General features: G+C 38.9%; 48 protein-coding genes and 1 tRNA gene. 32 read left to right on the forward strand and 17 right to left on the reverse strand.

The window, feature by feature from the left end:
- From ACESSZ_RS09970 to ACESSZ_RS10075, 22 genes are all read left to right on the forward strand, one after another.
- Nucleotides 1-496, forward strand: a 496-nt coding sequence (locus tag ACESSZ_RS09970; RefSeq protein ID WP_499842772.1) for a metal-dependent transcriptional regulator, incomplete at its 5' end; no start/stop codon positions are given.
- Nucleotides 497-509: 13 nt separating this feature from the next.
- The gene (locus ACESSZ_RS09975; protein WP_412272786.1) at nucleotides 510-1,211 is read left to right on the forward strand and encodes an ABC transporter ATP-binding protein; all 702 of its coding nucleotides are present in this window, start codon (nucleotides 510-512) and stop codon (nucleotides 1,209-1,211) included.
- 1 nt (nucleotide 1,212) lies between these two features.
- Nucleotides 1,213-3,492: an ABC transporter permease gene (locus tag ACESSZ_RS09980; protein ID WP_499842773.1), complete on the forward strand. Its 2,280-nt coding sequence runs from the start codon at nucleotides 1,213-1,215 to the stop codon at nucleotides 3,490-3,492.
- 8 nt (nucleotides 3,493-3,500) lie between these two features.
- Nucleotides 3,501-4,430, forward strand: coding sequence for a helix-turn-helix domain-containing protein (locus ACESSZ_RS09985; RefSeq protein WP_499842774.1), 930 nt, complete (start codon nucleotides 3,501-3,503; stop codon nucleotides 4,428-4,430).
- Nucleotides 4,431-4,580: 150 nt separating this feature from the next.
- A complete protein-coding gene (locus tag ACESSZ_RS09990; RefSeq protein WP_499842775.1) occupies nucleotides 4,581-4,865 on the forward strand; it encodes a DUF2325 domain-containing protein in 285 nt (94 codons plus the stop codon).
- A 16-nt stretch (nucleotides 4,866-4,881) separates the two neighbouring features.
- The gene (locus ACESSZ_RS09995; RefSeq protein ID WP_499842776.1) at nucleotides 4,882-5,433 is read left to right on the forward strand and encodes a DUF3793 family protein; all 552 of its coding nucleotides are present in this window, start codon (nucleotides 4,882-4,884) and stop codon (nucleotides 5,431-5,433) included.
- A 31-nt stretch (nucleotides 5,434-5,464) separates the two neighbouring features.
- Nucleotides 5,465-5,887: a flavodoxin gene (locus ACESSZ_RS10000; RefSeq protein WP_412272778.1), complete on the forward strand. Its 423-nt coding sequence runs from the start codon at nucleotides 5,465-5,467 to the stop codon at nucleotides 5,885-5,887.
- Entirely contained in the window at nucleotides 5,880-6,071 is a 192-nt protein-coding gene (locus ACESSZ_RS10005; protein WP_499842777.1) for a hypothetical protein, read from the forward strand. Before ACESSZ_RS10000 ends, ACESSZ_RS10005 begins: the two co-directional genes overlap by 8 nt.
- Nucleotides 6,072-6,234: 163 nt before the next feature.
- Nucleotides 6,235-6,852: a class I SAM-dependent methyltransferase gene (locus ACESSZ_RS10010; RefSeq protein WP_412293163.1), complete on the forward strand. Its 618-nt coding sequence runs from the start codon at nucleotides 6,235-6,237 to the stop codon at nucleotides 6,850-6,852.
- A gap of 16 nt (nucleotides 6,853-6,868) precedes the next feature.
- Entirely contained in the window at nucleotides 6,869-7,117 is a 249-nt protein-coding gene (locus tag ACESSZ_RS10015) for a heavy-metal-associated domain-containing protein (RefSeq protein ID WP_412272774.1), read from the forward strand.
- Nucleotides 7,118-7,215: 98 nt separating this feature from the next.
- Nucleotides 7,216-7,725 carry a ferritin gene (locus ACESSZ_RS10020; protein WP_412272772.1) on the forward strand — a complete coding sequence of 170 codons (510 nt, stop codon included), beginning with the start codon at nucleotides 7,216-7,218 and terminating at the stop codon, nucleotides 7,723-7,725.
- A 242-nt stretch (nucleotides 7,726-7,967) separates the two neighbouring features.
- Nucleotides 7,968-8,252, forward strand: coding sequence for a YbaN family protein (locus ACESSZ_RS10025; RefSeq protein ID WP_499842783.1), 285 nt, complete (start codon nucleotides 7,968-7,970; stop codon nucleotides 8,250-8,252).
- A gap of 82 nt (nucleotides 8,253-8,334) precedes the next feature.
- Nucleotides 8,335-9,297, forward strand: a complete 963-nt coding sequence (locus tag ACESSZ_RS10030) for a helix-turn-helix transcriptional regulator (RefSeq protein WP_499842778.1) — start codon at nucleotides 8,335-8,337, stop codon at nucleotides 9,295-9,297.
- 148 nt (nucleotides 9,298-9,445) lie between these two features.
- Entirely contained in the window at nucleotides 9,446-9,814 is a 369-nt protein-coding gene (locus ACESSZ_RS10035; RefSeq protein ID WP_412272767.1) for a helix-turn-helix domain-containing protein, read from the forward strand.
- Nucleotides 9,815-9,839: 25 nt separating this feature from the next.
- Entirely contained in the window at nucleotides 9,840-10,451 is a 612-nt protein-coding gene (locus ACESSZ_RS10040) for an ImmA/IrrE family metallo-endopeptidase (protein WP_412272766.1), read from the forward strand.
- 83 nt (nucleotides 10,452-10,534) lie between these two features.
- Complete coding sequence (locus tag ACESSZ_RS10045) at nucleotides 10,535-10,729, forward strand: hypothetical protein (protein WP_499842779.1); 195 nt, start codon at nucleotides 10,535-10,537, stop codon at nucleotides 10,727-10,729.
- A gap of 348 nt (nucleotides 10,730-11,077) precedes the next feature.
- Nucleotides 11,078-11,614 (forward strand): RNA polymerase sigma factor, encoded by a 537-nt coding sequence (locus tag ACESSZ_RS10050; protein ID WP_412272764.1) that lies wholly within the window; start codon nucleotides 11,078-11,080, stop codon nucleotides 11,612-11,614.
- A 99-nt stretch (nucleotides 11,615-11,713) separates the two neighbouring features.
- Nucleotides 11,714-12,265: a type II toxin-antitoxin system PemK/MazF family toxin gene (locus ACESSZ_RS10055; RefSeq protein ID WP_412272763.1), complete on the forward strand. Its 552-nt coding sequence runs from the start codon at nucleotides 11,714-11,716 to the stop codon at nucleotides 12,263-12,265.
- 17 nt (nucleotides 12,266-12,282) lie between these two features.
- Nucleotides 12,283-12,543: a helix-turn-helix domain-containing protein gene (locus tag ACESSZ_RS10060; RefSeq protein WP_412272762.1), complete on the forward strand. Its 261-nt coding sequence runs from the start codon at nucleotides 12,283-12,285 to the stop codon at nucleotides 12,541-12,543.
- 113 nt (nucleotides 12,544-12,656) lie between these two features.
- On the forward strand, nucleotides 12,657-13,058 hold the full coding sequence (locus ACESSZ_RS10065; RefSeq protein WP_412272760.1) for a helix-turn-helix domain-containing protein: 402 nt from the start codon (nucleotides 12,657-12,659) through the stop codon (nucleotides 13,056-13,058).
- Nucleotides 13,051-13,254, forward strand: coding sequence for a helix-turn-helix domain-containing protein (locus ACESSZ_RS10070; protein ID WP_412272758.1), 204 nt, complete (start codon nucleotides 13,051-13,053; stop codon nucleotides 13,252-13,254). Before ACESSZ_RS10065 ends, ACESSZ_RS10070 begins: the two co-directional genes overlap by 8 nt.
- 11 nt (nucleotides 13,255-13,265) lie before the next feature.
- The gene (locus ACESSZ_RS10075) at nucleotides 13,266-14,705 is read left to right on the forward strand and encodes a tyrosine-type recombinase/integrase (protein ID WP_499842780.1); all 1,440 of its coding nucleotides are present in this window, start codon (nucleotides 13,266-13,268) and stop codon (nucleotides 14,703-14,705) included.
- Nucleotides 14,706-15,272: 567 nt separating this feature from the next.
- Here ACESSZ_RS10075 and ACESSZ_RS10080 read toward each other — a convergent pair.
- A complete protein-coding gene (locus tag ACESSZ_RS10080) occupies nucleotides 15,273-16,016 on the reverse strand; it encodes an alpha/beta hydrolase-fold protein (RefSeq protein ID WP_008979787.1) in 744 nt (247 codons plus the stop codon).
- Between the two features lie 455 nt (nucleotides 16,017-16,471).
- On the opposite strand from ACESSZ_RS10080, the gene ACESSZ_RS10085 reads away from it, so the two are divergent.
- From ACESSZ_RS10085 to ACESSZ_RS10095, 3 genes are all read left to right on the forward strand, one after another.
- On the forward strand, nucleotides 16,472-17,872 hold the full coding sequence (locus tag ACESSZ_RS10085; protein WP_119983491.1) for a GntR family transcriptional regulator: 1,401 nt from the start codon (nucleotides 16,472-16,474) through the stop codon (nucleotides 17,870-17,872).
- 152 nt (nucleotides 17,873-18,024) lie between these two features.
- Nucleotides 18,025-19,527 carry a carboxypeptidase M32 gene (locus ACESSZ_RS10090; RefSeq protein WP_119983492.1) on the forward strand — a complete coding sequence of 501 codons (1,503 nt, stop codon included), beginning with the start codon at nucleotides 18,025-18,027 and terminating at the stop codon, nucleotides 19,525-19,527.
- A 51-nt stretch (nucleotides 19,528-19,578) separates the two neighbouring features.
- Nucleotides 19,579-20,583 (forward strand): GGDEF domain-containing protein, encoded by a 1,005-nt coding sequence (locus ACESSZ_RS10095; protein WP_119983493.1) that lies wholly within the window; start codon nucleotides 19,579-19,581, stop codon nucleotides 20,581-20,583.
- A gap of 92 nt (nucleotides 20,584-20,675) precedes the next feature.
- Here ACESSZ_RS10095 and ACESSZ_RS10100 read toward each other — a convergent pair.
- The 4 genes from ACESSZ_RS10100 to ACESSZ_RS10115 all read right to left on the reverse strand — a co-directional run bounded on the left by ACESSZ_RS10100 (nucleotide 20,676) and on the right by ACESSZ_RS10115 (nucleotide 27,464).
- A tRNA-Arg gene (locus ACESSZ_RS10100) sits at nucleotides 20,676-20,752 on the reverse strand.
- A gap of 324 nt (nucleotides 20,753-21,076) precedes the next feature.
- The gene (locus tag ACESSZ_RS10105; RefSeq protein WP_331866740.1) at nucleotides 21,077-24,325 is read right to left on the reverse strand and encodes an FtsX-like permease family protein; all 3,249 of its coding nucleotides are present in this window, start codon (nucleotides 24,323-24,325) and stop codon (nucleotides 21,077-21,079) included.
- Nucleotides 24,325-25,029, reverse strand: a complete 705-nt coding sequence (locus ACESSZ_RS10110; protein WP_008690660.1) for an ABC transporter ATP-binding protein — start codon at nucleotides 25,027-25,029, stop codon at nucleotides 24,325-24,327. The genes ACESSZ_RS10105 and ACESSZ_RS10110 overlap by 1 nt, the downstream gene beginning before the upstream one ends.
- 209 nt (nucleotides 25,030-25,238) lie before the next feature.
- A complete protein-coding gene (locus ACESSZ_RS10115; RefSeq protein ID WP_120136665.1) occupies nucleotides 25,239-27,464 on the reverse strand; it encodes a bifunctional diguanylate cyclase/phosphodiesterase in 2,226 nt (741 codons plus the stop codon).
- A 155-nt stretch (nucleotides 27,465-27,619) separates the two neighbouring features.
- Between ACESSZ_RS10115 and ACESSZ_RS10120 the strand changes: the two genes are divergently transcribed.
- The 3 genes from ACESSZ_RS10120 to ACESSZ_RS10130 all read left to right on the forward strand — a co-directional run bounded on the left by ACESSZ_RS10120 (nucleotide 27,620) and on the right by ACESSZ_RS10130 (nucleotide 30,846).
- On the forward strand, nucleotides 27,620-27,985 hold the full coding sequence (locus ACESSZ_RS10120) for a VOC family protein (protein ID WP_008690656.1): 366 nt from the start codon (nucleotides 27,620-27,622) through the stop codon (nucleotides 27,983-27,985).
- Between the two features lie 137 nt (nucleotides 27,986-28,122).
- Nucleotides 28,123-29,016, forward strand: coding sequence for a LysR family transcriptional regulator (locus ACESSZ_RS10125; RefSeq protein WP_008690654.1), 894 nt, complete (start codon nucleotides 28,123-28,125; stop codon nucleotides 29,014-29,016).
- Between the two features lie 81 nt (nucleotides 29,017-29,097).
- The gene (locus ACESSZ_RS10130; protein ID WP_270757382.1) at nucleotides 29,098-30,846 is read left to right on the forward strand and encodes a GNAT family N-acetyltransferase; all 1,749 of its coding nucleotides are present in this window, start codon (nucleotides 29,098-29,100) and stop codon (nucleotides 30,844-30,846) included.
- Nucleotides 30,847-30,967: 121 nt separating this feature from the next.
- On the opposite strand, the gene ACESSZ_RS10135 is transcribed toward ACESSZ_RS10130, so the two are convergent.
- The 4 genes from ACESSZ_RS10135 to ACESSZ_RS10150 form a co-directional block, all read right to left on the reverse strand.
- A complete protein-coding gene (locus tag ACESSZ_RS10135; protein ID WP_020990896.1) occupies nucleotides 30,968-31,435 on the reverse strand; it encodes a VOC family protein in 468 nt (155 codons plus the stop codon).
- A gap of 109 nt (nucleotides 31,436-31,544) precedes the next feature.
- Nucleotides 31,545-32,345 carry a helix-turn-helix transcriptional regulator gene (locus ACESSZ_RS10140; RefSeq protein ID WP_008978245.1) on the reverse strand — a complete coding sequence of 267 codons (801 nt, stop codon included), beginning with the start codon at nucleotides 32,343-32,345 and terminating at the stop codon, nucleotides 31,545-31,547.
- A gap of 250 nt (nucleotides 32,346-32,595) precedes the next feature.
- Complete coding sequence (locus tag ACESSZ_RS10145) at nucleotides 32,596-33,441, reverse strand: DegV family protein (protein WP_119983496.1); 846 nt, start codon at nucleotides 33,439-33,441, stop codon at nucleotides 32,596-32,598.
- Between the two features lie 81 nt (nucleotides 33,442-33,522).
- Nucleotides 33,523-33,834, reverse strand: a complete 312-nt coding sequence (locus tag ACESSZ_RS10150) for a hypothetical protein (protein ID WP_008690649.1) — start codon at nucleotides 33,832-33,834, stop codon at nucleotides 33,523-33,525.
- 215 nt (nucleotides 33,835-34,049) lie between these two features.
- Between ACESSZ_RS10150 and ACESSZ_RS10155 the strand changes: the two genes are divergently transcribed.
- Genes ACESSZ_RS10155 through ACESSZ_RS10170 form a run of 4 tightly spaced genes read left to right on the forward strand, consistent with a single transcriptional unit; the run spans nucleotide 34,050 to nucleotide 37,827 of the window.
- Nucleotides 34,050-35,033 (forward strand): helix-turn-helix transcriptional regulator, encoded by a 984-nt coding sequence (locus ACESSZ_RS10155; protein ID WP_119983497.1) that lies wholly within the window; start codon nucleotides 34,050-34,052, stop codon nucleotides 35,031-35,033.
- Nucleotide 35,034: 1 nt separating this feature from the next.
- Nucleotides 35,035-35,688, forward strand: a complete 654-nt coding sequence (locus tag ACESSZ_RS10160) for a GyrI-like domain-containing protein (protein WP_119983498.1) — start codon at nucleotides 35,035-35,037, stop codon at nucleotides 35,686-35,688.
- Complete coding sequence (locus tag ACESSZ_RS10165; RefSeq protein WP_119983499.1) at nucleotides 35,688-36,458, forward strand: GNAT family N-acetyltransferase; 771 nt, start codon at nucleotides 35,688-35,690, stop codon at nucleotides 36,456-36,458. Before ACESSZ_RS10160 ends, ACESSZ_RS10165 begins: the two co-directional genes overlap by 1 nt.
- Nucleotides 36,448-37,827 (forward strand): effector binding domain-containing protein, encoded by a 1,380-nt coding sequence (locus ACESSZ_RS10170; protein ID WP_120136666.1) that lies wholly within the window; start codon nucleotides 36,448-36,450, stop codon nucleotides 37,825-37,827. Before ACESSZ_RS10165 ends, ACESSZ_RS10170 begins: the two co-directional genes overlap by 11 nt.
- Nucleotides 37,828-37,982: 155 nt before the next feature.
- Here the strand turns inward: ACESSZ_RS10170 and ACESSZ_RS10175 are convergent, their stop codons facing one another.
- From ACESSZ_RS10175 to ACESSZ_RS10210, 8 genes are all read right to left on the reverse strand, one after another.
- A complete protein-coding gene (locus tag ACESSZ_RS10175) occupies nucleotides 37,983-39,566 on the reverse strand; it encodes an amidohydrolase (protein ID WP_119983501.1) in 1,584 nt (527 codons plus the stop codon).
- A 301-nt stretch (nucleotides 39,567-39,867) separates the two neighbouring features.
- Complete coding sequence (locus ACESSZ_RS10180; protein ID WP_119983502.1) at nucleotides 39,868-40,719, reverse strand: PRD domain-containing protein; 852 nt, start codon at nucleotides 40,717-40,719, stop codon at nucleotides 39,868-39,870.
- 20 nt (nucleotides 40,720-40,739) lie between these two features.
- A complete protein-coding gene (locus ACESSZ_RS10185; RefSeq protein ID WP_008690640.1) occupies nucleotides 40,740-42,203 on the reverse strand; it encodes a glycoside hydrolase family 1 protein in 1,464 nt (487 codons plus the stop codon).
- Nucleotide 42,204: 1 nt separating this feature from the next.
- Nucleotides 42,205-44,025, reverse strand: coding sequence for a beta-glucoside-specific PTS transporter subunit IIABC (locus ACESSZ_RS10190; protein ID WP_008690639.1), 1,821 nt, complete (start codon nucleotides 44,023-44,025; stop codon nucleotides 42,205-42,207).
- 453 nt (nucleotides 44,026-44,478) lie between these two features.
- Complete coding sequence (locus ACESSZ_RS10195) at nucleotides 44,479-45,339, reverse strand: DegV family protein (RefSeq protein ID WP_008690638.1); 861 nt, start codon at nucleotides 45,337-45,339, stop codon at nucleotides 44,479-44,481.
- A gap of 228 nt (nucleotides 45,340-45,567) precedes the next feature.
- Nucleotides 45,568-46,569 (reverse strand): GGGtGRT protein, encoded by a 1,002-nt coding sequence (locus tag ACESSZ_RS10200; RefSeq protein ID WP_008690636.1) that lies wholly within the window; start codon nucleotides 46,567-46,569, stop codon nucleotides 45,568-45,570.
- A gap of 11 nt (nucleotides 46,570-46,580) precedes the next feature.
- Entirely contained in the window at nucleotides 46,581-47,273 is a 693-nt protein-coding gene (locus ACESSZ_RS10205; protein WP_008690634.1) for an iron-sulfur cluster assembly scaffold protein, read from the reverse strand.
- A 275-nt stretch (nucleotides 47,274-47,548) separates the two neighbouring features.
- Entirely contained in the window at nucleotides 47,549-48,151 is a 603-nt protein-coding gene (locus ACESSZ_RS10210; protein ID WP_499842781.1) for an NAD-dependent epimerase/dehydratase family protein, read from the reverse strand.
- Nucleotides 48,152-48,249 lie beyond the last annotated feature (98 nt).

The raw sequence follows: 48,249 nt of genomic DNA on the forward strand, positions 1-48,249 counted from the left end.
TGGTAAGCGTAGCCTGAATCTGAGCCCCTTGGGGCGATTACGTAAAAACCACCAGCTAAGCTGGTGGATATTTATTTCAAGGAGGTTAGCGATGGCTAATACGAATGCAAACAAACTATCCGCCTCCCATATACGGTATTTGCTCGTTTTGAAAAAACTTGCCGCCTCGGATTTAGGAGTACGAAGCGTCGAATTGGCTGCCGAACTCGGCGTAAGCAAGCCGAGTGTTTGTAATATGCTTTGCGTATTGGCTGAAATGAAGCTCGTAGATAAACAACCTCGCAGTATCGTTTATTTAACACAAGCAGGGAATCAAATGGCTGGAAAATACTCAGAATACTACGATGCAGTATTTGCAATATTGACGAAATATATTTCCCAGAACTGTATTGCCCCGGAAGCGGTTTGCTCCTTGATTGCCGAAATGACGGAGGATAGTCTTGAAGAACTATGCTTTAGTATAACGAATAAAGCAAATGAAACTAAAATATTTTAGGAGGAAAACATATATGCCGATTGTTGAATTTAAAAATGTCAGCCGTGTATATAAAAGCGGTGATCATGAATTAAAAGCGCTTGATGGGGTGAATTTCTCGCTCAACGAAGGTAAATTCGTTGTAATATTAGGTCCTTCCGGTGCAGGAAAAAGCACACTTCTTAACCTGCTCGGAGGACTTGACAGTCCTACAAGCGGGAAGATTTATGTAGAGGGAAAGGATATTTCTGCTCTTTCAAATAATGAGCTTGCCGAATACAGAGCCGCAACGGTCGGTTTTGTATTTCAGTTCTATAACCTTGTTCCGACGTTAACGGTAAAGGAAAATGTGGCTCTCGTTAAGGAAATAGCAAAGGATGCACTTTCTCCGGAAGAAATGCTTGCCGAGGTCGGGCTTTCCGACCATCTGAACAATTTCCCATCCGAGCTTTCGGGGGGTGAACAGCAGCGCGTTTCGATTGCCCGTGCCCTTGCTAAAAATCCTAAAATTCTTCTCTGCGATGAGCCTACCGGTGCTCTTGATTCCGAAACAGGAGTTATGGTATTAAAGCTCCTGCTGTCTATGGCAAGAAGCTACGGAAAAACTATTGTAATTGTTACCCACAATCAAAATATTGCAAAAATGGCAGATGTTGTAATTCGGGTTAAAAACGGGAAAATACGCTCCTTAGAGGAGCAACCGAACCCAATGAGTGCCGATGAAGTGGAGTGGTAATATGCTGTTTCGCAAATTATTAAGAACAATGGGGTTATATAAGGCACAGTTTATCTCAATGATTATTATGATAGCCCTTGGAATCGGAATTTTTGTCGGCTTCAATATGGAATGGGTAAGTATTGATAAAAATGCAAACGGCTTTTTAGAGGAAACCGGATTTGCAGATTTCCGTGTCATTTCCGAAAAGGGATTATCTAAGGAAGATGCCGATAGCATTGCTTCCCTTGACGGAGTAGACAAAGCTTCCCGTTATCTGTCTGTTCAGGCTGATGTGAAAGAAAAAGACGGAGATACGGTATCTCTCACCGTAACTGAAAATGCAGAAATATCAGGCTTTGCTTTAATGGACGGAGAAAGCTACGATGCAACAAGTAATGACGGAATATGGCTTTCCGATAAATATGCTAATGCTAACGGAATTAAACTTGGTGACAGTATAACCTTTGAGTATAAAAACATTGAATTTAACGGAATTGTTAAAGGACTTATTAAATCAGGCGAGCATATGGTATGCGTTCGTGATGAAACACAGATAATGCCCGATTATAATACCCACGGCTTTGCGTATATTTCTCCTGCTATGTATAAGGAAACGGCAGGATTTGATTATTATCCTCAAATCAATGTAATCTCAAACCTTTCCAAAAAAGAGTTTGCAGATAAGGCAGATGAAGCTTTAGACACAACCCTTATGATACTGACAAAGGATGAAACCGTTTCCTATGCCGGACCTCAAGGTGAGATTGACGAGGGAAAGACTATGGGAAGCATACTTCCGGTTCTGTTTTTGCTGATTGCCGTGCTGACTATGGTTACTACGATGCACAGAGTCGCCGCAAAAGAAAAAACACAAATAGGCACACTTAAAGCTCTCGGCTTTAAGGACAAAAGGATTTTGCGCCATTACACCTCCTACGCCTTTATAATTGGAATTATAGGAACGGTTTTGGGAATTGCGTTAGGCTATTTTGTTGCTTGGCTTGTCCTTAATCCAAACGGTATGATGGCAACCTACATTGATATTCCCGAATGGAAACTCTATCTGCCTTGGTTTTGTGTTGTTATCCTTGTGCTGATTCTGGCACTTTTAACCCTTATCGGTTTTCTGTCTGTACGGCAGATGCTGAAGGGCACTGCGGCGGATGCCCTTCGCCCTTACGCCCCGAAAAAGATGAAACGGTTACTGCTTGAAAAAACCGCACTTTGGAAAAAGCTTGGCTTTGGGGCGCAGTGGAATCTGCGTGACAGTATGCGGCATAAATCAAGGACAATGATGACCCTTATCGGTGTTGTAGGTTGCGCTCTTATCGTTGTGGCGGCACTTGGCATGGGCGACACTATGGATGCGTTTTTGGATATGTACTACGGGGACGCTTTGCATTACAGCTCCCGAATTAATCTGTCGGAGCAGGCGTCCTATGAAAAGACCGATGAACTGATAGAAAAATATGAGGGCGATTACAGTGCGTCGGTGGCGGTTAAAATCGAGGAAAAAGCAGTATCCCTCGATATTTATCACACACCGAGCGACCTTGTCAGGTTTCCTGACGAGGACAACAACTTTGTGGAAATAAAGAATGACGGTGTGTATCTGTGTATGCGTTTGGCGGAGGAATTTAATCTGTCAAAGGGGGATACCTTTGAAGTAAGCCCCTACGGCTCGGATAAAACCTATACCTTAAAAGTTGCAGGTGTCATTCGTTCCGTATCGGAAAATATGGTGATTTCTCCCGAATATGCAGAAAGTATAGAATTGCCGTATACCGTAAACGCCATATACACCGAAACCGATAAAACTGATATTTCCTCCGACAGTGCTATCGCTTCGGTTCAGTCCAAAAAGGCAATTATCGATTCTTTTGACAGTATGATGGAACTGATGAACCTGATGATTCTCATTTTCATCGTTGCCGCCATTGTGCTCGGAGTGGTCGTGCTCTATAATCTCGGAGTGATGAGTTATACCGAGCGTTACCGTGAAATGGCGACGCTGAAGGTGGTAGGCTTTAAGGACAGAAAAATCGGGGCATTGCTTATAGGGCAGAATCTTTGGATTTCGCTTATTGGTGTTATAATCGGTATTCCCCTCGGTGCGGCTGTTCTTGATTACCTTATGCATGCACTTGCCTCGGAATATGAAATGAAAACGGTAATTAACGTTTCTACCTATCTTGTAAGCATTCTTCTCACTGTGGGAATGTCGTTTTTAGTTAGCCTAATAGTTTCAAGAAAGAACAGAAAAATTGATATGGTTGAGGCACTGAAAGGTGCAGAGTAAAGCGAAAAATGAAAGAATGTCAGAAAAGTATTTGTCAAAACAAAAATAAAAGAAATGTTGTTTTCGAGATGAGCGAAGGTCGTATTAGGCGGACTTCCTATCACGTTTTCCCGGGAATAGAGCTGGTTTACAACAGTATACATGTTCAAAGTGTTGAAGATACCGTAACTTTCGGCGGCAATGTCATTGAAATCTGCCATTGCCGCGAAGGGCGTATGGAGTTTAACCTGCAGGACGAGTTCTGCTACATAACTCCCGGCGATATTATCATTGTAAGGGCTAGAGATATAAAGGGAGCGTCCTATTTCCCCATTGGGCATTATCACGGCATATCCGTTTTTATTGATGTTGACCGAGCACCAAAGTGTCTATCCTGTTTTTTGGATGATGTTAATGTTGAACCGAAATCACTTGCGGAGAAGTTCTGCAAAGCAAAACAATGTTTTATTGCCCGTTCCAACCCTTCTTTTGAGCATATATTTTCTGAAATCTACTCAGTTGACGAAAAAATAAGGACGGGCTATTTGAAAATAAAAACCTTGGAGTTGCTTTTGTTTTTGAGTGCTATGGATATTAAGCAGGACGAATACGATACAAGAGCTGTTTCTGACGCGCAGGTAACTCTTGCAAAAGAAATAAGCGAATATCTGACCGAGCATATGGATGACCGTTTTACCCTTGAACAGCTATCTGAGTATTTCCATGTTTCGGGGACGCAGATAAAAACCGCATTCAAGGCAGTTTACGGTGTTTCATTTTATTCCTATATCCGAACGCAGAAAATGGAGTCGGCTGCATATATGCTTGAGTATACCGACAAATCCATACTTGAAATCTCAGGTGAACACGGCTACGATAACGCCAGTAAATTCGCAAATGCCTTCAAAACCGTAAAAGGAATCACACCTACCGAATACCGAAGCCGTAATAAAAAATAAGCGTTTTTGTCTGAATGGAGCCTTATTTTGTCTTTTAGGAGCAGATAAGGCTCCGGTATTTATGTATAATAATACACATAAACCACCATAAGTGGCGCTTATTTTTTCACTCGATGTTAGCAGCTGCTAACATTTGAAAGGAGATTCTGAATGAGTGTTGTAATTGTAGGCGGGAATGAATGTATGATCCGTCAATATAAAAACCTATGCAGCGATTACAAATGCAAAGCAAAGGTATATCCTAAAATGTCGGGAGGCCTCAAAGACATCGGAAGTCCCAATTTGCTTGTGCTTTTTACCAATACCGTTTCACATAAAATGATACGTTGTGCATTAAACGAAACCAAGGGACAGAATGTGCGGATTGCCCGTTCTCATTCAAGTTCCATAAGTGCTCTCAAAAACATTTTGGAAGAGCATACAGTAAGCTGTTAATTGCAGGAGTAAGAAAATGTCAGAAGAAATGTTAGTGAGGCACTGTTCCCCCACACTTGCCGGCTTGAAAACAGGAAATATGTTTACCTGTGCCTTTGAAAATGCCGATGATATGAGAGAAGATTTGAGACGGCTCAACTGTACTTTTCGTAAGAAAGGGCTTCGGATTATTCCTCTGCGTTATAGGAATAACCGAGCGTTAATATATGTATACCGCCCTGTCAAACTATCAGAAGATTTAAGCCACAAAACTGCTTGTCGATTACTTGAAGAACGGGGATATCAATATACCGCACCTGACCGTTGTATTGTAAGGTTGATTCAAAGACTGAGTGAAAGCGAGGAATTTCCCCACGAAATCGGGCTTTTTCTCGGATATCCTCCGGAGGATGTATGCGGGTTTATCGAAAACAAAGCCGACACTTGCAAGTGTGTCGGTTGTTGGAAGGTTTACGGGGATGAGGATGCAGCGAAGAAGCTTTTCGCAAAGTACAAAAAATGTACGGATGTTTATTGCACGCTGTTTGCAAATGGAAGGTCTATTGAACGGCTTACTGTTGCCGTTTGATATATAAATTTAAGAAAGGTTGGTACACAACATGAGTAAAATAGCAGTAGTATATTGGAGCGGAACCGGAAACACCGAAGCGATGGCAACAGCCGTCCTTGAAGGCGTAAAAGAAAAAGGAGCCGAGGGTGTAATGCTGACAGCAACAGAATTTGATGAATCAATGATAGATTCGTTTGACGCAATTGCTTTCGGCTGCCCATCCATGGGATCTGAGCAACTTGAAGACAGCGAATTTGAACCTATGTTTGTATCTTGTGAAGCGAAGCTGAAGGGCAAAAAAATCGCGCTGTTCGGCTCTTACGGTTGGGGCGACGGTGAATGGATGCGTAACTGGGAGGAAACCTGCATTTCAGACGGCGCAGTCCTTGCCTGCGACAGCGTTATTTGCAACGATGCTCCGGATGATGAAGCAACTGCCTCCTGTAAAGCCCTCGGAGCAGCACTTGTGTAAACAAAAAGATAGCATCTTGTTAAGATTCTTTATCACAGCGGTTGCTCATTACCTTTTTTTCTGCAATAAGGTTGCCGAAACAGGTAAGCCGGATGAACTGTATAAACAGGGCGGCATCTACACCCGAATGGTTGATCTGCAAAACATCGCTCAGGGCTGGACGATAGGGCGTCAGACGAATTGAATCATGTAATCAAGCAGAGGTGCCGTCAAGACACCTCTGTTTTTCAAAATTTTAATCTGATTTGTCTTTTTGGAGCATTATTCTGTCTATTTGGAGCGGAAATAGAAGAAAAATGATTGTATAATTATATATAAAATTGTTTTTGAGGAAATCAGGAATAATTATGAATAACGGAAATAAGGCTTTTTGGAATAAATGGGCATCAAGATATGACAGGACAATGTCCGGGAGCCGAAATACATATGACTTTATAATAAGAGAAATAAAGAAAACCTTAAGCCGAGATATGACGGTATTAGAGCTTGCCTGCGGTACAGGTCTTATTTCAGAAAGAATTGCAGGTAGTGTCAAATTACTTGAAGCAACGGATTTTTCAGAAGATATGATCCGAAAGGCAAAAGAAAAAACACACTCGTCCCGTTTGCATTTCTCGGTTCAGGACGCAACGAATCTTCCTTACGCTTCTGAAACATTTGACGCGGTTATAATCAGCAATGCGCTTCATATTATGCCATCACCTGATAAAGCACTTTCCGAGATTTCACGCGTATTAAAACCGAACGGCATACTGATAGCTCCTACCTTTACGATGGCGGATTCCTTCCTCGGAAGAATGCAAATGCGAATAATGGAGATATCAGGCTTTAAGGTATTTCATAAATGGTCTACAGACGAATATTTGAAATATCTGAATGCGAACGGGTTTAACGTAATCAAAAGCTGTATCATCGGTAAAACAGCAAAGCTGACCTATGCAGAAGCAAATAAAATCAATAAATAACAGAGGTGGATTCAGAATGGTAAAAATGATTTTGAAAATTGATGGAATGGCTTGCGGAATGTGCGAGTCACATGTAAACGACACGATACGAAGGAACTTCAAGGTAAAAAAAGTTACATCCTCTCACAGCAAAGGGGAAACAGTAATAATTGCAGAAAGCCCACTTGACGAAGATGCACTCAAAAAATCAATCGGCGATACCGGATATACAGTACTGTCAGTTTATACCGAATCATATGAGAAAAAAGGATTCTTTCGGCGCTGAATCCGTAAGCTTATACTGGAAACTTTAAGATATTCGGTATATAATTAAGTTATAATACAGCTATTTGCTGTTATATAAAAATTCAGGAGGAAAAAGTTATGAACGAGAAAGTTTCAGCTCTGCTGAACGAACAGGTCAACAAGGAGTTTTATTCGGCATATCTGTACTTGGATATGGCAAACTTCTATACTCAAAAGGGATTAGACGGATTTGCTAACTGGTATGAGATACAAGCAAAGGAAGAACAGGATCATGCTATGCTTATGTATCAGTATTTGCAGAACAACGGCGAGAAGGTTACATTGGAAGCGATTGCAAAGCCAGATAAAAAATTTGAGACACTGATGGATCCGTTGACAGCCGGTTTGGAGCATGAAAAATACGTTACTTCCTTGATCAACAATATCTATGCCGCTGCCATAGAAGTAAATGACTACCGCACAACGCAGTTCCTTGACTGGTTTATTAAAGAACAGGGTGAGGAAGAGAAAAACTCTATGGATTTGATTACCAAAATGGAGCTTTTCGGAGATGATGCGCGTAGCCTTTATATGCTTAACAGCGAGCTGGCTGCAAGAGTATATTCCGAACCCTCTCTGACACTTTAATCCTTTTTGAATAACCGTGAAAGTGTCTGAACTGTAAAAAAGCTTTGTGTTGGCACCTGCAAGTGTCTTCACAGAGCTTTTTGAACTATTGGCAGATTATTTAATGAAATCTGTAATATTCGCTCAATTCGATTTGCTTATGCTGAACTTCAAGCTCACCGACTCGTCGGTGTATCTTAGGATGTATAGGTGAAGGACTCGGAGCAGTATTGCCGCTTTTGCCTGCATTTCCGTTTTTGCTTTTGGCGGCATTCTGTTTTGCAAAAAGTTCCGAGAGACTGCATAATTGGTTTATAAATACTAAGCTTTATAAAAACAACCTTGAGTCTTATGTTAAAGGTCAAGGTATGACTTGTAAAACCAAAATAAAGATAATGATTACCGTAACCTTGCTTATGGCATTTGGTTTTACCATGATGATGTTGAAGTCACTCTATATCCCATGCATTATTCTTGCTATTGTCTGGGTATGCCACATTATCTATTTTGTTTTTGGAGTTAAGACATTACGGATAACTAAAGAATAAAAGCATAAAAAATAGTATTTAAATTATTTTTTCTGTCAATATATGTTCAAATGTAAAATATAACTGATTTTGAGGTGGTTTTATGCATGAAACTAAAAGCAGACTATTATACATACTATTGTATCTGTGGCAGAATACCGATGCCGAGCATTACGCCACAACCGGAGATATTCTTACATACTTAAAGGAAAACGGTATTTCCTGTGACAGAAAAACAATACCGGGCGACATTGCGAAGCTCGGTGACATTGGTATTGATATTGAAGAAGAAAGAAGCCGTGAGAACCGCTATTCCCTGAACAGCCATTTGTTTACCCTGCCGGAAGTGAAGCTGCTGATGGACGCAGTGGAGTCCTCAAAGTTCATTACGGCAAAGAAAAGCTCGGAGCTTGCGAATAAGCTGTCACAGATGACAAGCGTTTATCAGTCGGAAGAACTGAAAAGGAATATCTATATTTCCGAGCGTGTGAAACCGATGAATGAGCAGATTTACTATTTGGTAGATAATATCAATACGGCAATCAATCAGGGCAAACAAATTTCGTTCCTGTATTTTCACTATAACCAATATCGCGAGGAAGTTCCCAATAACGACGGTAAGCGTTATCATTTCTCCCCTTACTACCTTGTGTGGAATGAAGATCATTATTATGCGGTTGGTTTTAGCGAAAAACATCAGCGTATTACAACCTTCCGAGTGGACAGGATGAAATCCATCAGTATTCTTTGTTCTGATGCGGTTCCGCAGCCAAAGAACTTTAATCTGCCGGACTTTACCCGTCAGGTATTTGATATGTACGACGGCACAAAAGAGAAAGTTACACTGCTCTGCAAGAACGAGCTGATGAACTACATCGTAGATAAATTTGGAGATGAGGTTGAAACCTCGCCAACGGATAACAGCCATTTCAAGGCAGTCGTAGAAGTGTCCGTAAGCCAAACCTTCTTTGCGTGGGTGTTTCAGTTTAACGGAGATCTTATAATTACAAATCCGTCAGCGGTTGTTTCAAGATACCGTGAAATGCTTGAAAACGCCTTGAAATAAAGAAACATTGAACAGTCCGAAAAATGAGTTGGGTGCAAAAACGCCCAACTCATTTTCGCTTTCGCAAAAAGCATTGATTTCGAATGTATGTTCGGCTATAATATATTTACGGTATTCGCAAAAGAGCGAATTTGAAAGGAGCTACCTTATGGAAAACAATAAGACCTTTGGGAGGTTTTTGATTTCAAAGCGAATGGAACACGAAATGTCTGCTCGGCAGCTTGCTATCGCCCTTGATTATTCTGCCGTATATATCTGCGACATTGAAAAAGACCGCAGACCGGTTCCTGACGATATTCTTGAAAAGCTTCCCGTACTTCTCCATCTGACCGAAGCAGAAACGGAGGAGATGTACGATTTGGCGGCAAGGTCAAGGAATACCGTAAGTGCAGATTTACCTGAATATATAATGGAAAAAGATATTGTCCGGGCTGCACTGAGAACCGCAAAGAAGCACAATGTAACCGATAAACAATGGGAAGATTTTATCCGCCGCATAACAAAGGAGTCCGACTAATCTCTCGGACAGAAAGGACGCAGCAGTGGCAACAGTATTCTATCGACCGCAGGCGCTTGAAACGATTGCACGCCGTACATTAAGTGAATATGATCCAATGTATCTGAACGGCAGTCCCCGTGCAGTGCCGATTGAAACAATCATCGAAAAGACTTTCGGTTTAAGAATAGAATACCAATATCTAACCAATGATGCCCGTGAGCTTGGCAGAATGATTTACGATAGCGGTATTACAACCTATTACAACCGGGAGATTATGGACTATGCCCTGATGAGAGTTGAAGGTGGTACTATGCTTATTGAAGCGGCTTTGCTGGAGGATGAGAAATCATACGGCAGACTTCGGTTCACCTTGGCTCACGAGCTGGCACATTACATTATACACAAGCAGATATTCAGCGGGACAGGCGTTGCCGCCGCTTTATATAACAATGATACCGACGAGGATGCAACAGAATGGCAGGCAAATTATCTTGCAAAGGCTATTCTTATGCCAAACGGTCAGATCAAACGCTGTTTCTACGCACTCCGCCCCGTGTGCAAAACAAAAAGCGCGTATGTCTGCAAAATGGCAGAAATCTTTGAAGTGTCAAAACAGGCAATGGAAATCCGATTGAAGGACTTTGCCCTAATCTAAAATCCTGCGGGATTTTTTTACTCTGTATATTCGCAAACTTGCGAATATACAGAACAACAAAATTATACGAGGTGATAGCGTTGATGACAGAAACTTGGAAGCCGATACCGATGTTCTGCCCCAACTGCGGAAAGATGAACTACGGATATAAAGGCATTGATGAAAAGATTAAATACGAATGTGACCGATGTATGGTCAAGTTCGTGCGGGTGCGAAAAGGCAGAAGGCACGACACGATTGAAATGTTCGCTCCTCCGGGACAGGAAAGCGTAATATAAGAAACTTAAAACTGAATACGGCGAAACGACGGTAAGGTCGGGCTGAAACAGAGCCGCACTAAATCCTTATCAGGTCACTTGCTTTGAAACACTTCGGTCAGTTAAACCAGACCTGCGTAAAGCAAACATGAGAGGCTGCCGACATGACAGATAGCCATAGGCTAACTCTGTCTTGCCGGTGGCTTTTTGTTTTCGGCAGATGACTGAACAGCGAGGAGCTTCCGGCTGAGAAATCAGAAAGGAAGCTCTTTTTATGTTGAACAACTGGCTTTGCTACATAGCTGAATATCCGTGATCTCCGAATTTTGAGTTCAAACAAAAATTCAAAATTCAAAGGAGATTACGAAAATGGAAAAAAACAATATTTCTGCTTTAGAGGAGCAGTTTATACAGGAGTGCAAACTTATCAATTTGAACTACGAATATCCCGGATATACTGGCGAGGAAAAGTGGGCAATCATAAGCGATTTAACAGAAGAAGATATTATGAGGAAATACGCTGAGCTAATCCAGCCGTATTCTCCGTTTTTGCTGCTTAACAGCTCTTTTGGCGAGATAAGAAAGAATTATATTCGCAATGAAAAAAAGCATCAAATGAGAGCTATAAGGAGCGTCCATATTTTCGATGTAGACGAGGAATTTGAAGAACACCACCCCGAAGTGGCAACACAAAGCTATGAGGACGAATATGAGTATCAAGTTGAAATTGAAAAAATACATCAGGCGATTCAAAAGTTAAAGCCTATTCAGAAAGAACGCATCATTAAGTTTTTCTTTGAAGATAAGAGTATGCGTCAAATTGCGGAGGAAGAAGGTATCAATCATAGTGCTGTTTCAAAATCTATAGCTTCTGCAATAGAAAATTTGAAAAAGTTTTTGATTTAGGGTGTCCATTTGACATCTCCCAGTGGGAACAAGTGAAGGGACTTGTTTTATTCCGGATACAGACGAGCCTTTCTATTACATTTATGAGAGGTAAATAATATGGAAACCAACAACACTATCAAAAGCAAAATCACCCGTGGTGACATCTTCTACTATGACTTCGGCAACAATTCCGGCTCAATCCAAAACGGTCGCAGACCTGTAATTATTATTCAGGCGAATGAGCTGAATGAGAACTCTCCGACCGTCATAGTGGCGGCACTTACTACTGCTGTTAAGAAAAGATACCTACCGTCCCATATTTACTTGGGAGCAGAGTTTGGCTTGCAGGAGCCTTCTATGGTTCTGTTAGAGCAGCTCAGAACAGTCAATAAGTCGGAACTGCTTGAGTATGTCGGTACGGTTGATGATGAGCGTATGCTGAAAATTGTCGGTAACGGCATCAAAAAGACCTTTGGACTTTGGTTCTATCATACTTACAGAACAAGTGATATTAGATGCTTGTGCAGTAAGTGCTTATCAGATTACAAGAACAACCGTGACTACATTGTAAAGCGAGTTGATCCGTTCAAGCGTGTCAAAGACAAATGTGACCGGTGCAGCAACTACGGGTATGATTACTTTGTTGTCGATAAAAGACAGAGCCATTAAGGACGGAGGTGCTGAAATTGTTTGAAGACAGAATAGCTGCTATGAACGCAGAAACAGAAATCACACAATCGGCTCCCGTTTACGAGAAGCGAGTTTATACCGTTGATGAAATACAGGACATTTTAGGTGTCAGCAAGACAACGGCATATAACCTTGTGAAATCAGGAGCTTTCCACTATGTAAAAGTCGGCGGTCAGTTCAGAATTTCAAAAAAGAGCTTCGACCGATGGCTCGATGAAATGGATACCAATATAGAAGATTGTCAAGTATGCGATTGATTTAATCGCATCATTCACAGATATCCGAAAAGTCAGTATCATATAGCCAAGCTAATTGGCTTGGCTATATGGACTGGGCTGACGAGTCTCAGTTCCCAAATACGGAGGTCGAAATGGATAAGAAAAGTATCTCAGTTCCCGAAATGGCAAAGATGCTTGGTTTGGGAAAGACGGATTCATATTGGTTAGTACATAAGCGGTACTTCAAAACCGTGCTGGTCGGCGGAAAAATGCGGATACTCGTTGACAGCTTTGAAGAATGGTATGCCGGACAATTCCATTATAAGAAAGTGGACGGCACTCAACCCGGTAAAAAGTACGCTCATACAATGTCTGTTTACGAAATGGCAGACTTGATAGGACGAAGCAGTGCGGTCGCATACGACATCGTAAAAAGAGGACTTGTAAAAACGGAAGTAATCAACGGACGAATACAAGTAGATATTCAGAGCTTTGAGGAGTGGCTTGCTTCTCAAAGCGTATATTCAAAAGTCAGGAGGGATGAGAATGTTTGAAGAACGAGTAAAAAAGCTCAACGGCGGCGGAAATAACAAGAAAAGCTATACCGTTGCCGAGGTTCAGCAAATTCTTGGTGTCGGTCGTCAGGCAGTATATAAGCTCATCAAAAAAGGCTGTTTTAAGGCGGTCTTGGTAGACAACAAATTCAGAATAATCAAAGCAAGTTTTGATGCTTGGCTTGAGAACGAATAAGGAGGTACATTATGGCATCAATCGTAAAGCGTAAAAACAGATACGCAGTCGTATATAACTACAAAGATGATAAGGGCAACACCCGACAGAAGTGGGAAACCTTTGATACCAATGCTGAAGCAAAAAAGCGTAAAATTCAGATTGAGTATCAACAGCAGACCGGAAGTTTCGTAGTTCCGACAGCTACAACGGTCGCAGAGCTTCTTGATGAATACACTTCCGTTTACGGTGTCAGCACTTGGGCAATGTCAACCTATGACTCAAAACGAGGGTTGATACTCAATTACATCAATCCGCTAATCGGAGATATGAAGTTGGATGACCTTAATCCGAGAACTATGGACAGGTTCTTTCAAAGTCTTTTGAGCGTGAAGGCAAAAGTCGTAAATAACCGCAAACCCAAAAACGAATATCTCACTGTGCATACAGTCAGGGAGATACACAAACTCCTGAGAAGCGCTTTTAATCAGGCTGTCAAATGGGAAATGATGTCCCGAAACCCCGTACTAAATGCAACGCTCCCAAAAGAAGAACACGAGGTTCGTGAGATATGGACTCTTGAAACGCTGCTGCACGCTCTTGAAGTATGCGATGATGAAATACTATCGCTTGCAATCAACCTCGCCTTTTCCTGCTCTCTGCGAATGGGGGAGCTGCTTGGACTTACTTGGGACTGCATAGATGTTTCAGAAAAAAGCATCAAGGAAAACACGGCGTACATTTACATCAATAAAGAACTGCAAAGAGTTAAACGAGATGTGCTGGAGGTCTTGGATAACAAAGATGTGATCTTGACATTTCCTCACTTAATTAAAAAGGGTAACACCGTCTTGGTTCTCAAATCGCCAAAGACAAAAACGAGTGTCAGAAAGGTATTTCTTCCTACAACAGTTGCTCAAATGTTGGTAGCCCGTAAACAACAGATTGACGAACTCAAAGAACTCTTTGGAGATGAGTACACAGACTATAATCTTGTGTTCTGTAATTCATCGGGCAGACCAATGGAGGGACAGGTAATAACACACGCATTGAAGAAACTCATCCGTGAGAACGATCTGCCTGATGTAGTCTTTCACAGCTTCAGACACGCAAGTATTACCTATAAACTGAAATGGAACGGCGGTGATGTAAAATCTGTTCAGGGAGACTCAGGACACGCCCGTGCCGAAATGGTATCCAATGTGTATTCGCATATTATCGACGAGGACAGAAGATTTAATGCGCAACGCTTTGAGGAAAGATTTTATCAAGGCAATACCCCTGAAGCTGATACAATCCCACCTATGCCAAAGTTTGAGTCATCAACCGAATTGCCCGAAGCTGTACCGATAGAGTCTGATAAAAAAGATGAAACAGCAACAGATACGCAGGCAGATACGGAACTGATTACTAAGCTGTTGAGCAATCCTGAAACGGCGGCGTTGCTCAAAGCACTCGCAAGCAAGCTCTAACGAAACTATAACGAAAGGCAATCCGCAAGGGTTGCCTTTTTTTAATGTAGGGGTAGAAAATTTCACAAATAGATGCTATAATATATAAAAAGCTGTATTATTTAAGCGTTCCAAAGGCAGATTTGAAACCGAGTAACACAACCCGTTTTTTGGTTTCTTCTGCTAAAAGCGAGCCAAACAGACCACCTGAAACCCAATGAAATTAGCTGGATTTCGTTAGTGTTTATTGAACAACGAAAATGCTGAAAACCCTTGATTTATAAGGAATTTTCAGCATCATATAGCGGTCGGAAATCTGTTCTGGGCGGCTCTCCTAAAGTGGAATTACAAGTTCGATTCTTGTAGAGGGCGCCAGTAAATCAATAACTGTTAACTAAAACAGGCAAAAAGAGGCTTTGTCCATCCGGTACAAATGCCTTTTTTATTTTTCCACATAACATTGTCCATGATAAATAGCTTTTTGATAAAAAGCCATTGCTTTGCTTTTACTAGCAAAAGAAAAGACACCGCCAAAGTGTCTTTTCTCCAATCATCTGTGCACGTACCGCAGACGATTTTATGGAAGATTCATGTACTGCCAATTAAAAGAGGGATGAAGTAATCTAATTGACGTGTCCACCATTTCCATCCTGTTCCTGCATCATAATCCCAATACTCCACAATCACTGGTATATCCTTTAAGCGTAAAACCTCTTCAAGCTCCCGCAAATTGCCTTCTGCTTCCGGCGCCATCGGATAACGCCCACTACATAATACCATATTGGTATTTTGATATGCTTTTACTTTTTCCCCATGCAAATTGCGTAGGATGACTTCCGGTGTGTTTTTCAAAATAAGTTCATCATAGTAATATGGAATATAATGCGATATCTTATAAATACCGCTTAGACAAAGCACTTTACGGATATATTCAGGAATTCGAAGATAAAGATTCATGGCATGCATCGCACCGATATCTATGCCGCATACCATGATCTGTTCCATGAAGGTAACAGATCTGATATAAGGAACGAGCTCCTGTTGAAGAAACTGCATCCAGCTTTCATATAACTGCATTTTCTCATGATTGCTTACTTCATTATCATCCCAAACATCATCACAAGTAGCGCAGATATAAAACCGGATCCTGCCACGTTCAAGCTGCTCCAACAGTTCACTCGACAGAGCATAATGAAGGAATTCGTTGACTCCTTCATGCAGAGGCATGAAAACAAGACAAGGTACGCCATTGCTGCCAATTGTCTTAACTGTCACATCGGCATGAAGCATGTTACTATGCAATACACACATCGTTGCTTCAGCTGTCTTCATAACCATCCCTCCTCTAACTATGCTCATATCTAGGTCAGTTATATTATACACCTTTACAAATCCATATGTAAACGATATCATCGCATTTTACCTAGAGATGTTAGCCTTTGGTGTTGATTTACACATAAACATCTTATCGAACGCTATTTACGAATGCTTCCTAATGCTCAGGATACCGTTTATTTAAAAAAGTTTGGTATGAAAGGTGACCATACCATCCTTTCCTGTTTTATTCACTATGTTTTAAGAGCTTGTCATAAAAAGAAACGCTTTTTTCATATGCCATCACTCGTATGTTATTCTCCTTATTATAAATGTCTATAGGATTTCAGCCTTACAATCATCGATTTTATCCCTGTTCATGTACATCCTTTCATAAAACTGCTAAAATAATGAAGGAAAGGATTCATGTAACTCGTCTTTAGCAAAGACAATAGCATGAAATTGGGTGAAGTATGTATAAAGATAATGGAATATCTGAATTAATTTATGAATATTTGCATACCTGTTTGTCATTCAATCGATATCCATATGGTACGCCATTTCCTTCCATTCATGAGATTGCCATGCGTTTCCATGTAGCAAAAGAAACGGTGCGGAAAATATATAAACGCTTAGCATGCGAAGGGTTTATTCGTATGGATGAGCGCAAACAGACAATATCCTGTTATCATAAAAAGGAGGACACTTCTTACACATTAGCATATTTTCACAATTGTCGTTATCTTTATGAAGATCTATTGCAAAGTACTTCCTTGCTTTTTTCCAATATCATGCAGGAAGCTGCCAAAGCTTTAACGAAGAAGGATCGACAAAAGATTTTAGCCATATTGGATGATGATCAGCAATATCACTTAGAAAACATTACCCATATTTGTCTTATTTATCTTGCCAAACTACACAATGAGCTGATTATCAGTTTCTTTTTGCAGCTCATTCATTTTTTGCGTTTTCCTTATCTGCTGCATCACGATATGATTAACGATTTAGATTTTCTATTTGCAGAAAAGACCAGTATCCTAATTTTAAAGGATAAATTAACCCATTATCCAAACAGTCCTTGGAAAGATACCTATATCAATATGCCTGCACGCTATATCCATTATTTCCAAGCATACCTTGATGCGCATCCTATACAACAACAAAAAAGCGCAACGATACCATTTCAATGGTCATTGCAACATCGCCATTCGCAGCAATGCTATTCCATTGCGACTGCCCTTTTGGTAAAACTGGATGATGCAGAGTATGTCGAAGGTACTTATCTGCCATCCCATCATGAGCTTGTGCAATCTTTACAAGTTTCAAACAGCACCATTCGACGTGCCTTAGATCTTTTGGATGGTATGGGTATTATCAAGACCAAGAAAGGAAAAGGCCGGTATGTATATACAGCCTGTAATGACTGTGATATTGCCTATGAGCGCTCCTCAGTTCAAAAGATGTTAAAACAATATCAGCAAAGTCTTAGTTTTCTGGAACTGATCGTTCCTGCTGTGATCACGCAATTGCCAATGCATGCAACTTTTGATTTTACCCATCTGAAGCAGCTTGTAGAGAAGCAAGAGGAATATCTGATGGGGTATGCTATTTTGCAGCAGCTTTTAAAGGTAAGTGAACTCGTTGTAGTAAAAGAATGTATACGCACCCTATATCAGATACAATTATGGGGAAAGCAGCTTTCCCATGTATTACAAATGCAGCAGCACGATAAGACGATTACACAATATGCATGCTCCTTTATGCAAGCAATAGAAAAGCAAGATTATACAACAGCAGCGCAGAGTGCATATGCCCTTTTTCATGCACAAACTACAGCTACAACTACTTGGCTGCATGCTCATCTTATAAAATAAGACACTTTTAAAAAAAATAGGATAAAATCCTATCAGAAAACCACATTCTTTGAAGAATAAAGTGTTATGAATATGATACAATAGGAATAACTGAGAAAGGAAAGGTATATTGTGAATAAGCGATGCTATTCCAGTATATGAGGTATCAAGAAATGGAAAAAGAACTAAGAACATTTTTTTCAGAATATAAGCGTATCAACGCTTCCTATACATTGGCTTTTTCTACCATGTATTTTGATATGGCCACCATCGCGCCAAGTGCTGGTATCCCCTATCGCAATGAGATGATGTCAATTCTGGCAGGGGAAGCTTTTGCCTATCAGATGAATCCTGAGCATCTAAAGAAATTAGAAACCTTAATGAAGATTACCAAGGATGAAAAATTAAAGAAAGAATTGGCCTTGTATTTCAAAGAGTTGGATATCAATCGCAACTTGCCAAAAGATGTGTATATCCGCTTCAAAAAGACTGTTGCGGACAGTGAAGAAGCATGGCAGATAGCAAAAGAACGTGATGACTATAAACACTTTAAGCAGCATCTGATCCAAGTCATCAAAGCACAGAAAGAAGTCATAAGCTATGTTGAAAAAGATTGCAGCGATTATGATTATTTATTAGATCGTTATCAGTCAGGTATGAATCGTGAAAAATATGATGCCTTCTTTGCCCGCATCAAAACAGAACTTTTACCACTCATTCAGCGCATTCAAAAAGAAGGACGCAAGATTGATGACAGTCTTTTATATCAAGATTTTGATCTTTGTGAACAGGTAGCTTTCATGCAAGAATTAAATGCGTATATGCAAGTAGATCCGACGAAATGCTACATGGGAACGACCGAGCATCCTTTTACGGATTTCTTTTCCGCAAACGAAGCACGTATTACAACTCATTATTATAAAGACAATGTCCTATCGGCTATTTTTTCAACCATTCATGAATATGGTCATGCCTTATACAGTCTGCAGGTTGATGAAACATTTACCGATACAGCCTTTAAAAATGATATCGGATTTGCTATGCATGAATCACAATCACGCTTAATGGAAAACCATATCGGACGTAACAAAGCCTTTTGGGAATACAACTATCCAAAGCTGCAAGCCCATTTCCCTAAGCAATTGCAACAGGTATCACTGGATCAATTCATGACCATGATCAATGCTTCAAAACCTTCCTTGATCCGTACGGAAGCAGATGAACTTACCTATCCGATTCATATCCTTATTCGCTATGAGCTTGAAAAAGAAATCTTTGATGGCAAGGTTGATTATGAACATTTAGATACCATGTGGAATGATAAATATGAAGAGTATCTCGGTATTCGTCCAACGCATGATAAAGATGGCATTTTGCAGGATATGCATTGGGGTGCTGCGGATTTGGGATATATTGCGACCTATGCATTGGGTAGTGCATATGCCGCCCAATTCTATCACGCCATGCAACAGGATATCGATGTTGAAGACGCCTTACGCAAAGGTGATTTCAAGATTATCAGTGATTGGCTAAAAGAACACGTGCATCGTTATGGAGCAAGCTTAACAGCTGATGAAATTCTGCTCAAAGCAAGTGGAGAACCTTTCAATCCAGAATATTATATAGACTATTTGAAAAATAAGTTTATGAAAGTTTATGGTCTATCGCATGTATAAAAAAGCGTAAAAACACGCTTGAGAATCTTTGAAGTAAATGGAGTCGACATCATGAAAACAATAGAAGAGGCAAAAAACATCTGCCGTACAATATGGCATCTTTATTTAGAACAGCGAGACTATAAAACATTAGCCACCTTTGTTGATCAGGAAATGACGCTGATTGGTACAGGGGCGCATGAAATCTGTCATACCAGTGCGGAGTGTTTTCAGAAGCTGTATCAGGAAGAAGAACAATGGGATGGTTCCTTTCTCATCACTCGCGAATGGTATCAAGGATATGCGTGTGATGCGCATACCTTCAATATCATAGGGGAACTGCATACAAAAGAAAATGGAAAAAATCGCATTATTTATGAGGTCACAACACGCTTTACCATGTTGCTTCATTATAAGAATGAGCAATGGAAAGTTTTGCATGTCCATCAATCCGTTGGTGATCATAATCAGATGGATAATGAATTTTTTCCTAAACACATTGTCGATCAAAGCAATCGGATGTTGAAAGAGCGCATTGCGCAAAAGACGAAAGAATTAGAAGAGCGAAATCAGCAGGTTCTTTATTACTCACAATATGATTATTTGACGGATATCTGGAATCGCCAATATTGTGAAAAACAGATTGAACAGACTATGGCGAAACATGCTTATGGCATCATGCTGATGATTGATGTTGATCATTTTAAATGGTTTAATGACAGCTATGGACATCCTTTCGGTGATAAGGTGTTGAAAACGCTGGCTTATTGCATGAAAACCGTGTTCTTCCAAGGGCTATGCGGACGAATTGGCGGAGATGAGTTTGTTGTCTATGGAACAAATTGTGAAGGTGATATCACTTGTGTAGAAGATAAGATTAATAGCTTTTTTACCTATTGGAAACAAGCACAAAAAGCACTTGATATTGCACAGACAATTACGTTAAGCGTTGGTGTTGCCTATTATCCGATACATGGTACAAACTTTGATAAGGTATGGCAACATGCGGATAAAGCCATGTATGAAGCTAAGAAACATAGCGATAACACCATCTGTTTTTATGACACAAAGCATTGATATTTGCATATCATCCTATATAGCAACGATAAGGTTTATTCAAGCTTTGCCGATATATCAAAAAAAGTCCATCAGGACTTTTTTCATTTTATTGGCGCACCCGACAGGTCTCGAACCTGCAACCGTCAGAATCGGAATCTGATACTCTATCCAATTGAGCTACGGGCACATATCAGCTTTCCTATTATAGCACAACAATGCATGCTGTGCCATAAGCAATTTAAAGCTTTTCCTCCATAATACGTATATTAAAAAGTAAACTCCACATAAAACGATTGAAATTATGCTTTCATAAACCATGTTTGCATACACACAACACTTATGGAAAGAACATCCTTTCGAGCATGTGTATTTCCAGAGTATAACTTAAGATCATCGCCTTCTGTGAAAACATACAATAAGGAAGTACAAAAATCATGCATCCTCTTCACTATCGTGTTTTGGATAAGATTGTGCAATGACATTCATACTTCCTTTTTTAAATTGTGATTGCTTACTCAATTGATTTCAAAGATTCGACCATTGGTATTTTTTTCAGCTTTCGATACATTACTAAATTAACCATGATAGCAAACAACATCGTGATTGCCACGGCATAGCCAAAGGATACCAAATAGATATTGCGGCCAAACATGACATTCTCAAGTTCTGCCAGGCTCATGATCAGTGCATGCAGACCTATACCGACAAAGATTCCCGCGATGGAACCGATAAAGGTCAATACGATATTTTCACGATAAACATAAGCGGATACTTCATTATCATAAAAACCTAAGACCTTAATGGTTGCAATCTCTCGCAGACGTTCAGAGATATTAACATTCGTCAGGTTATATAGGACAACAAAGGCAAGCAGTCCGGCGGAGATAATCAATACCACAACAACAAAAGATAAGGAAGAAATGGTATCTTCAAAGCTTGAAGCAATACCGGAATAGAAAGTGAGTGAACTGACGTTATCTTCTTTCATTAAAGTATTACCTAAAGCATTTTCCACTTCACTAGTTGTTGTCTTTAATTTCGCAAACACTGTCGTATCACTCGCTGAACGATGATAAATCTTTTTATAATAGGATGGTGTCATATACAAAGCATGACCTACATAGTTTTCGCAGATCCCACTGATTTTAACTTTACGTTTTACACCATCTCCATTATCAACAGCAAACGTATCGCCTATTGATAAATGCTTCATCTTGGCAAGCTTTTCCGTAATAATCGCCCCATCATCATGTAAGGTAAGCAGTTCATGGCTTTTTCGTGTCCGCAGCATGATATAATCACGGAACTGTTGGACATCCGATGGTACATAAAGATCAATGCCCTTATCCTCACCACTATCCGCATAAAAGCCATGGTAGACAGCCATCGACGATGCCTCTTTAACAGCATCTTGACTTTGGACCTTTTTTAATAACTTTTCTTTCTGAGACGCTGTTATATCACTATCAAATTCCATACTCATATCAAAAGCATAGATTTCCTGATATTGCTTTACGGCTATTTCCCCGATCGAGTCCTGAATGCCAAAACCGGCCAACAGTAAAGCCGTACAGCCACTGATTCCGATTACGGTCATAAAGAAACGTTTTTTATAACGGAAGATATTACGAGCTGTTACTTTATGAATAAAGTTAAAATGTTTCCATATGAATGGAATACGTTCCATAAGAATCTTCTTACCGTTTTTCGGAGCCTTTGGACGCATCAATTGGGAAGGAACTTCGATCAGCTCTTTGTAACAAGCCATAATGGCAGCTGCTACCGTAATCAAGGATGCTAACAGGATCGCTGTGGCTGCTAATGGAATCTGTGCCTGCAATTGCACTGATGGCATATTATACATAATACCCCAAGCATTGTAGATCACGGTAGGGAAAATAATCATGCCAATCACCGCACCAAAAATACCGCCGCATACACTGGCAATCGACGCATAAATAATATACTTCATCGCAATATGTGCTTTGGTATAACCAAGTGCTTTTAAAGTACCGATTTCCTGACGCTGTTCATCTACCATGCGCGTCATCGTCGTTAAGCAAACAAGTGCTGCTACCAAAAAGAAGAAAAGTGGGAATACCTTTGATATGGCGCCCATACGATCTGCAGCACTGCCATAGTCCATATAAGAGTAATGTGAATGGCGATCTAATACATAGGTTTTAGGTTCCTTTAAATCGTTGATATCCTGTTCACTTTGGTCAAGTTTTTCTTTTGCTTTCTTTAATTTATCAGCACCATCTTTTTTCTGTACATTTAACTCCCGCTGCCCATTTGCCAACTCTTTTTTTCCATGATTGATTGTCTGTTGCGCAGAAGCAAATTCACGTTCAGCTGTTTTTTTAGCTTCTGCTAACTGTATCTTACCTTGTTTTAATTGCTGTTCCCCCAAAGCTATCTGCTGTTTGCTCTGCGTCAGTTTTTTTTCACCTTGCGCAAGCTGTGTCTGAGCGCTTTGCTTTTGCGTTTGTAATGGCTGCAACGTCATCTGTAGTTTTTGCATTCCGGCAATGATTTCCTGCTGTTTTACAGACAAGATCTGTTTTTCATCTTCACTAAGATCAGGAGCAGCAAGCTGAGCATCCAAGGCGGCCTTTTGTTGTTTTAATTGTTGCAGCTGTGCTTGCAACTGTGCGATATTTTTATCCAATAAGGCAAGCTGTTGCTGTACCGTCTTTTTTTGTTTTGCGAATTCGGCTTTGCCCTTTTCATACTCCTGACGCGCTTGCTTCAGCTTATTTGCATTTGTGTTAAGCTCTGCTTCTTTTTCCTGAAAGGTGATGGCCGTTGTCTGTTTCTTATGATTTAATTCCTGCTGTCCATCCTGTAATGATGTTTGCGCATCCGCCAATTTTTGTTGCGCTTTGGCTATTTCATTATCATATTTTTGTTTTTGCTTTCGATATTCCTTACGTCCATCCGCAATCTTACGCAATGCTTTGTCGCGTATATCTTGAAAACGATCAGCTACCTTTGTTTCCACAAGTGACGTAACCTCTTTTTTTACCGGTTTCACAATATCAAAATATGCATCATCATAGGAATTCAGCTGTTTTACATTATCTAGTGTTAAATAGATTTCCGTGAAATATTCGCCTTTGAAATTTTCTTCCGGAATGAACGCATAATTATTAATTTCTCCACTGCCAATTGACGAACTGCCCTTTTCATAAGATAAATAATATGGTGTTTTTACCTTGCCGACAATTGTATAGGTTGTTCGTTTTAAACGATCACGTAAGGCATCCTCTGTTCCGCTTGCAAAGGTAATTTTATCACCGATATTCATACCGGATTGACGAATAGCATCCTTTTCAATTACGCATTCATCATTTTTCTTAGGTAAGCGTCCTTCGATGACTCTGGCTTGATTGATATAGTTTTTATTGTTCGCAGCACTGTCAAGGGGCATCGACATAAGCTTAAATACACGCATCTGATTATGGCGCATATTTACCACATCCATACTATAGCTGCCATAAACACCATTTACTCCGTTTACTTTGGTCAATGCCTGCACATCTTCTTTGCTCATGCCAATTGTTGACATAACTTTTATATCCATCAGATTATAGTCATCAAAATACTTATCTGCGCTCCCCTTCATATCAGGTACACTTGCTTTTACTCCAGCAAAAAACGCCACTCCGATTCCCACAATCATAAAAATGGAAATAAAGCGTCCCAGCGATTTTCGCATTTCACGAAAGGTATCTTTTAAAAGCGCTTTTTTCGTCATTAATACTCGATCCTTTCTACCGGCAGCGGATGTTCATTGATCGTCACACTTTCAATTTTTCCGTTGCGCACCTTGATAACTTTATCCCCCATGGCAGTTAATGCCAAGTTATGGGTGATAACAATGACACTGACCCCACGTTGGCGGCAGGTGTCCTGCAAAAGTTTTAATATCTGTTTCCCAGTATTATAATCCAAAGCTCCCGTAGGCTCATCGCATAACAAAAGTTTAGGATTTTTAGCAATAGCACGGGCAATGGCTACTCGCTGCTGTTCTCCTCCGGACAATTGCGCCGGGAAGTTTTGACTGCGTTCTTTTAAGCCTACCGCCTCAATCGTTTCATCAATATCTAAGGGTTCTTTGCAAATTTGTGTTGCCAATTCCACGTTTTCTTTTACCGTCAGATTTTGTACCAGATTGTAAAACTGAAATACAAAACCAATATCATAACGGCGATAGGTGGTCAGCTGTTTTGCATTATAGGCGCTGATTTCTTTGCCATCCACATAAATCGTTCCGCTGCTTACACTATCCATACCACCAAGGATGTTTAAAATCGTACTTTTTCCGGCACCGCTCGCCCCGGCTATGACGACAAATTCACCTTTCTCTATGGAAAAATCCACACCGCTTAATGCTTCAATCTGAACTTCACCCATCTGATATATTTTTTTTACATTTTGAAATTCAATATATGCGCTCATAAAGCCGCCTCCATCTTCTATCATGTTCTATTATACTAGAATTTTCGTTGAAAAGCAGGGCTTTTCCATGTTTTCAATAGTTTTTGCGCTTTTTCTCTTCTGTTTTAAAAAAGCTTACCAAAGCAATCTTATCCTACACACACTTTTCCCTTCCATTCCTCATAGAATAAGGAATACTAAAAGAGGAAAAACGGTATGAGCATACCGTTTTAAACATCTGATGTATTGTTTTCACAATTTTTCTTAAATTGTTGAAAAGGTTGGGGCTTTCCAAAATAATACCCTTGAATGTAATCAAGTCCCATCGTTTTTACCTTTTCATATTCTTCTTTTGTTTCTACCCCTTCCAACAGTACTTTTATATTCACATCATGACATAGGGTAACAATAAAGCGAATAAACGTCGCATCAAAATTGCTGGTGAGTACATCTTTCATAAACACTTTATCAATCTTAACAATATCGGCCGGTGCTTTTTTTAATACCCCAAGAGAAGAAAAGCCTGTTCCAAAATCGTCCATGGCAATGCGAATGCCTAAAGCGCGGATCTTATGAAATAATGTTTGCTGCATATCATCATTTTTTACCATATAGCTTTCGGTCATCTCCACAATGATATGCGAAGGATCGATCATTTCTTCTTTTAGTACCTGTTGCATGAAAGCAAGAAATTGCAAATCACTTAATTGTATATAAGATAAATTGATACTTACACAGAAAGTAGGGAGTATCGTCGTCATTTCTTTACAGTACTGCACTGCTTTTTGAAAGATCCATTTGCCTGCTTCATTGATCAAGCCGCTTTTTTCTAACAAGGGAATAAAAATTAATGGTGGCACATTGCCATAAATATCGCTCTTCCATCTGGCTAAAGCCTCAGCTCCAACGATTTGCTTGGTGTTTGCATCGACCTGTGGTTGAAAGTGCAATGCAAAACCGATAAAATCGTGTTCAATACTGTAACGCAATTGTTCTATCAGATCAAGCTCGCGCATTTCATGCAGCCGCATGCCTTTTTCATAAAATGTTAAACGATTCCGTCCATTGCGTTTACTGTGATCCAATGCGTAACGTAAATTCTTTGAGATATTCATGACATCTGCGGCATCATCTGGACAATTTAATGCAGCAGCCGAAATCGTAATATGATATTTACGATCATTTAATTCCTGCTGGGTACGGTAAATATGCTGAATATCCGCAAATACTTCTTCCATCTGTTTTTTGGAAGCAGCTTGAGCGAAAATCACATGGAATTCATCACCATCATGACGATACATCTTTGCCCCTTGCGGCAAGATGGATTGAATCTGCTGAGCTGTTTTTGCTAATACTTCATCGCCGAAACGATGATTGTGAAACTTGTTGATATTAGAAAAATTATCTAGATCCAACAGCATCACACTGAATGGACGAGTATTCTTTTTTGTCAGCATTTGCTCAATCGTATCTTCAAATTCATATTTATTAAACAGACCTGTTAAATGATCGATCTTATTCTTTTTACTAAGGTCGGTTATCATACCGGCAAATAAGATTGGATTTCCATCCATATCCCGCTCCACATGTCCCCGACATCTGAGCCATACCCACTCCCCACGGCAATTCTTAGCACGGTATTCCACATTATGACAATCACTGCGATTGTCTGCAATGGCCAGATTGGCTTCCAAAAAGGCTTGTTGATCCGCTTCATGAATGTGCTTGCCCCATTCCAAAGCCGCATCATGAATCACCTGCTGAGGAAGCCCAAACTCTTTTACCATTGCTTGCGAATATAAAAAAGTAGAGGGATCTTCTGCCATATTACATACATAAATATAATCATCGGTACTGGCTACTAAAGCATGCAACAGACATTTTGTATCATAAGAAAATTGTCTGGCATCTTCATCTTCAAGAAAATGATGTAAGATAGAATAACGTGCCTTATCTAAGTGATAACGGCGTTTCCATTGATACATCGCATCATCACATTCCATGATTACTTGTTTAGCCGTGATCTTTTGTGTCGGTTCTACAAGGGTAAGGCCATAACAAAAACTGATGTGAAATGCATCCTTATCGGTTTTACGGGCAAGATATTCCATTATCTTCTGTAAACGATCATGAATCTCTTGGCGCTGTTTTGCAGGATATATACAAAGAAATTCGTCTCCACTAAATCGTGCAGCATATTCTTCTTGCTGCAGATCTTGTTTTAAACATTGTGCAACCTGTTGGATAACAGCATCACCTGCATCATGACCATATTTCGTATTTATATCGGTTATATCATTAATATCGATCAGGGCAACACATAAAAGCTGGTTGCGCAGGATTGCTTTTTTCAATTCTTTTTCTAAACACACTTCCCCGGCATGCCGATTCAACAAAGTGCTTAAACGATCCATTTCTTCTGTAAAATGCAAAGATTTACTCTTTTCGTTTTGCATGTCCCAACCTCCTGATACCTCTTTCATTGTAACGCAAATCATAAAAAATAAATAGAGGAAAGTCGGTTTTTCTTAGGTTTCATATTCTCGTTATCAGATAAAAACTTGTTTCCGAACACAGCTATGTCGTATAATAAAGAAAAAGGAGCTAGCTTATGAATTTTAAATTAATCCATTGTAATATCAATATCACAAATATTGAAAAAAGTGTTGCTTTTTATGAAGAAGCCTTAGGACTGCATGTGGCAGCGATTAAAAAAGCAGAAGATGATTCTTTTCAATTAACTTATCTGGAAGATGATACTCACCAATTCCAATTGGAATTAACATGGTTAAAAGAACATCCACAACCTTATGATTTAGGAGAAAATGAAAGTCACATTGCTTTTTCTTGTGATCACTTCCAACAGGCATATGCAAAACATGCCGATATGGGATGTATATGTTATGAAAATAAAGCGATGGGCATTTATTTTATCGAAGATCCGGATGGCTATTGGTTGGAAATTGTTCCAGCCTAAAACTATTTAAAAACCACTAGGGTGGTTTTTTTGCTTACTTTTATATCTTTCTTAAAAGATAAGCTTAGCCCTTCTTTTAGGTATATGTAAAGAATGTTATAATAAAGATATAGCAATTATGAACAGGAGGTGTTAGGATGCTTGATTTTCGTATGCAGACATTTCTTACCGTATGTGAAGAAATGAATTATACAAAGGCCGCAGAGCGTTTGCACATTACGCAGCCGGCTGTGTCGCAGCATATTCATTATTTGGAACAACATTATGGATGTGCCTTATTTACGTTTACAGGAAAGAAATTAAATTTAACAAATGCCGGAAAATTACTTTTAAATGCCATGCAAACACAACAGCATGATGAAACACGATTAATGATAAAAATGAAACAACCAACAGAGGCTCCTTTAGCCATTGGAGCTACCTTAAGTGTTGCCGAAGGGTTATTGCAAGATGCCTTTGCCAGTTATTTAAAACAACATCCAAACCGCAGCATTACCTTAACGATTGATAACACCAAAACTTTATTAAAAAGTATTGATCAAGGAAAACTGGATGTCGCTTTTGTGGAAGGATATTATGCAAAAGATGCATATGATGCCATCTGCTATCGCAAAGAGCCGTTTCTTGCGGTCTGTGCCCCATCCTTTCCCCATTGGCAAAGCCTTACGACACTGGAAGATCTTCTAACTTGTCCATTATTATTACGTGAGGAAGGCAGCGGCTCCAGAGCAATCCTAGAACGCTATTTAGCAGAACAGAATATTGCCATACATGATTTCACTGCCTATACGGAAATTGGCAGTGTTCATCTGATTAAAGAACTTGCTGTGAAAGGCTGTGGCATTACGTTTCTTTATGAAAACACCGCTAAAAGAGAGATTGCCGAAGGCAGTCTGGTCATCCTTCCTTTAAAAGGCATGCCTTTGCATCATGACATTACATTTTTATGGCGTAAACATAGTCAGTTTGCGGATGATTATCGTCGTTTATTGGAAGAATTCCAAAAAGGTGAATGCTTATACACAAAGTAGCAAGTCGCTGCTATAAGCAAATTTCTTGTTTTTTATGATAACCGCGCTATAATATACCATAGTAATAATAAGAGAGGTTTTATGAAAAAACTAACGATTGAAAATTGGAAAGAATTACAACCCTATATCGCGCTAGCTGATTACCATGAATATAACTCAAACGCTATGACATTGCTGATGTGGTCTAATCGCTATGAGGCCTATTTTGAAACATATGAACACTTTGCTTTGGTATATACGAAAATGCCGCATCATGAGCCTGTATGGCTTATGCCATATTGTGCCTTGCCTTACCGTAAAGAAGCCTTAGAAATGCTTGCAAAGCGCAGTGAGCAATTGCATATCGCCTTTGAGGTCCATTCTATGACTAAAGAGTTTAAAGATTGGCTCATAAAGGAATATCCCCAAGCGTTTTTAATTTGGGATTGTTATAATGCACGCGATTATGTATATGATCGCATGCAGCAACAAACTTTATCCGGTAAGAAAATGCAGAAACGCCGTAATCACTTTCATGCTTTTGAAAAGCTTTATGAAGGAAGGTATTATTATAAACCTTTAACACGCGAAGATATTCCTCATGTTATGGCTTTTTTAAAGCGTTGGAAAGCAACCAAAAAGGAAGAAGAGTATGAAACAATCGACGCTGAAATCATCGGTATTGAGCTCTTGTTTCAATATTGGGAACAATTACCTGTAGAAGGTGGATGTATTTACATAGATAATCAATTAGAAGCCTTTTCGATAACCTCAAGATTGGCTGAAGATATGGTACAAATTCATGTGGAAAAAGCAAATCGCGCATATCGTGGTTTATATATTGCTATTTTGAAATGCTATTTAGAAACCCTTCCGGATACCATCCGTTACCTAAACAGAGAAGATGATATGGGACTTCCGGAGCTGCGTAAAGCCAAGAGTGACATGCAGCCCATATATAAGATTCAAAAGTTTGGCAGTTGTCATCAAGCCTTAAAGATTCATCAAGCAGATGCCCATTGGAAAGATGCCGTTATGCAGTTATGGGAAACAAGCTTTGCAGATGAAACAAAAGCATCTAGCCAATATTATTTTACGCATTTTTATCATGAAGAAGATACTTGGCTGTTAACAAGTCAACAGGAACTGATCTCTATGTTGCAGTTACGTCCGATGGATATTTCCTTACACGGAAAAAAAGAACGTGTCTATTTCGTTGTCGGTGTCGCTACGCAAAAAGCATATGAAGGCTGTGGCTATATGAAACAATTGCTGCATAGTGTCTTACAAAAAGAGCCCTATGCATCGGCAAACTTCATTTTGTTACAGGCATATGAATGGGAAATTTACAAATCAAGCGGCTTTGTGGAAACTTATATGTGTAAACGTTGGAAATTGGATAAGCAGGCATATTTACAAGATGAAGAAAAAGGTAAACTGACTACACAGTTTACAATATCGGCGCTTGTGGACATCTATCAGACATACACAAAAGACAAAGAGGGCTATCGCATTCGTGATAAGGATTACTTTATTCAACAATTTCTTCCTTATGCTGACTTGTGGCAACAGACATTGTATGTCTATGAAGAAGATCAACAACCATGCGGTTATCTGTTAATCGAAGAGCATGAGCAGGATGTCGAAGTTATAGAATGTGCATATACAACACCGAAAGTGTTTACCAATATGCTATCTCATTTAGCCCAGACAACAAATAAAGTTTATCTGCGTACCTCTGTTGAAGAAGATGTGATTGGCAAAGGAAAATTAATGACTGTCATGATGGTAAAGCAGTTGCACAAGCCATCCTTACCGCTAGAGCATCTATATATAAATGAAACCATCTGATAATATCCTATGCGATACGATCAAACCTAAACAAATGTATAGATGTCGCATTCTCAATAAGCATCAGATTTTCCATATAAATAACTATGCCCGCTGTAAACAGCGGGCCTTTTTAGGATATTTACCTTTTTAATAGGTTGTTGATATAGTCGATAGAAAATTGATATTTTTCATGTGTTTCTTCTACACTGTGTCCTTGCTTGATATAGTTTAAAATCAGATAATCCATCGATTCTCCTACTTCAATCATATGATCATCATAATCAAAAAAACGAATCATTCGCTGACCCCAACTACTTACTTGTATTGGCTGATAAATCTTTACATCATATGCTTTCATCTTTTCTATAAAACCATCTAAATCCTCAGTTTCAAAGTATAACTCATGATCATAACGACCCGCTTTGATATCAACAGGTGCAACATCTAAAAACGATGCCCAGCATGTCTTCTCTTGTAATGCAAAGCCTAAATACACAATATTTTCACCAAAGTCCTCTAGCATTGTCTGTCCCAATAATTCCTCATACAATCTGCGTGATCGCTGAATATCTTTCACACAGATTAGTCCTCCTTCAAATTTTACCATTTGTAACACTCCTCTCTCTTGTAATCAGTATAAACGATTCACAAGACATAGAATTGTAAAAAAAGGACAGCTTGTGCCCTTTCATCTGCCCCCTGTCAAGGCGACAGGTTTAAAATTTATAAGGTTCTTGATAATAACTTGTCATCTTCTCCACATAAGCTTTCGGTGTACAGCCACACACTCGAATAAAATCATGAATAAAATGCGACTGGTCATAATATCCACACAGCTGTGCCACCTGAATCAGCGAATGCGCATTTTGTAAGAGATGGATTGCCAGATTCATGCGCTGTACTCTTTGATAGTGTTTCATGCTGCAGCCAATCTGTTCCAGAAAAATACGCTGTACATGCCGTTCACTGTACCCAATCGCATTTCCAACTTCCTTTAAAGACACTTGTGGGTGCATCTGTTTTCGCAACATCGTCACTATATGGCTGTCCTTACGTTCACCACTTAACAATATGCTATCAATCTTAGCTAAAAACATTTCCAAGGTCGTACTTTGCATATAAGCCTCAATCATCTGCTCTTGCAACTCTGGCAAAATCTTTGACAATGGAATCTTCTCATCTAGCAGTTCCTGTAACCCTCGCTGAAATAGCTGATAAGCACCACCTTGATGAAATTCAATAAAAAAACTGAAATATGCATCGTCTGGCTCTGCCTGTACCTCGACTAGTTTTGTTGTAGGACCCCAATACTGAGCATCTATTGTATTCTTTTTCACCTTGAATACGATGCATCCGCTGATATCCGGAACTAAGAGCAAGGTTTCTTGGCCGGTATAAGCACTTTCCTGCAAAATAGTATAATGTGCCACTGCTTTTTTAAGGAAAGGATGCGGTTGCACATAGAGATGAGAAGACGTCTTATGCAGAAAACGCTTTGGTTCAATGATCATCTGCATAGGGCATTCCTCTCCTTCCATATCTTTTCTAAAGCCATATCGTTTCTTTTTCACATCAAGCATAATGATTAAAAACATTTCTTAAGGGTTCTAATAATCGGTTTACTTGATAACATCTTAAGAACCTCTTCACCTAACGGATAATCATTTCTCTCTAATTATGAAGGAAAGCTTCATCTAATGGATGACAGCTTTCCTTGAAAATAGTTTAAGGTAAATTTTACAAGTGGATAACCCTTGAAACGATATCTTATTTTTTAATATATTGAATAGCGATACAGTCTAAGCCGGTATGGGCACTGATCACAGCACAAATCGTATTGACATGTACCTTTACCAAAGGACATTCCTTTTGGAATATATCAGCTATTTCAGTAGCTTTATCCAAACAGTCTGAATGGATGACATAAATATCCCCTTCGCTGTTCTTCATGATATCACAAATCGCCTGCACAGCTACATGTTGCGCTTTTTTCTCGGTTCTTACTTTCTCATAAACATCAATCTTGCCCTTTGTCTCAGGTCCAATTGTTAAGATCGGTTTAATTTTCAACAAACTGGCTGCAGCTGCCGCAAGTGGTGTTAAACGTCCCCCACGTTTTAAATGTTGAATATCGTTGGGTAAGATCAAAGTGCCACTTTCTTTTACCTTATCTCCCACATATGCCTTGATAGCTTCTGGCTCCATATTCTGCTTGCTGCATGCTAATGCTAATAAAGCATCATGACACTGTAAATCACAAGTTGTGTAGTTTTCAATAATGGTCATAGGTATGGCAAGATCTTCTGCACACATACGCATCGTATTATACGTACCGCTTAACCCTGAGGATAAAGGGACTGCGATAATATGGGTATAGCCATTTTGCTTAATTTCCTGTAGTACATCTTCAATTTCAGAAGTTAATGGCATGCTTGTTTTAGGTGTATGCTGTAACCTTAAGCGCTCATAGAGTTCCTGTGTTGTCATATCCACACCATCCCGGAAAGAATCCGTGCCGTCTATGACCTCTAAAGGCACTACATATAACCCTAACGCTTTTCCACTTTCCTTTGTTAAAGCACTGCCACTGTCGGTTAATACTGCAATCTTCATCGCGTCCACCTTCTTTTCTAACAGCTTAGCTGTTTTGTTTTTTATTTTGATCTTTCTTACCTCTATGCGCAAGAAAGATTCTTATTTTTCATAGCCATAGGCAAAACGGTCTTTTACCGGTTCTTGCTGAGCCTGTTCTTTTTGGATTGCATAAGTATCAAATACACGTTGTGATGATTCATAAATACCACTGCGTTTATAGATACCACAAGGACTTCCATTCTCCAACAGCCAATATTCCTCTTCATCTTCCATGGTGACAAGCCATAAAGAAAGTTCTTCCCCTTCTTCTTCCACCGTTTCCATAAGCGTGATATCTTTCGCTGTTGCAGGAAGTAAGACATCTTCTGCATAGCCCATCAATCGTTCACGATTTACTGCGTTATTTAACATCGAAAACCCTTCTTTCTTCTTGTCTATTATACTCCTTTCCCATGATAATGAAAAGTGACAGCATCATTGCAGATAACCACAATCTAGCAATATGTCTTTGCTGATGGTTTATGATGAATAAGATGCTTGTTCTATTTTTTCTTATCGACATTTTTTAAATATGACAGACATCTGTCATATTCATCTGTTACAATAGAATAGAACGGAGGGATCCTATGCACTTACAACGCCTCTTTGAAATCGTATATCTCTTATTATACCGTAAGAAAGTGACAGCCAAAGAGTTGGCAGAACGTTTTGAAGTATCAACACGCACCATTTATCGTGATATTGATACCTTAAGCGCTGCCGGTATTCCCATTTATACCAATAAAGGAAAAGATGGCGGTATCTTTTTAATGGAACACTTCATCTTAAATCGTGCTTTATTAAGCGAAGAAGAACAACAGCTCATCCTATCTGCCCTCAAAGGTGTCCAAACCATTACCGATGATACGAATGATACCTTAGAACGCATGCGCACCTTATTCCATCAACAGGAAACAGATTGGATTGCCATGGATTTATCCGATTGGTCCAATCGCTCTCGCAAGCTCTTTGAAACCATACGAGATGCTATTCAGATACGCCATGCCATTTCCTTCACCTATTGTGGGAGCAATGGCATCCAAACCAAACGTCATGCCTATCCTCTCCAACTTTGGTTTAAAGAACATACCTGGTATTTAAAAGCCTATTGTACCACACGAGCGGATTATCGCTTATTCAAGCTCTCGCGTATGCAAGAGGTGTTCATGGAAAAAGAAACTTTCTTACCCATGCAGTGTCCAAATGCAGAAGATAAGACACTTCCAATAGCTACAACAGATATCACCTTGTGGGTGGATAGCTGTATGGCCTATCGCCTGTATGATGAATACGCTTATGAGCAGATAGAGAAACTGGAAGATGGGAATTTCCTTGTGCATATCAGCTTCCCTGAGGATGAATGGGTTTATGGCATGTTACTGTCGTATGGGCCTTATGCCAAGGTACTTTCTCCTTCAACAGTAAAAGAGAAAGTTAAACAACGGTTACAAGCCATGCAGAAACGATATGAAGAAGATGTAGAAACAATCGCTTTGCATACACAAGAAACAAAAGAAAAGTCCTCTATTGATGCAGATGGCATTGCTTTTAAAAAGAGAAAGGAAAAATAATATGAACGCCTATGATGTAAAGAAAGAAATGAAAGATGCCTATGGTGTAAAAACCAAGCCAATGCGCATCACACTTCCTAAAGCAAGCTATCTCAAAATAGCAGGGACAGGAAATCCAAATGAAAAGGATGGTGCTTATGCAAAAGCGGTGCGTCTATTATATGGATTACAATATACAATTAAGATGAGCATGAAAAAGCAATGGGAGATTCCCGGTTATTCTCCCTTTGTAGTAGCTCCTTTAGAAGGCTTATGGTGGTTGGAAAATGAGCAAACCTTGGAAACTGCTCACAAAGATCAGCTGCATTGGTATTCCATCATGCGATTACCTGCTTTTGTGACAGCGGAAGTCTTAAAAGAAGCTTGCTTACGCTATGAACAAAAACATCCCGATGCAGATACTTCAGAAGTAAGTCTATGGGAATGGGAAGAAGGCGATTGTGTGCAAATACTACACATCGGATCCTATGATGATGAGCCACAATCCATCGCCAAATTGCATGCCTATGCGCAAGCAGAAGGATATCAAGTGGCAGTGAATGAGTCATACATGCGGTTTCATCATGAAATTTATCTCAGCAATCCTCATCGGACAAAGGAAGAAAAACGTAAAACAATATTGCGTTTGCCAATTAGCAAAAAGGAGGAAGAATGATGGAGTACATACAGCTTACGATGGATAATTTAGCTACTGAACATATTTGTTGTGCCATTACCGAGAAAAAAGGGGAGCATCGTGCAGCTGATAAGAAAGCATGGCTTAAAGAACGGTTAGAGGAAGGACTGGTCTTTTTAAAAGCAAATGTTCGAGGTAAGGTCTTTATAGAATATATCGATGCAGAAAAGGCTTGGGTGCCAATACAAGCACACAACTGTTTGTTTATCAATTGCTTATGGGTCGCAGGACAATACAAAGGAAAAGGCTATGCACATGAATTGCTTACCTATTGTATTGAAGACGCAAAAGCTCGTGGTAAACAAGGCATATGTGTAATCTCTGCAAAAAAGAAACAGCCCTATTTAGCAGATCGTCATTATCTTGAGCATTATGGATTTCAGCTCGTTGATGAAATCTTCCCATATCAACTTTACTATCTTCCCATCAAAGATACCCCGCAAGAAAGTGATGCGATCATACCAAAGTTTCTGGAGCATGCCAGAACATTACAATGTGAAGAAGATGGCTTTGTCTTATATTATAGCTGTCAATGTCCACATGCTGCATGTTATGGGGAAAAAGCAGCGCAGCTTGCTCAAGAAGCTAATTGGGAGGTACATGTGCATCACCTCAAGACAACAGAAGAAGCTCAACAGCTTCCTTGTCCTACAACAACTTATGCTCTATTTTTGAATCATCGCTTTATTACGCATGAAATCCAATCAGAAAAGAAATTAAAGGAGCTGCTTTCCCAATATGAAAAGTGAATATGTACATCAGGATGATATCTTTCTGGTTGGAAAACGTATCCTTCTCACTACTTCTCTTCAAGAGAATCATTTGCTCATCAAAAATTTCTGGAAACAATTCAATGCAAAATTAAAAAGTGTGCATATGCCCTTAACACAACCTTGGATAAAATACGGTATTATGCTTCGTGAAGACACTAAATTATATTATTTCTGCGGTGTTCCCTCACTCAACTGTTATCCTCTGGATTTTGAGCTGTTCCACATTCCCAGAGGTGCTTTCTTACATTTTACGCATCATGGAGGTATGGATCAATTGCCGGAAACCATTACGACGATATGGAAGCAGGAACTGCCGGCATCCCCTTATCAAGCTCTATCTTCAACTATCTGTTATTATGAAGTATATGAGGAAGGTTTTATGTTTCAATCTTCCACATCCACCATTCAGCTGTATATCCCCATACAGGAAGAAGTAACCCCCTTTGCCTATCTTCCTGCTAAGACACTTTTAGCATCACAACCCAGAAATAGCAATGCCAACACATGGTTTGGTATGGACTTTAATATGAACTTATATAAGGGTTGCTGTCATGGCTGTGTATATTGTGATTCACGCAGTAAATGCTATCAGGTTGCTGATTTTGATATTGTCAAAGGCAAACAAAATGCTTTGGCAATTTTGGAAATGGAACTGCGAAAAAAGCGAAAGAAAGGAACGATTGGCATTGGCGCTATGTCGGATACCTACAATCCTTTTGAAAAAACACAATGTCTTACGAAAGGAGCCTTAGCATTAATCGAACGTTATGGCTATGGGGTCGGTATTGATACGAAAAGCACCTTGATTCTACGTGACATTGACATATTAAAACGTATCGCTAAACAATATCCAAGCATTTTTAAAATCACGATTACCTGTGCGCAAGATTCCTTATCGAAACAAATAGAACCCTTTGCCCCGGTATCTTCTAAACGCTTTGAAACTGTAAAAGCATTACGCGAAGCCGGCTTATTTACCGGTATCCTCTTAATGCCTATCCTGCCTTTTATTAATGATACCGAAGAAAATATTCTCACCATTGTTCAAAAAGCACATGAAGCTCATGCCAATTTTATATTTGTATATGGCGGCTTCGGTTTATCTTTACGTGACAATCAACGGGATTATTATTATCACTGGCTAGATCAGCATTATCCCGGATTACGTTTTACGTATGAAGAACATTATCATAAATGCTATTCCTGTAATTCTCCAAACTCTCGACATTTGTATAAACTATTTGTGAAAGAGTGTCGCAAATATGGCATCTTATATCGTATGAGTGATATTATACGTGCTTATAAATCAGCGATTCCAAATGAACAACTACAACTAACATTATAAAGGAATGTCATATACCTATTTTTGAGGTAAAAGACATTCCTTTCTTTTACTTAGATACATAAAAAATAACTATGTACCTCCTAATGTACTACTAAGGTACTCCTAACTTCTTTGAATTCATGTACTTTTAAATGCAAAAAATGATTACTTTGCATTCATTTTTTCTGATAGATACATTTACCATCTTTCCATGTTTCTAACACTTGTATCGTATCTAGCTTCGTCTTATCTACCAGATAAGGATTTTTATCCAGAAGAATAAAATCTGCTTGTTTTCCTTCTTTAAAGCTTCCCTTTTTATCTTCTTCAAAATATTGATGTGCCACATGAATCGTCAAGCCACGCAAGGCATCTTCCACAGATAAAGCTTCTGTATTTCCTATCTGTTGTCCACTCTTTGTTTTTCTATTCACTGCACACCATAATGTTTTAAACATATTTGGTGGAATGACCGGACTGTCATTATGGAAGGTATAGGGCAACTGCAATTCCTTGGCTGTATGTGCCGGTGAAATCTTATCCGCTCTTTGTTTCCCAAAATTTTCAATATGAATATCGCCCCAATACCAGGTGTGCGCAACAAAGAAAGATGGAATCATATCTAATGCCGGCATTCTTTCCAGTTCTTCCTTACGAACCAGTTGGGCATGAATCATGACCGGACGATGCGTCGTTGCCTCAGGATGTTGTTTCATGACCTTTTCAAATTGTGTAATGAATTGTCTTGCGGCAGCATCGCCATTGCAATGTATGAGCAATTGACGTTTATTTATAATACTTTTTTCAATACGCTGATACATCTGCGCATCTGTCATCGCCGGATACCCACGATCTTCACTTCCACGATATGGTTCCAACATCCATGCCGTCTTACCTTGTGGTGAGCCATCAGCAAACGTCTTGTAACCACCTAATCTCAAATGATTCTGGTACCGCTCATACGTCGGGTATTGGGTAAACAAATCTTTTTCTTCACTTACATCTGCATAAGCAACTACATCGAGATATAGGGTATTTGACTTAGCGGAAGCCAATAATAACTGAAATAAAGATGATTGCGTAAATCCTTCTTGCACTGTGGTAATCCCGTTGCTGGCATAAATTGCCTGTGCTTCTTTCATCAGCTCTAACATTGTTTCCATGGATGGCATAGGTACTTGATTTTGAAAAGATACAAATGCCTTTTCTTCCATATAACCATTCATACTGCCATCAGCTTCTCTGCCATATCTTCCTCCCTCTGGATCTTTCATTGCATTATGTAATCCACATGCCTGCAAGGCAGCGCTATTGGCAACTCCCATATGTGAAGATGCATGAGAAATGTAAATTGGTTGCTCCATACTGATTTCATCAAGCACATGTCGGTCAGGATGTCTTTTTTCTTTCATGAAATTATGATCATAATTCGCACCAATCAGCCAGTCCTGCTTTCCCAATTTTCTATCTTTCGCAAACTCCTTCATTTTTATAATGATGTCATCAAATGATGTTGCATCACTTAAATCACAAAGGCGAAGTGCATTGGCTACTCCTGTAAAATGAGAATGTGCATCAAGAAAGGCCGGCAGCATTGTTTTCCCACACAAATCATGAATTTCTGCCTCTGGAAAACGTTTTATTAAATCAGAACGATTTCCTAATCCCACAATACGCTCATCTTCAAAGCAAATTGCTTCTACTTGTTTTTGCATATCTTCCATTGTCAAGATAGTTCCATTTACATAGATATGTTTCATCTTATCCCTACTTTCTACCTTTATTATAGCTTACAATCATGTGAGAAATACGGTTTATCAAAAGATAGGCATCTTAAGACATATGACTGCTTTATGTATGAGAATATTTATGATGCTGTTTTATGCCATCGTAAAATACCAATATGCTTCTTTAGCTATGTAAATCCAATATTCTGTTTTCATAGCTAGCTTTAGACAGCTTTGAAAAGCACTCTTTTCTTGAAATCTATAAATTTCTCTTCGCATCTTTTTTTACATTCTACTTTGATGCAATCAAACTCTTATCATAAGAAAAAACCGTCTAAACAGACGGTTCATCACGTAATAAACGATTAATATGTATGATTAGAAAAGACATTTCCTCATCAGTGATAAGTTTCTGATATTGATCATAGAGAAAACTTTTTACCTTATTCGCCACTTCTACTTCTTTTTGATAACGATTTTTTGATGTTAAATAGAAACTATCGCCATTATCCTCTAACATCTTATCCGTGAAAAATCGTTCAACAAAGAAACGGATATGTGTAATAAAGCGTAAATAATGTATACTATCTTTATGAAACTCTTTATTCAATGAATAACGAACAAGATTTACGATTTCTCCTATTAATTTCGCATAACGAGCACTGTCATATTCCGGGTTATTGGAGGATTGCGCATTTACCAAATGAAACGCAATATTCACTGCTTCATCATCCGGAAGTTGAATATGTAATGCTTTATTAACCAGTTTTAAACAATGAACACCGGCAGCATATTCTTCGGGATAAAAATTTTGTATTTCCCAAATTAGACGATTGGTTGTTACCATGTTTTGTTTCAAACGTTCTATCGCAAAGTTCAAATGATCTGCTAAAACAAAATACAAATTATCATTAAACTCTGTATGTAAATCTGCTTTAGCCAAAGAAATAACCTGATGGGTCACTTCCAATACTTCAGGAGAAATGGCATCTAAAAGATCCATAATCTGTTTTGATTTATCACTCACAACAGGTATATAAAATTGATAGGTAGAGTCATTCACATCGATATTCTCGCCAGATTTTTTACCATAACCTATCCCTTTTCCTAATATGATAAAATCGGATTTTTGTTCGTCCTCGACCAAAACAACACTGGAATTTAAAACTTTTTTGATCTTAGCCATTCTCTTTCCTCCTTCATCTATCATTCAAAATCTAAACTATTATGGTGAATAACCTTTTGATACCAATAGAAAGAATCCTTCCGATATCTATCATACGTTCCATTGCCGTAATCGTCAACATCCACATAGATAAAACCATAACGTTTTGACATTTGTTTTGTGGATTCACTGATTAAATCAATGCATGCCCAGGATGTATAGCCCATCAATTCTACACCATCTTCTAAAATCGCATCCAACATACATTTAAAATGTTTTCGATAATAATCAATGCGATATTCATCATGTACCTTTCCATCTATCAGCTCATCTTTAGCTCCTAGACCGTTTTCCACGATAAACAAAGGTTTACGATAGCGATCATACAGTTCTACAAGTGAAATACGAAGTCCGATAGGATCAATCTGCCAACCCCATTCACTAGAAGGAAGATATGGATTCTTCAATCCCATAACCGTATTCCCAGCGGTTTTCTCAATACCTGTTTCATCCTCAGCAACACAACTTGACATATAATAACTAAAAGATACAAAATCAACTGGATATTTTTTCATGATTTCATCATCTCCTGCTTCTTTATGGATATGAATATCATGATTTTTATAATAGCTTAATAAGTAGGATGGATATTCTCCAAATACCTGTGTATCGGAATAAGCATAAATATTACGCATCATTTGTTGTGATTTTAAAATATCTTCAGGTTTGCAAGTCATAGGATAATACGATAATTTCGTAATCATGCAGCCAACTTTTGCCCCCGGTATAATTTCATGACAGATCTTTGTTGCCAAAGCGCTTGCTACAAATTGATGATGCATTGCTTGATAACATACTTCTTCAAAATTTTTATTTGGAAAGCGATCCTTAATTAATCCACCGGTTGTATAAGGATGACGAATAATACTGTCAACTTCATTAAATGTCAGCCAATATTTTACTTTATTTTTATATCGCTCGCAAATTGTACGAACATAGTTCTCAAAGAAACCGATCACTTCTCGAGAATACCATCCATCATAAGATAAGGTTAGATTTAAAGGAGGTTCATAGTGAGACATGGTTACAAGCGGTTCAATGTTATATTTTTTTAATTCATCAAATACATCATCATAGAACTGCAATCCTTCTTCATTTGGCGTTTCATCATCACCATTTGGAAAAATTCTGCTCCATGCAATGGACATACGAAATACTTTAAATCCCATTTCTGCAAACAGCTTAATATCTTCTTTATAATGATGGTAAAAATCGTTTCCATGGCGTTTTGGATAATTTACCATATCTTCAGGATGTGCTAATGCTTCTTCAATATCTTTTGATGTAATTTCATTTTGTTTCTCATAATTTTTCACATCAACATCAAACTTTGCTCGTGCACAATCTGAAACGCTCCATCCTTTTCCCCCTTCATTCCAACCGCCTTCCATCTGATTCGCAGCTGTTGCGCCTCCCCATAAAAATCCTTCTGGAAATGTTCTCATGTTATTTCTTCCTTTCTGTCATCATCATGATCCCACTTGGATCCATTTGTCCTTTTCCTTTTACAAATATATCATAAGCAGCAGTGTTTGTTACAATGATTGGTGTTGTTACATCATAACCTTCACTTTTAATTTTCTCTACATCAAATTTTAACAAGAGATCCCCTTGCTTTACATGATCACCGGCTTTTACACATGCTTCATAATATTTCCCATTTAATTCAACGGTATTTAAACCAACATGAAACAATAATTCCGTTCCATTCGTTGTTTCCATACCAATAGCATGTTTTGTATCAAATACCATTTTTATGGTCCCTTCACATGGAGCATACAATTCACCGATTTCAGGAATCATAGCAATTCCATCACCCAACGCTTTTTTAGAAAACATCTCATCATTAACACTTTCTAAGGCAATCACATTTCCTTTTAAAGGTGCCTGTATTGTGTTGATTTCATCATTATTTTCGGGTGTTTCACTATTTGCTTCCTCTTTCCAAAGAAAGAAAGTTATAACGAAAGATAAGATAAAGGCCATAACAAATCCAATCACACCATATATGAAATTCATGCCATTCTTTGGATCGATAAACATCGTGATATTCGCAAGTCCAGGTCCTGCAATAACAAAACTTTTTAATAATACAAATCCACAGAAACCTCCGGTGATAAAGCCACTGACAATCACACTGATTAACACTTTTTTATTTAATAATGTTACACCATATAATGCAGGCTCAGTAATTCCCATTAAAGCAGAGATGCCGGCTGATGCAGCAACAGACTTTTTCTGCTGATCTTTCGCCTTGATTGCTACCGCAAAGCAAGCTCCTGATTCAGAAATATTGTGAGCTAAAGAAGCTGGAAGATACATCATTTCATAACCTAAATTACCATAAGTCGATACGGCATATGGTACCATAGCTTTATGCATACCGGTTGCAATCATAAATGGTAAGATACCTGATAATAAAGCAATGCCTAAGAATCCTAACTTATCATATAAGAACAGAATTGCAGATGTTAGATATTCTCCCAATGTATATCCTAATGGTCCTAATACCAAGAATGCCAAGGGAATCGTAATTGCTAAAGCTACCATAGGAACAAAGAATACTCTAATTGCTTTAGGTGAAATTTTGTTTAAACCTTTTTCTAACACACCTAAGCATAATACAGTAAGTATTGCCGGAAACACCTGAGAGTTATAAGCAACATTCTTTACCGTAATACCAAAGATTTTAAATCCTTCTGCAAGTAAAGCGACATTATTAGGCAGTAATAAAACGCCGACGGCAGCCAAAGCAACAAGTTTGTTTGTATTCATTTTGGTTGCTGTGGTTACAGCGACCATTAAAGGTAAAAAGTAGAACGTCGCATCTGAAATAGAAGATAAGATTACATAAAACCCATCACTTGCCGATACAATTCCTAATGTAGATAACAGGATCAAGATAGATTTTAATACACCAGCTCCAGCAATAGCTGGTACAAGCGGCTGGAAGATGCCAACAATAAAACTTAACAGGGTATTGCCAAAACTTTGTTTTTCCGTTTTTATCGATTGCTGTTCTTGCGGTTTACATAATTTCATCAATTCGTTATACACTTCAATAACGGCATTCCCTATAACGATTTGTACTTGAACGTTTAGAATAACGCCAATCACACCGGGAACCTTTTTCAGATTTGCTTCATCAACTAAGGTTTGATCTGCTACTGTAAAACGAAGGCGTGTGGAACAATGTTCCAAATTTACAACATTTTTTTCACCTCCGATATAGGTTAAAATATCGGCTGCACTTTTTTTATAATCCATTTTTTTCTCCTTCCCATGTACGATGCAATTTTTGGCCAAAAAATAAAGGCAGGATCTACAATACATCCAGACAAACATATTTGCCTTCTGGATATTGTAAGATCCTGCCTGCATTACCAGTTACATGTCTTATTACGCATATAAATATAGCATGCTGAAAGCGCTTTGACAAGAGGTTTTTGAATTTTTTTATTTATTCACTTTATTTATAATATCAATTTGATTGTTAAATCGATTAAATTACTTTAAGATATGCTTTTAATCTTATTGCAAAGAATGCTTCCATTTCGCATCTGTATTTTCTTAAGTAAGCGAATTTTGTTAATGTATATACAACTTCTTGCGGCTAGTATGAATGCTAATTTTATATGAAACGTAAACATAAGTCTTTCCTTGATTTCTATAAAGCACAAATAGAAAAAACAGGCATTTTTATAAACACCTGTCAACATTTTAATCTTCTAATACCTGAATACATATTCCTATCGTTCCCGGACCCGTGTGCACACCAAGGGCCGGAGATACTTGATCACTGACAAATACATCCATATGAGGTAGCTTCGGAAGCAAATCTTGCTTAATTTCCTCACATAATGCAGCAGCATCACCATGCATAATGGAGACATTATATTTCTTATGATTACCGGCAAATTGCAAAGCCAATTCTTTGGTCTTGGATATGGATTGCTTTCTTCCTCTTACCTTTGCTACCGTATAATACACACCATCTTCATTACATGATATAATTGGCTTTAAATGTAAGGCATTCCCAAATAATGAGGCAACCAGGCCGATTCTACCACCTTTTTGCAGATATTCTAAAGTTTCCACAACAAAGAACACCTTACAATTCATTACTTCTTTTTCTAATTTCTCACAAATTGCTTGATAACTCATGCCGGCTTCTAAATAACGAGCCGCTTGAATGGCATGAAATCCTGATCCGATGGAAATATTTTTTGTATCCAACACAAAGAACTCCAATCCTTCATAATTTTTTGCCAATAAATTGATCATATTATTCGTGCCACTTAAGCCACTGGATATCGTAACAGCAATGACCTTTTCATAACCATCTGCTTTTATACGATCAAGTATCTTCTGAATATGTTCTCCAGAAGGTAATGATGTCTTAGGGATTTCCTTTTCTAAACCACGGTATACTTCTTCAGCGGTAATATCTACACCATCCATATATTCACGATCTTTATATAATACCTTTAAAGGAATAACATACATTCCATATTTATCTACGAATTCCTGCGGTACATTACAACAGCTATCCACCAGAATAGCAATCTTTTCTTTATTCATGAACTTTGAACCTCCATTTATATTTCAAATTGAAATACGATTGTTACATACATAGTATAGTATAATTCTTATAATTAGTCAATCTAGTTTCTATAACTAAATGAATTGTCCATATGAAGTAAATGTACCTTTCTTTTTTCTTGTTTCTTCTTCATGATCCATAACTGCTATCATCCGCACACAAAAAAAGCTGTCATCTTTAAGACAACAGCTCATTTCTTATCAAAATTATTTATTCAATGCTTCTGATACAGCTACAGCTACAGCTACGGAAGCACCAACCATAGGGTTGTTACCCATACCGATCAGACCCATCATTTCTACGTGAGCAGGAACACTTGAAGAACCAGCAAACTGAGCATCAGAATGCATACGTCCCATTGTATCTGTCATACCGTAAGAAGCAGGACCTGCAGCCATGTTATCTGGATGCAATGTACGACCTGTACCACCACCAGATGCTACAGAGAAGTATTTTTTACCCTGTTCGATACATTCTTTCTTATATGTACCTGCAACTGGATGCTGGAAACGTGTTGGGTTAGTAGAGTTACCAGTGATAGAAACGTCTACACCTTCGTGATGCATAACAGCAACACCTTCACGTACATCATCTACACCATAGCAGTTAACAGCAGCTCTTTCTCCATTAGAGTAAGCTTTTCTGTAAACTTCTTTTAATTCACCTGTGAAGTAGTCAAATTCAGTTTCAACGTGTGTAAATCCATTGATACGAGAAATGATCTTCGCAGCATCTTTTCCTAAACCATTCAGGATAACGCGCAGTGGTTCTTTACGAGCCTTGTTAGCGTTACGAGCGATACCGATTGCACCTTCAGCAGCAGCGAAACTTTCGTGTCCTGCCAAGAATGCGAAACATTTTGTGTTGTCATCCAACAACATAGCAGCCAAGTTACCATGTCCCAGACCAACCTTACGATCGTCTGCAACAGATCCAGGAATACAGAATGCCTGTAACCCTTCACCTAATGATTTCGCTACTTCATAAGCTGTTTTATCACCTTTTTTGATAGCGATTGCTGCACCGGCAATATATGCCCAGCATGCATTTTCAAAACAAATTGGCTGAATGCCTTTTACGATGTTGTATACATCAACACCTAAATCATCACACAGTGTTTTTGCTTCTTCGATGGAAGAAATACCATATGAGTTTAATACTTCATTGATTTTATCAATACGTCTTTCGTATCCTTCAAATAATGCCATGATTTTTCCTCCTATTCGTGTCTTGGGTCGATGTACTTAACAGCATCTGCATAACGACCATAAGTTTTCTTTGCATTGTTCAGAGCTTCTTCAGGGTTAGTGCCCTTTTTAACAGCGTCCATGAATACACCCATGTTTACGTATTCATAACCGATGATTTCATCATTTTCATCAAGACCCATCTTTAAGATATAGCCTTCAGCTAAGTCTAAGTAACGAGGTCCTTTTAATTTTGTTGAGTAAACCGTACCAACCTGAGAACGTGTACCTTTACCTAAGTCTTCCAAACCAGCTCCAACTGGAAGTCCGTTTTCAGAGAATGCAGACTGTGTACGTCCATAAACGATCTGCAGGAACAGTTCACGCATAGCTGTGTTGATAGCATCACAAACTAAGTCTGTATTTAATGCTTCAAGCAGTGTTTTACCAACGATAGCCTCACTAGCCATAGCTGCGGAGTGAGTCATACCGGAACATCCTAATGTTTCAATCAGTGCCTCTTCGATGATACCTTCTTTAACGTTCAGTGTCAGTTTGCAGGCACCCTGCTGTGGAGCACACCATCCAATACCATGTGTCAAACCTGAAATATCTTTGATTTCTCTGGAGTTTACCCATTTTCCTTCTTCAGGAATAGGTGCACAACCATGGCTTGCACCACACTTAACAGTGCACATGTTTTCAACTTCTTTTGAATAAATCATGTCATTTCTCCTTTCTCGCATAATCCATGAAAGATTTACCATAGTGCTACTTTAACGCTTGTGTAGCTGTCTTGACAATGTCATTTTCCTCTATTTAAAATAACATCATCGAGGACGTTTTCCCTACGAAATTTCTATTTGACAATATCTTCACAAGAAATGTCGTCCTACTTCATTATTTTAATTCTTTTCCTATTTTATGTCAACATAATTAGGCCTTTTTATCCTTACAGAAAGGGTGTAAAAAAGCGTTCCAAAAGGAACGCTTCCCTAAATTATAGCTCATGAACCTGCCTGCTTTGATACCATGCAATCGTTGCCCTTAGCGTGTCCTTCATACTTCTTGGTTGATAATCCAACTGTGTGGTAGCATGTTCATGTGAAAAGCGCACATTTGATGCTAAAGTATAAAGAGAATATGGAGTATATAATGGGCGCTGATGGCGCAATTTTGCATATCCTGAAATTATAGGGGCAAAGGCTTTTGCCACCCACATAGGTAACATAAACAGTGCATCTTTTCCACATAAAGAGGCGGTTATATCTAGAATATCGGATATCTTATAATATTGATTAGATAAAATATAACAATCTCCTTTTTCTCCATGTTCTAAAGCCGCAATACATCCTTTCGCGACATCTCTGACATCAACAAAGTCGTAACCACCAGAAACACCAGCCAGCAATTTTCCTTCCAGATAATCGCTTATCATCTGCACTAAATAATTGTTCTTGGTTCCATATGGCCCTAAGATACCGGAAGGATGAACAATAACGGCATCCAAACCATTGGCAACCTCATCCATGACCAGTTGAGATGCAAGTGCTTTTGTTTTGGCATATCCACCTTTTACAAGGGACGCATCAAAGTGATGCACCTCAGTAATTATTTGCGGATAATAGCGATAGGTAACTCTTTGATGTTATCTCCAAGTTTTCCCCCGCTTCACACCGTACATGAAACTTTCGCTTCATA

Source organism: Eubacterium sp. 3_1_31 (genome assembly GCF_964249515.1).
Lineage (GTDB): Bacteria > Bacillota_I > Bacilli_A > Erysipelotrichales > Erysipelotrichaceae > Longicatena > Longicatena caecimuris.

What these genes read in the sequence shown, in the direction of transcription:
- ACESSZ_RS10165 (WP_119983499.1), top strand. Translation starts at nt 35,688, where the DNA reads ATGGAGTACATACAGCTTACGATGGATAATTTAGCTACTGAACATATT.
- ACESSZ_RS10185 (WP_008690640.1), bottom strand. Translation starts at nt 42,203, where the DNA reads ATGAGAACATTTCCAGAAGGATTTTTATGGGGAGGCGCAACAGCTGCG.
- ACESSZ_RS09995 (WP_499842776.1), top strand. Translation starts at nt 4,882, where the DNA reads ATGTCAGAAGAAATGTTAGTGAGGCACTGTTCCCCCACACTTGCCGGC.
- ACESSZ_RS10140 (WP_008978245.1), bottom strand. Translation starts at nt 32,345, where the DNA reads ATGCAGATGATCATTGAACCAAAGCGTTTTCTGCATAAGACGTCTTCT.
- ACESSZ_RS10085 (WP_119983491.1), top strand. Translation starts at nt 16,472, where the DNA reads ATGTATAAAGATAATGGAATATCTGAATTAATTTATGAATATTTGCAT.
- ACESSZ_RS10080 (WP_008979787.1), bottom strand. Translation starts at nt 16,016, where the DNA reads ATGAAGACAGCTGAAGCAACGATGTGTGTATTGCATAGTAACATGCTT.
- ACESSZ_RS10110 (WP_008690660.1), bottom strand. Translation starts at nt 25,029, where the DNA reads ATGAGCGCATATATTGAATTTCAAAATGTAAAAAAAATATATCAGATG.
- ACESSZ_RS10000 (WP_412272778.1), top strand. Translation starts at nt 5,465, where the DNA reads ATGAGTAAAATAGCAGTAGTATATTGGAGCGGAACCGGAAACACCGAA.
- ACESSZ_RS10045 (WP_499842779.1), top strand. Translation starts at nt 10,535, where the DNA reads ATGACAGAAACTTGGAAGCCGATACCGATGTTCTGCCCCAACTGCGGA.
- ACESSZ_RS10190 (WP_008690639.1), bottom strand. Translation starts at nt 44,025, where the DNA reads ATGGATTATAAAAAAAGTGCAGCCGATATTTTAACCTATATCGGAGGT.
- ACESSZ_RS10200 (WP_008690636.1), bottom strand. Translation starts at nt 46,569, where the DNA reads ATGGCATTATTTGAAGGATACGAAAGACGTATTGATAAAATCAATGAA.
- ACESSZ_RS10170 (WP_120136666.1), top strand. Translation starts at nt 36,448, where the DNA reads ATGAAAAGTGAATATGTACATCAGGATGATATCTTTCTGGTTGGAAAA.
- ACESSZ_RS10120 (WP_008690656.1), top strand. Translation starts at nt 27,620, where the DNA reads ATGAATTTTAAATTAATCCATTGTAATATCAATATCACAAATATTGAA.
- ACESSZ_RS10125 (WP_008690654.1), top strand. Translation starts at nt 28,123, where the DNA reads ATGCTTGATTTTCGTATGCAGACATTTCTTACCGTATGTGAAGAAATG.
- ACESSZ_RS10070 (WP_412272758.1), top strand. Translation starts at nt 13,051, where the DNA reads ATGTTTGAAGAACGAGTAAAAAAGCTCAACGGCGGCGGAAATAACAAG.
- ACESSZ_RS10050 (WP_412272764.1), top strand. Translation starts at nt 11,078, where the DNA reads ATGGAAAAAAACAATATTTCTGCTTTAGAGGAGCAGTTTATACAGGAG.
- ACESSZ_RS09990 (WP_499842775.1), top strand. Translation starts at nt 4,581, where the DNA reads ATGAGTGTTGTAATTGTAGGCGGGAATGAATGTATGATCCGTCAATAT.
- ACESSZ_RS10145 (WP_119983496.1), bottom strand. Translation starts at nt 33,441, where the DNA reads ATGAAGATTGCAGTATTAACCGACAGTGGCAGTGCTTTAACAAAGGAA.
- ACESSZ_RS10155 (WP_119983497.1), top strand. Translation starts at nt 34,050, where the DNA reads ATGCACTTACAACGCCTCTTTGAAATCGTATATCTCTTATTATACCGT.
- ACESSZ_RS10030 (WP_499842778.1), top strand. Translation starts at nt 8,335, where the DNA reads ATGCATGAAACTAAAAGCAGACTATTATACATACTATTGTATCTGTGG.
- ACESSZ_RS10105 (WP_331866740.1), bottom strand. Translation starts at nt 24,325, where the DNA reads ATGACGAAAAAAGCGCTTTTAAAAGATACCTTTCGTGAAATGCGAAAA.
- ACESSZ_RS10115 (WP_120136665.1), bottom strand. Translation starts at nt 27,464, where the DNA reads ATGCAAAACGAAAAGAGTAAATCTTTGCATTTTACAGAAGAAATGGAT.
- ACESSZ_RS09975 (WP_412272786.1), top strand. Translation starts at nt 510, where the DNA reads ATGCCGATTGTTGAATTTAAAAATGTCAGCCGTGTATATAAAAGCGGT.
- ACESSZ_RS10035 (WP_412272767.1), top strand. Translation starts at nt 9,446, where the DNA reads ATGGAAAACAATAAGACCTTTGGGAGGTTTTTGATTTCAAAGCGAATG.
- ACESSZ_RS09980 (WP_499842773.1), top strand. Translation starts at nt 1,213, where the DNA reads ATGCTGTTTCGCAAATTATTAAGAACAATGGGGTTATATAAGGCACAG.
- ACESSZ_RS10010 (WP_412293163.1), top strand. Translation starts at nt 6,235, where the DNA reads ATGAATAACGGAAATAAGGCTTTTTGGAATAAATGGGCATCAAGATAT.
- ACESSZ_RS10090 (WP_119983492.1), top strand. Translation starts at nt 18,025, where the DNA reads ATGGAAAAAGAACTAAGAACATTTTTTTCAGAATATAAGCGTATCAAC.
- ACESSZ_RS10150 (WP_008690649.1), bottom strand. Translation starts at nt 33,834, where the DNA reads ATGTTAAATAACGCAGTAAATCGTGAACGATTGATGGGCTATGCAGAA.
- ACESSZ_RS10065 (WP_412272760.1), top strand. Translation starts at nt 12,657, where the DNA reads ATGGATAAGAAAAGTATCTCAGTTCCCGAAATGGCAAAGATGCTTGGT.
- ACESSZ_RS10130 (WP_270757382.1), top strand. Translation starts at nt 29,098, where the DNA reads ATGAAAAAACTAACGATTGAAAATTGGAAAGAATTACAACCCTATATC.
- ACESSZ_RS10055 (WP_412272763.1), top strand. Translation starts at nt 11,714, where the DNA reads ATGGAAACCAACAACACTATCAAAAGCAAAATCACCCGTGGTGACATC.
- ACESSZ_RS10095 (WP_119983493.1), top strand. Translation starts at nt 19,579, where the DNA reads ATGAAAACAATAGAAGAGGCAAAAAACATCTGCCGTACAATATGGCAT.
- ACESSZ_RS10180 (WP_119983502.1), bottom strand. Translation starts at nt 40,719, where the DNA reads ATGGCTAAGATCAAAAAAGTTTTAAATTCCAGTGTTGTTTTGGTCGAG.
- ACESSZ_RS09985 (WP_499842774.1), top strand. Translation starts at nt 3,501, where the DNA reads ATGAAAGAATGTCAGAAAAGTATTTGTCAAAACAAAAATAAAAGAAAT.
- ACESSZ_RS10195 (WP_008690638.1), bottom strand. Translation starts at nt 45,339, where the DNA reads ATGAATAAAGAAAAGATTGCTATTCTGGTGGATAGCTGTTGTAATGTA.
- ACESSZ_RS10015 (WP_412272774.1), top strand. Translation starts at nt 6,869, where the DNA reads ATGGTAAAAATGATTTTGAAAATTGATGGAATGGCTTGCGGAATGTGC.
- ACESSZ_RS10020 (WP_412272772.1), top strand. Translation starts at nt 7,216, where the DNA reads ATGAACGAGAAAGTTTCAGCTCTGCTGAACGAACAGGTCAACAAGGAG.
- ACESSZ_RS10175 (WP_119983501.1), bottom strand. Translation starts at nt 39,566, where the DNA reads ATGAAACATATCTATGTAAATGGAACTATCTTGACAATGGAAGATATG.
- ACESSZ_RS10135 (WP_020990896.1), bottom strand. Translation starts at nt 31,435, where the DNA reads ATGGTAAAATTTGAAGGAGGACTAATCTGTGTGAAAGATATTCAGCGA.
- ACESSZ_RS10075 (WP_499842780.1), top strand. Translation starts at nt 13,266, where the DNA reads ATGGCATCAATCGTAAAGCGTAAAAACAGATACGCAGTCGTATATAAC.
- ACESSZ_RS10160 (WP_119983498.1), top strand. Translation starts at nt 35,035, where the DNA reads ATGAACGCCTATGATGTAAAGAAAGAAATGAAAGATGCCTATGGTGTA.
- ACESSZ_RS10205 (WP_008690634.1), bottom strand. Translation starts at nt 47,273, where the DNA reads ATGATTTATTCAAAAGAAGTTGAAAACATGTGCACTGTTAAGTGTGGT.